This is a genomic window from Nocardia acididurans (assembly GCF_016741815.1).
In the GTDB taxonomy this organism is placed as follows: Bacteria; Actinomycetota; Actinomycetes; order Mycobacteriales; family Mycobacteriaceae; genus Nocardia; species Nocardia acididurans.
Genome location: NZ_JAERRJ010000002.1, coordinates 1 through 54,929 on the forward strand (window position 1 = coordinate 1; position 54,929 = coordinate 54,929).

Here is a 54,929-nt window from a genome sequence, read left to right on the forward strand (position 1 = left end):
CAAAGAAGGCGCCAGAGTTCTCACCGGCGGTGAGATGCGCAAGGTGGAAGGCTTCCCCAACGGGTACTACATCGAGCCCACGATCTTCGAGGGCCGCAACGATATGCGCATCTTCCAGGAGGAGATCTTCGGCCCGGTGGTGGCGGTGACTCGCTTCGACAACGAGGTCGAAGCGATCACCATCGCCAATGACACCCTGTACGGTTTGGGCGCGGGCGTGTGGTCCCGCGACGGCAGTACCGCCTACCGGCTCGGCCGCGCCATCAAGGCCGGGCGCGTGTGGACCAACTGCTTCCACGCCTACCCCGCGCATGCCGCCTTCGGCGGCTACAAGAAGTCCGGCATCGGTCGCGAGACGCACAAGATGATGCTGGACCACTACCAGCAGACCAAGAATCTGCTGGTCTCGTACTCACCGAAAAGGTTGGGTTTCTTCTGATGAAAGCAGGGACCGTGTCCAGAGTGGGCATCACCCCCGCCGCGAGCGAGGTGTTGCAAGGGCTCATCGCTCACCACGGCCCGGTGATGTTCCACCAATCCGGCGGATGCTGCGACGGCAGCTCCCCCATGTGCTACCCACTGGGCGAATTCCGGGTCGGTGCGGCCGATGTCATGCTCGGCCGTATCTTTCCCGACACCCCCTTCTGGATGAGCGCCGACCAGTACGAGTACTGGCGGCACACCCATCTCACCGTCGACGTGGTACCCGGCCGCGGCGGCGGATTCTCCCTCGAAGCTCCGGAAGGGGTCCGGTTCATCATCCGGTCTCGGTTGTTCACCGATGCCGAAGCGGCGGCGTTGGAAGCGGCTCCCGCCCCGCCGCGTGGCGCGGACCTGACCGGATGAGGAGGTGGCGCGGCCGGTTTCTCCGGGCCGGCCGCGCCATCACACCTCCTAGACGCGGGTGGCGGGCGCGCGCCCGCTGCCGAACCAGGCGGTGGTGGACAGCTCGGCGCCCGGCTTGTAGTGCTGGTCCAGGTACTCGATCATGATCTGCTCCTGTGCCTTCCACGTGCCGGGGTCGGTGCGATCACGCCGCAGCCGGATCGGTGCGCTGCTGCCGGTGATTCCCTCCCACAGTGCCGCGCCGCTCTCGTAGGCGACCGACACCGTGTGCGGGCGGATGCGCACATTGGTGAAACCGGCTGCCAGCAGCTCACTCTCGAAGGTCTCCGGATTCTCCAGACTGGCCGGATTCGGTTGCGGCGCCGGAAAACCCGGAATCCCCGCCTGATAGGCATCGAAACACAGTGTCATGAGCGGTGATTCGGCGATCGGAGCCCAGCTCGATACCACGGCGATCCCGCCCGGCCGCAGCACCCGGCACAGTTCCGCGAAACCTTTCGCCCGGTCCGCGAAGAACATCAGGCCGAACATCGAGAATGCGGCATCGAACCGATCGTCGTCGTAGGGCAATGCCTGTCCATCCCCCACGCGCGCAACGACATTCGTGACACCGGCGGCCTCGGCCCGGTCACGCAACCGCCCGATCATCGCCTCCGAGAAGTCGATCGCCTCGACCTCCCCGACCCGGGTGGCCGCGAGCAGGGCCAGCGCCCCGGGCCCGGCCGCCACATCCACCACCCGCGCGCCCGGCGCCGGATCGGCGATCTCGAGCGCCCGCTCCGCGAACGGGACCATCACCCGCGCCCCGAATTCGTCGTACCCCTCGGCAACGGCATCCCACGCCCCCGGCGTGGCCAGCGGATTCTCCACCACAGCACATCCTTTCGCCGTCCCTCACCCTACGCACCCGGCTCGGGCCGGGCGCGTATCCGCGAGACCTACCTCAGTCGAACCATTCCGGATCGCCCGCCGCCACGAGTTCGGCCAGCACCGCCCGATCCGTCACCGCCTCCTGCAGCAACGCCCCCAACCCGCGCAGCGCCTCGGCGTCCTCGCCGTAGGCCACGAACATTCCCGCCTCCGGATCCATCCCGAACCGCCCTTCCAGTTCTGGAGCCCGCGTACTCACCGCCGCCTTGGCCACCCCCGCCCAGCCGTACCCGCCGCCGTCGTATCCGTGCGCGGCGAACACCTCCTCGCTCGCCACCATGTGGGCGTCGGTCAGCATCAAGCAGAAGTTCCCCGGCTTGTGGTCGTACTCGAAGAACACCAGCGGCGCGAACGCCTCACGATCGGTCATGCCCCGCACCCTACGAGTTCCGTGTGACAAACCGCCCACCCGACGAAACTAGTACACTCCTTCTATATAGAGCAAACGCCCTATATTCTGACGATTGCGAGCACCCCGCACCCCGACACGAGGATTCGGCATGACACTCCCCCCGGGCCAGCGCGCCCTGGACAACTTCCCCCGCTTCGGCACCCACCTACACCACCCACCGCCACCGATCCCCGACCACCCCACCATCGAGATCACCGGCCCCCTCCCCACCCCCCTGACCCTCACCACAGCCGACCTCGCACAACTCCCCCGCCGCGAACAGGACGCCGACTTCCATTGCGTCGCAGGCTGGTCCGCCACCGGCCTCCGCTGGGCCGGCACCCCCTTCGAACCCCTCTACCGCACCCTCGTCGCCCCCCTCCTGGACCCGACCGCCCCCATCACCCACATCTCCTTCACCGGCCTCGACGGCTACTACTCCATCGCCCACCTCGACGACGCCCTGGCCGCCGACGTCCTCATCGCCGACCACCTCGACGGCCACCCCCTCACCCCCGACCACGGCGCCCCCCTCCGCCTGGTGAGCCCCAGCCAATACGGCTACATCAGCACAAAACACCTCTCCCGCATCACCTTCCACACCACCGAACCCCCCGTCCCCGACCGCTGGTCCCCCATCGCCGGCCACCCCCGCGCCCGCGTCTGGCACGAGGAACGCAACCGCTACCTCTCCGGCCGCCTGGTCCGCCCCCTCTACCACCGCCTCATCGAACCCATCCGCAAACTCAGCGCCAAAGGCAGCACCACCGCCTGACAGGCTCAGCGCACCGGCAGGACCGTCGCGGGCGCATCGACACGTCACATCGTCGTTCGTGGGCGCGTTATGCGATATTGGGGTGGGAGGGAGACATCATGTCCGCGGACGATTCACCGTCGCAGCGGTTTCTCGCCGAGTTCCGATTGCTCGAAGCCCGGCTCGGCGATGAGGCGCTGTATCGGAACGCCGATGAGTTGCACCGGGTCAGCGAGCGGTTGACCGAGCTGCAGCCTGCTCTGACGGCCTTCACCTGACTGCGCGCGGCAGAGGATGAACTGGCTGTCGCGATCGAATTCGCCGCTGAGGATGCGTCTTTCGCCGCGGAGGTGCCGCACCTGCGGCATCGGGTCGTCGAGCTGAGCGTACGGCTCGCCGAGCAGCTCGTTCCGGCGGATCCACACCACCGGGACAATACGATCCTCGAGGTTCGCGCTGAGGGCGAGGATCGCGAATCCGCGCTGTTCGCCGGTGATTTGGTGGGGCTCTATCGGCGGTACTCCGAACGACGTGGCTGGACGGTGAAACTGCTCGAGCAGGGTTCCGGCGACCTCGGCGGGTATCGAGATTCGAGTCGATATGTGGCTGTCGGCCCTTCGTTTCCGGGCTCGACTTCCTGATCGTCGCCCGGCGGGTCGAGGCCCGCCGTGGCGGTGGCGGTATGACCGTAGACTCCCGGTTGCAGTTGGGCGAATGGTGGCATATCGGGAGGAACGGGTGAGCGGGCAACTACAGTCGGGATCGGTCTTCGCCGGATTCCGGATCGAACGCTTGCTCGGTGCCGGGGGGATGGGCGAGGTGTACCTAGCCGTCGATCGGGATCTGCCTCGGTTGGTCGCGTTGAAGGTGCTCAATCGGATTGCCGCCACGGATGACGCGACCCGGCGACGGTTCCTGCGGGAGGCCGATACTGTTGCGCGGCTGTCGCATCCGAACATCATCACGATTCTGTCCAGAGGCGAGGAAGACGATCGGCTCTGGATCGCCATGGAGTATGTGGACGGGCCGGATCTTGCCACTCAGCTGCAGGATGGCCCGCTCGAGCTGGAGCGGGTCGCCGCGATCACCCGGTCCGTCGCCCTCGCACTGGATTACGCGCACGATGCGGGCGTGCTGCACCGAGATGTGAAGCCCGCCAATATCCTTGTCGGCTCCGATCCGGGGCGGCGCACGCTGCTCACCGATTTCGGCATCGCGACCTCGATCCACGACGAGCGCGGGCTCACCGAGACCGGGCATATGCTGGCCAGTCTCCGCTACGCCGCACCGGAGCGCTTCCACGGCGCGATCGCCATCGACCGCACCTCCGACATCTACTCGCTGGGCTGCACGGTGTTCGAAATGCTCGCCGGGAAGCCGCCTTTCGACGCCACCGAACCATCACGCCTGATGTACAGCCACGTCAACGAGACGATCCCCGCGCTCAGCACGGTCAACCCGCACGTCCCCGCCCAGCTCGACGCGGTCATCGCCCGCGCGATGGCGAAAGACCCGCACCGCCGCTTCGCCACCTGCACCCACCTGGCCCAGGCCGTGGCCGCCGCGCTCGCCGGACGCCCGGTCGCGGTGAAACCTCCCCCGCCGCCGGCCGCCAACGGGGTATCCGCGATCTTCCCCGGCATCGACCGAGCGCCGAGACATCGCCGCGCACAAACCGATTCGGCCACCTCCGGTCCACACCGCCGACCCGCCACACCGCGCAACCGCCGCCAACTCACGATCGCGGCCCTCGCCACCCTGGTGGTCGCCACCGGCGCGACGGTCGCGGCGGCAATCTCCTCGGATTCCGATGCCGACGGCGTCGCGGCCCCCACCACGACAACCACGAAAACCTCCCCCACCACAACAACTCTCGCGGCCATCCCGGTCGCGGGCTGCGAGATCCGCCGCGACCACATCTCGGCCTCCGGCACCTTCCCCGGCGGCGAAACCAGCGGCATGGACGCCATTTTCGCCTTCGAGTACGCCTACTACGTCCAACGCTCCGGCACCGCGGCCCGCCGCGTAGTGGCCCACGACGCCACCAACATCTCCAGCGCCGAAGACATCCAGCGCGGAATCGACTCCACCCCCAAGGGAACCCGCTACTGCGTGATCATCGCCTTCGAAGGCCCCTCCGACGCCGGCACCGAGCGCTGGGCGGTCCAGCTCCTGCACCAGAGCCCCGGCGAGAAACTGATCGTCTTCGACCAGATCATCACCACCCGCACCACGGACGGCCGCACCCACCTCGTGTCGATCACGGAAGCGTGAACGGCTTCGCCACCTCCATCCGATCCGCATCGAATGTCGTCTTGAACGGCTCACGCTTCGCGTACTCGGTGATGCCGATCGTCGAGTCGTCCCAGAACTCCACGCTCGTGGGGCAATTGGCCTCGATCCGTTTCCACACCAGAGTTTGCCTGGCGAACAATCCGTCTCGCTCCCGCAACCACACCCGGCAGGACGGATCGATCGTGTTGTGAAAATACTCGGTGACGAGCTCGTGGCGTCCGTCGGCGCTCACGGTGACCTTGACCTCCCGCGAACCGTCGTCCCACATCAACGCGAACATCGTCAATACCCACAGGGGAATCGTCACCAGTCCGAGCAGAGCCGCGAACGAAACCCACACCCGCTGACGGTCCCCGCACACCGCGGGGCCGAGCACGAGTACGACAATCGCGCCCGTCCAGCACAAGGGCATCAACCACGCGGGAATCCAGTCGAATCGGTAGTACCGATCCGATTTCGCAACCGCGACGGCAACACCCAGTCCGGCCACGAACAGTCCGAATGCCACGAAAATCCACACAACGCGCCGCCCCATCGGCTCCACCCCCTTCACGGTGCATTGCTTCCGACATTAACCGGTGACGCGACTCCGCCCCGACCGTGGCGGGTCGGGGCGGAGGGGTGGACCTCAGCGGCCGGGCAGGAAGCGGATGGCGCGCGCGATGCCCATGAGGAAGGGCTGCCAGCGTTCCTGGGAGACCAGTGGCGGCGGGTCGAGGTTCAGGAAGCGGGTGACGACGATGGACTGGGGTTCGGTGAACTTCAGCAGACCGTCGGGACCGTGGCGGCGGCCGACGCCGGAGATGCCCATGCCGCCCATCGGAGCGCCGGTGGTGCCCCAGGCGGGGGCGTAACCCTCGTCGATGTTGACGGTGCCCGCGTGCAGGCGTTCGGCGATCTTCTCGCCCTCGGATTTGCTTCCGGCCCAGACGCTCGCGTTGAGGCCGTATTCGGTGTCGTTGGCGCGGGTGATGGCTTCTTCGACGCCGTCGACGGGGTAGATGGAGACCAGCGGGCCGAAGGTTTCGTTGCGGCCGCACTCCATGGCGTCGGTGACGTCGGAGAGCACGGTCGGTTCGTAGAACAGCGGGCCGAGGTCGGGCCGGGCGTTGCCGCCCGCGAGCACCTTCGCCCCCTTCGACACCGCGTCCGCGACATGCTTGGTGACCGTCTCGAGCTGCGATTCGGAGATGAGGCTGCCGATATCGTTCGAGAAGTCATAGGAGGCACCGAGTTTGGCGGCCTTCACATTGGCGACGAACTTCTCGGCGAAGGAATCGGCCACGGCGCGATCGACATACAGGCGCTCGATGGAGATGCAGAGCTGTCCGGCATTCGAGAAGCACGCGCGCACAGCGGCTTTGGCGGCCTTGTCGAGGTTGGCGTCCTTGGTGACGATCATCGGGTTCTTGCCGCCGAGTTCGGCGGAGAACCCGATGAGCCGACGCCCGCACTGTTCGGCCAGCGTGCGCCCGGTCGCCGAGGACCCGGTGAACATGAGGTAGTCGCACGCCTCGACAATCGCGGTCCCGACCACCGTGCCCGGACCCGTCACAACCGCGAACAGATCCCGCGGCAGTCCCGCACGCGCGAACAGCTCCGCATTGGCCAGCGACGAATACGGCGTCTGGCTATCCGGCTTCACCACCACCGCGTTCCCGGCCAGCAGCGCCGGAATCGAATCGCCGACAGACAGCAGCATCGGGTAGTTCCAGGGCGCGATGACACCCACGACCCCCTTGGGCACCGCCCGCACCGAAGCCCGGTTCAACACCGGAAACGCCCCGGTAGCACTGTGCGAGGCCAGCAGGTCCGGAGCCACCCGCGAGAAGTACCGAGCCGCGAAGATCAACCCCATGATCTCCTCTTGCGCCGCCCAGCGCGCCTTCCCCGTCTCGGCCTGCACGATATCCATCAGATACTCGCGGTTCTCCACCACCAGCGCCCGATAGCGCTCGAAGATCGCGGCCCGCTCCTTCACCGGCCGCGCAGCCCATTCCGCCTGTGCCGCACGCCCTCTGGCGACAGCCTCCGCGACATCCTCGGCAGTGCCCACCGGCACCGTCCCGAGCGTGCTGCCGGTGAACACCTCGGTGATCGCACGCCTGTCCCGATCCTCGGTCGTGTCCACCGCCGCGAACGTCCGCAACCGGTCGAACACCGCAGCTGCCGGTACCGGCATCGTCGCCTCCTACTTACAAGTAACTTCCGGGTACGGACAAATCTACCCTCACCGCGCCCAGGTCAGGGCGCTCTGCCGGATCTCGGCCGCTCGGGCGGGGTTTCCGGCCGGAAATGTCGGTTCGGGCCGACCGGACGGGTTCGCCGGATATGTCGGGATTCGAAAATGACCTGTAACCAGCGGGTTCCGGGCTACGAACAACACCGCAGCAGTACCACCGAATTGCCAACGATGAGTTCACCGTTCGGAAGGGATTGTTCGACATGCTCAGCTTTACCCAGCGGGCCGCGGGGGTCGCTACGGCGTCCGTGCTTGCCGCCGCTCCGCTTGCCGCGACGGCGTCGGCGGATCGGTCGGGGCCGTTGTATTTCCGGGCGGGCACGCTCAGCTGCGCCATCGATGCCGTCGGGAGTGTGGGGTGTGATCTGGCGTCGCCGGCGCGGATGACGGTCAAGCTCGCCGGGGATGAGGTCGCTATTCCGTTCGAGGTGAGTCAGGTGGTCATCGATTCGGCGGAGACTCCGGCGCATCCGGGGTTCGCGCCGGGGGCCTACACCCTGCCCGGCGGGAATCCGGGGATCGATGAGGTGGCCACGGGGAGCGATATGTGGGGGCCGAAGCTTGCGTATGCGGGGGCCAGGTGCGGTGTGGGGTTCCATGGGAGCTTTTTCTGCACCAGCAAGGGTCATTCGTTCGGCTGGTACGCCTCGGCGATCGCCGCGAGCTGATCCGGGCGCGGAGTCCCGTACGCGCACGAGGGGTGCGAGTACGGGATTCCGCGTCGAAAAGCGTTGCCGGACCGATTGGTCCGCTATCTCCCGGCTTACCCGCTCCGGCACCTGAAGTCAATTAGTGTCCTGCTCAAAGGGACTCGTGCCGTGCACAATCGAATCGAATGGCTAGCTTGTGGCAATGCGCATGCCGAACCTCGGTGTCCGGACCCGTATCCTGGCGATCGCGCTCGTCCCCAGCCTGGCCCTGGTCGTCATCGGCGTGGGTGCGACGGGCGCCCTGGTGGACGAGTCGAACGAGGCCCGAGCCTGGGCCGACGAGCTACAGGCCGGTATCGCACCGACCCGCGAACTGATCGAGGCCATCGAATCCGAGCGGCGAATCACGGTGTGGCACAACGCCGGAGCCGATCCGGATGTGCGGGATCTGGCGGCGGCGCGAGCCCGGCTGGACAATGCCTTCCGGCAGATCGCGCCGGCGCAGTCCCGGCTGTCGAATATGGGGCCGGAGTCCATGGGCGACAGTACGGCCGCCTTCCAGGCGATGGGACAGCAGCTCACCGGTATCCGGGCGGGCGTGGACGCGGGGCAGACGCCGGTGGCCGAGGCCTACCAGTTCTATACGCGCATGCCGGAATTGGTGCTCGCGGGCATTCGCATCGCACAGCAGTCCGCGCCGGATGCCGCCACCGCCGCCGAGCTGTCCGAGTCCGCGGAGGTGCTGCAGAGTCTGGAAGCGATGAGCCGCGCGACGGCGCTCGGCGCGGCGCTCGTGCACGAGAGTGCGCTCTCCCCCGAGCTGAGTAGCGAATTCGTGCGACTGGTGGGCTACTACCGGACGCGGATCCAGCAGTTCGTCGCCGATCCGGATGCCGACCAGGCCGCCGCCGCGCAGGCGCTGATCGCCGGGCAGGCCTGGCAGCAGCTGGGCACGATGGAAACCGCTCTCGCACAACGTGCCCTGCCACGCGATCCCGACAATGCCCGCACCGCACCGCTTCCCCTCACCACCGAGGCGTGGCAGGCCGCGGCCGACGAGGTCAATCGGGCGCTGGCCGAACTGTGGCAGGCTCAGAGTTCGCAGGCGCAGAGCCTGGCCGCGGACGCGGCCTCGGACACCACGCGGAAATCACTGCTGGCGGGCGCGGCCATCCTCGCGGTCGCGATCGGCGCGATCGTGGTGGCCCTGCTGCTGGCCAATCGAATCATCGGACGGCTCAAGCGGCTCCGGGACCGCACCTTCGCGCTGGCCGATGAACAACTGCCCGACACCATGCGCCGGCTCGCCACCGGTGAAGTGCTCGAGGCCGATGCCGCCGCCCCGCAGCTGGACTTCGGCTCCGATGAAATCGGCCAGGTGGCCGAGGCTTTCGGCCACGCGCACGCGGCGGCCGTCACCGCCGCGGTCACCGAGGCGCGCACCCGTGAGGGCGTCAAGGCGGTCTTCCGCAATATCGCGCACCGCAGCCAGGTGGTGATGCACCGCCAGCTGGAGCTGCTCGACGAGGCCGAGTCCACGCAGGAGGATCCCACCCTGCTCGACACCTTCTTCCGGCTCGACCACCTCGCCACCCGAGAGCGCCGCAATGCCGAGAACCTGATCATCCTCGCGGGCGGCCAGCCGGGCCGGCAGTGGCGAAATCCGGTGCCGGTCATGGAGTTGGTGCGCAGCGCGGTCGGCGAAACCCTGGACTACAAGCGGGTGCGGACCACCCGGCTGCCCGATACCCAGGTGCTGGGCGCGGCCGTCGGCGACCTCATCCACCTGCTCGCGGAACTGGCCGACAACGCCACCGCCTTCTCCCCGCCCCAGGCACAGGTGGAGATCTCCGGCCGCACCGTGGGCCGCGGCCTGGCGCTGGAGATCAACGATCAGGGCATGGGCATCCCCGAGGCCGACCTGGAACTCGTCAACGCCCGCCTGGCAGACCCCGTCGAGTTCGGCGTCACCAGCCTGTCCACCGATTCCCGTCTGGGGCTGTTCGTGGTGTCGCAACTGGCTGCGCGCCACGGTATTTCGGTACGCCTGTCCGAATCCGACTACGGCGGTATCCGCGCCATCGTCCTGGTCCCCGCGGCCCTCATAGCCGGTGCACCGGCAGCTCCGGGTCCGGCGGCCCACCGCCCGGCCGAGATCGCGGCCCACACCGCGCACGCCCTGCCCGGTGACCACCGCCCGATGCTGCCCCGCCGCCAGCGGCAATCGAGCCTGGCTCCGGAACTGGTACGGGAACCCGCCGCCGCGCCCGCACCCCGGCCGGAGCGCACCCCTGATCAGGCCCGAGATCTCATGTCCGCCATCGAGAACGGCACCCGGCAGGGTCGCCGGGCCGATCCCGGCCGTCTCGATCCTCCTCCCGCACGGCATCGGCGCGACGACGAGTAATCGCGATGCGAGTTCCGGCATGCCGCACCCGCATCGAAATCTTTCATTCCGAAGCATGAATGATGCTGTCCGTCAACCATTCTCCCGCTCAACGGGATCTGCGCAACGTCTGTGACATACGTCCCGATACGTTGTGGCGATGTTCACAGCGAGGCTCGGTGTCCGCACCCGTGTTCTCGCCATCGCACTCGTCCCGAGCTTGGCGCTGCTCGTGATCGGTGTGGGTGGCGCGGGATACCTTGTGGTCGAGGGCAGAAACGCGCGCGACTGGGCGGTCGCGCTGCGCGACTTCACGCCGCTGACCAAGGAACTGGTGGGCGCTGTCCAGCAGGAACGACAGTTGACGCTGGCCCAGTTCGGCGAGCACGACGATCCGAAGGGTGTGGCGCAGGCCCGATTACGGCTCGATGCCGCGCTGCGCGCCTTCGCGCCCACCACCGCCACCATGGAGAAGATGGGCCCGGACGGCGTGAAAGGCGATGTGGGCGGGTTCAATACGCTCATCGCGCAGCTGGCCGCGGTGCGCACGCAGGTGGACGCGTCGGTGCTGTCGCTCAGTGATGCCTACACCTTCTACAGCCATCTGCTCGATGTCATCTCGATCGGCACGCAGGCCGTGCAGACCACCGCGCCCTCGGCCGAGGTGGCGGTGGAGACCGGTGAGACGCTGACCATTGTCGGCGCCTCCGAAATGCTCTCGCGCAGTCACTCACTGGCCGCCATCCTGGCCAATGACATCGTGCTGCCACCGGAGCTCGCGGTGGAGTTCTCCCGGCTGGTCGGCGGCTACCGGGTCAGCATCGAAACCATGGCCACCAGTGACGAGGCGGAGCGGATCGCGGCCGCCAAGGCCATCACCGCCATGCCCGCGTGGACGCAGCTGGCCGTGATGGAGAACTCCTTCCTGGCGCGCGCGCTGAACCCCATCACCTCTGCCAAACCGTCCACGGCGGAACCGCTTCCGTTCACGGTGCAGGAGTGGCAGGACGCCTCCAACCAGGTGAACACCGCCCTGCTCGAGCTGTGGAACAGCCAGTCCAACCACGCCCAGGGCCTGGCCGCCGACGCCGCCGACCGCGACGCCCGCAACTCCGCCTATGCCGGCGGCGCGATGTTCCTGGTGGCGGTGGCCGCGTTCGGGGTGGCCCTGGTGCTGGCCAACCGAATCATCCGGCGTCTCAAGCGACTCCGTGATCAGACCTTCGCCCTCGCCGACGAGCGGCTCCCCGAGATCATGCACAAGCTGCGCGACGGCGAGCAGGTGAACGCCGAGACCGAAACCCCGCCATTGGATTTCGGCACCGACGAGATCGGCCAGGTGGCCGAGGCATTCAGCCACGCGCACGCCGCGGCCGTCGCGGCGGCGATCACCGAGGCCCGCACCCGCGAGGGCGTGAAGGCGGTGTTCCTCAATATCGCGCACCGCAGCCAGGTGGTGGTGCACCGGCAGCTCGAGGTGCTCGACGAGGCGGAGTCCAAGCAGGAGGATCCCGCCCTGCTCGAATTGTTCTTCCGCCTGGACCATCTCGCCACCCGCGAGCGCCGCAACGCCGAGAACCTGATCATCCTCGCGGGCGGTCAGCCGGGCCGGCAGTGGCGCAATCCGGTGGCACTGGTCGAGGTGGTGCGCTCGGGCGTCGGTGAGGCGCACGACTACACCCGCGTGAAGATCGCTCGCCTGCCGGAGGTTTCGGTCGCCGGGTCCGCGGTGGCCGACCTCGTGCACCTGATCGCCGAACTGGTCGACAATGCCGCGCACTTCTCGCCGCCGCAGTCGCAGGTGTCGGTGCGCGGCAATGTGGTCGGCAAGGGCGTGGCCGTCGAGATCGTCGACCAGGGTATGGGCATTCCGGAGTCGGAGCTGGCTCGCATCAACGACATGCTGCGCAATCCACCGGATTTCGGCGTCAACACGTTGTCGGAGGATTCTCGCCTGGGCATGTTCGTGGTGGCGCAGCTGGCCATGCGCAACGGCATCACGGTGAAGCTCTCGGAATCCGATTACGGCGGCGTGCGCGCCATCGTGCTGGTGCCGTCGGGGCTCACCGTCCCGGCGGGCGGCACCGGCGAAATCCCGGCCGTGCCACGTCAACTCGAAGCCCCGGCGGGCGCGCCCGCCCTGCCCGCCGGGAGCAATACCGGCCGGTTCCCAGCCACCTCGGGCAGCACCGGAACCTTCCCGGCGGTCCACGGCAACACGGGCGCGTTCCCGGCCGCCACGCGCGAGACCGGCGCCTTCCCGGCCCCCACGGGCGACACCGGCGCCTTCCCGGCTCTTCCCGGCAATACGGGTGCGTTCCCGGTCGTTTCCGGCAACACCGGAGCGTTCCCGGCCACGGCCGCATCCGATCGCGCCGAACCCCTCGAACCCCGTTATCCCCCGCACCAGATGTCCTTCGACACCCCCGCGCCTTTCGAACCGCCGACGAACCCGTCCCCGCGGCACGCGCAGCAGCCGCTGCGGCTACCACGGGAAAACGGTTTCCGCTCTTCCGAATTCGATGGTTCGCATTACACTGGCTCCGACGTCCGGCCCGCGCTCCCGCGTAGGCGCCGGCAGGCAAGTCTCGCACCGGAATTGGCGCAGGAGAAGGCGACCTCAGAAGCGCCGCCCGAGCCTACCCGTACGGCCGAGCAGGCCCGAGACCTCATGTCCGCGATCGCGAACGGAACCAGGCAGGGCCGGCAGGCCGACCCTGGCGCGATCTCGCCGACGTCCCACGGAATTCAGGACAGACAGGAAGGCGACGGTGACCATCTCAAACGCTGGTGATCTGAACTGGCTACTCGACGATCTGGTCGATCGGCTCGCGGGAGTGCGGCACGCGGTGGTGCATTCCACCGACGGGTTACTGCTGGGCCGCTCCTCCTCGATGAGCCGCGAGGACGCCGAGCACTTCGGCGCCATGTCCTCGACCCTCTACGGTCTGGCGCGCAGTGCCGGAACGCGTTTCGACGGCGGCGGCGTACGCCAGGCGGTCATCGAACTCGACCGCGCGGTGCTGTTCGTGACGGCGGCGGGCAGTCACGCCTGCCTCGCGCTGCAGGCCACCGAGCAGGCCAACCTAGGTATGGTCGCCTACGAAATGAACCTCACGGTCCAGCGTGTCGGCACCTATCTGTCCACCACCCCGCGCCAGCAGATGGCCGGACAGGTCAACCCCCGACTGTCATGAACCCGAGGCCGGGCGAACAGTGGTTCGACGACGCCGCCGGTCCCCTCGTGCGCCCCTATGCGAGGACCGGCGGCCGGACCATGGGGGCGGGGCACGATCTCGACATGCTCACGGTGGTGGTGGTGCCCAATGCCGCCCCGCCGTTGCGCCGGGTCGAACCGGAGTACACCGATATCGTGCGGTTGTGCCGGCTTCCGTTGTCGGTGGCCGAGGTGTCGGCCGCGCTGCGGCTGCCACTGGCGGTGACCAAGATTCTCGTCGGCGATCTGATCTCCGACGGCATACTCAATTTCCGTGCTCCGGCGATGCCCGAGACCGGATCCGACGACCTCAACATTCTGCGAGCTGTACTCGATGGCATCCGAAAACTTTGACTCATCCCGGCCGCTGGCCGCCTCGGTGAAGATTCTCATCGCGGGCGGATTCGGGGTCGGCAAGACCACGATGGTCTCCGCGATCAGCGAGATCACCCCTCTTCGCACCGAAGAGCTGATCACCGAATTATCCACGGGCGTGGACGATCTGAGCGGTGTGGAAGGCAAGACCACCACCACGGTGGCACTGGACTTCGGCCGCATCACAATCGACCAGAACCTGGTGCTCTACCTGTTCGGCACCCCCGGACAGGACCGATTCTGGTTCCTGTGGGACGAACTGGCGCGCGGCGCGCTCGGGGCGGTGGTGCTCGCCGACACCCGCCGCCTCGAAGGTTCCTTCGCCGCAATCGATTTCTTCGAACGACGGGGCGTGGCGTTCACCGTCGCGGTCAACTGCTTCGAGGGCGCGCCCCTCTACACCCCGGTGGAGGTCCGCGACGCCCTGGACCTGGACGAGCACATCCCCGTCCTACTCTGCGACGCCCGCGACCGCGGCTCCTGCAAGAACGTGCTGATGACCTTGGTCGAGTACCTCATCGACCGGGCCGCGACCCGCGTGGTCAGCAGCTGATCGCCACGCCACCGAGCCGATTCGCGGGAATCCCGACAATTCCCGCGGATCGGCGTGGTCAGTGCGTCGCGTAGAACTCGGCCACCGTCGCGAACGCCGCCTTCGGTTCCCACGGTCGATCCTCGAAGGTTCGCACAATGCCGTAGCTGGCCAGGTCGAGATCCTCGCGCGGATCCCCGCCGGGCCGGTGCACATGGTCGTACAGCGCGAAGGTGAACACGAACGCACCGTCCACCCCCGCCGCCTCGAAAATCTCCAGCAGCTCACGGATATACGCCGCCTGCCCCTCCTCATCGCGCGCGTACTCGCCACGCAACCGAACCGGCCCATGGTCGTCGTACTCGACGATCTCGAGCCCGTTCGCGCCGCGATCCCCCGCGCCACGATAGGTGGCCGACCCGAATTCCGTGATCGCGACCGGCTTTCCCTGCGCGACAAGGTTATTCACACCGTCCGCGAACTGGTCGACCACCTCCGCGGAGCGATACACATCCGCCGAGACGAGGTCGAACAGATCCCAGTCGACGCGTTCCAGCGGCACCGACGCATAGGTCACTCTGCCGCCGAACCGTTTTCGAACGATCGGCACCGCCTCGGCGAAGAACTCCCCGAGCCGAGCGCTCACCGTCGCCACCGTCTCGGGTAACCGTTCCGGTCGCAGCAGTTCGGCGACCCGCTCCTCGGTGCTGGCTCCCGCGATGAATCCCTTGTTCATCAAACTCAATTCGGCCCCGGCGACGAACACCACGTCCGCTCCCCGCTGCCGCAGCCGTTCGGCCCGCGCGGCGCAATCCGCGAACAGCTCCAGGGTCTGCGCCTCGGTCAGCTCCAGCGGGTAGGGCGAAAACCACACCTCGAGGCCGAGGTCGGCGGCGATCCCCGCCGCCAGCTCGATCCGTTCGGGATCGCCGCCCATGACTCGAACCGCGGTGCAATGCAGCTCATCTCGAATGGTTCGCAGCTCCTGCTCGACGGTGCGCGCGTCGAACGTCCGCCGCGAGGTGGCCCCGCCACGCAGAAACCCGGTGTCGTAACTGATGCCTTTGACTCGCATACCCGACACCTTCCACCCAATCGATAAGGTACGTCAAGTACCCTATTGTGCATGCCCTCAACCCGCCGCCGCGGTTCCGCCCTGGAGCAGGCCATTCTGCAGGCCACCGCGACCGAACTTCTCGAATCCGGCTATGCCGCCCTGACCATGGAAAAGGTCGCCGCCCGCGCCGGCACCAACAAGAACGCCCTCTACCGCCGCTGGCCCAATCGCCTGGCCCTGGCCGTCGCCGCCTACCGCCAATTGGCCACCGCCAGCCCCGTTCCCGATACCGGCACCCTGCGCGGCGATGCCCTGGAACTCCTCCGCCGAGCCAACCGCCACTGGAGCTCCCCCACCGGCGCGATCCTGCGCGACCTCCTGGCCGCCGCGGCCAGCACCGCCGAACTGCTGGCCCAGCTCCACGACGAGTCCGCCGACGCGGCGGCCGCCCCCTGGCTCACCCTGCTGGACCGTGCGGTCGCCCGCGGCGAGCTCACGCCCGAAGCCCTGCACCCCCGCGTGGCCACCGTCGCAATAGTCCTGCTGCGCAACGAATTCGTGGTACACGGCGTCCCCCACACCACCGACGAGGTCCTCGTGGAGATCGTCGACGAGGTCTACCTCCCTCTCCTGCGCAGTCGCACATGCCAGAATGTCGCGCATGACGGCACCTGACGAGCAGCGGTGGAACGGAAACATCCACTACCACAACCTGATTGCCGAGGCGGTGGGCGAAGCGGACTCGGTGCTCGATGTCGGGTGCGGTGAGGGAATGCTCGCGCGACGTCTTCGGCGCAGCGCGTCCCAGGTGACGGGAATCGACCTGCACGAGGACAGCATCGAACTCGCGCGGGCGCAATCGGGCGACATCACCTATCTGGTGGCGGATTTCCTCGGGTATCCGTTTCCGTCGAAGTCGTTCGATGCCATCGTGTCGGTGGCGACGCTGCATCATATGGATGCGGTGACCGCGTTGACGCGGATGGCCGAATTGCTGCGGCCGGGTGGCACCCTGGCGATTGTGGGGCTGGCGCGGGACGTGTTTCCGCGCGATCTGGCCTACAGCCTGGCGGGGGTGGTCGCGTACCGGTATCACCGGATTCGCAAGCGGGACTGGCTGCATCCGTCGCCGATCGTGTGGCCGCCGCCGGTGACGAACCGGGAGATGCGGAGGATCGCCGAGCAGGTGCTGCCGGGGGCTCGGTTCCGGCGGCACCTGCTGTGGCGCTATTCGATCGTGTGGACCAAACCCGTGTAGCGGGCTGGGCCGGTCAGGAGAGGGTGATCTCCGCGAAATCGCTGATCCAGCGGTGGGGTTCGCGGGGGGCGTTGGGTTCGCCGGGGCGGGTGACGCCGACGGCCTGCCAGCCCGCGGCCACTGCCGCGTCGAGCTCGTCGGGGTGGTCGGACAGGAACAGGATGTGCTCCGGGGCCACACCGATGGCGCTCGCGATCTTCTCGTAGGAGGAGGCTTCGCGTTTCGGGCCTGCCGTGGAGAGGTCGAAGTGACCGCTCAGGAGTGCGGAAAGGTCTCCGCCACGGGCGAATTCGAACCAGTCCCGCTGATTGCGGACCGAGCCGGAGGAATAGATGTAGAGGGCGATGCCCGCCTCGCGCCAGGCGCGCAGGGCGGGGGGCACGTCCTCGAAGAATTCACCGTGCAGCGAGCCGTTGCGGAAGCCCTCGGCGCAGACGATGCCCTGGGCCGCCTTCAGCGGCTCGGACTTCACATCCGAATCGAGCCAGTCGATGAGGATGTCGGCCACCTCGGCGGCATCCGCGTCCGGGCGGTCGGCCTGGGCGCGGGTCGCCGCGATGATGGAAGCGCCTGCGCCGTCCTGGTTTTCGGCCAGCCAGCCGGGCAGCCGGGTGCGGGTGTAGCCGTAGAGGTCCTCGCGCACCGAGCTGGTCGGGCTGGTGGTGCCCTCGATGTCGAGGACGATGGTGGTGATCATGCGCCCACGAGTTCGTCGAGGGTGGGGAAGCCGCTCGAGATCTTGTCGCCGGTGAAGTCGCCGATCCAGCCGTCTTCCTCCTCGAAGAAGCGCACGGCCACGAATTCGGGGCGGGTGCCCATGTCGAACCAGTGCAGGGTGCCCGCGGGGACGGAGACGAGATCGCCCGCGGTGCAGACGGTCGCCAGAACCTCGTCGCCCAGGTGCAGGTAGAAGCAGCCCTGTCCGGCGGCGAAGAAGCGCACCTCGTCCTCGGCGTGGCGGTGCTCGTCGAGGAATTTGGTGCGGGCGGCGGTGGCCTTGGCGGGCCATTCCGGATCGGACTCGTCGGGGTGGATGCGGGCGACGTCGATGTGCTTGTAGCGGCCGTCGGCGTTGAGCGCGTCGATGCGCGAGGCGTATTCGGCGAGCAGCTCGTCGGTGGAGGTGGCGCCGGTGAGGCTCTCCAGCAGCGGCCATCGCTCGAAAGTGATGCCGCGCTTGGCCAATTCGGCGGCGATGACGGCATCGTCCTCGGTACGCAGGGTGACGTCGGCGCTGTCCTTGTCGGACATGATCTGCAGCAGTGTCATGGTCAGCTCTCCTCGGAACTACTTCTCGCCCACCGAGATTTCGCGGTGTCCGGTCAATATTGCCAATTCGCACATGGCTTCGAGGCATTCGGCGCGATCGCGCGCCTGCGCCAGCGAGGCGCCCCATGCGGTAATGCCGTGGCCCGCGATGAACAGCACCGGCGGGGCGTCGGGATGTTCGGTCAGGTACTTCTCGATGTCCTCGCCGATGCGCGGCACGTCGGCGTGGTTCGGGAAGACCGGAATGTCGATGGCGTCCGGGCGGATTCCGCCCAGCCCCTTGATCAGTTCATAACCGGAGAACCGCACCGTCTGCGGCGTCGCGCTCGCCGCGGCGATGGACAGGGTCGTGGCGTGCGGCGGATGCACGTGCACCACGGCCGCGCTGTCGCGGGTGCGATACACGGCGGTGTGGATGGTGGTCTCCGCCGACGGCCGCTTGCCGTTGCGCTCGACCGGCGTCGAATCGGCCACCTGTACGGCCACCATATCGGCGGCAGTGAGCTCGCCCTTCGACAGTCCGCTGGCCGTGATCACAGCTGTATTATCCTGCCGCACAGAGATATTGCCCGCCGTACCCGGCATCCAGCCGTTGGCGTAGAGCCCGCGCGCGATGGCCGCGATCTCCACCCCGGCGTCCGGGTGACCCGCCGAAACCTGCACCGCCACAGCGGTTTCAGCCTTAGAGGAAACCACGGCAGGCACCAGCGTGTCGACTCCGTCGCTGCTGCCGGGCGGGCGGCGGTACACGCGGTGGGTCGCCGCGTCGGCGGCGGTGCGGGTTTCGCCGGGCGCTTCCAGCACGCCGAATTCGGTGACCACGGCGGTCACGAGTTCCGGCGGGGTCACGTCGAAGGCGGGGTTGAAGGTCTCGGTCCCCTCGGGAGCCGTTCGCACGCCGCCGAATCCGGTGACCTCGGCGCTGGCGCGCTGCTCCACCACGATGTCGCGACCTGTCGGGGTGGAGATGTCGCGGGTGGACTCCGGCGCGACCACGATGAACGGAATCCCGTGATGCCGCGCGGCCAGCGCCAGCATGTAGGTGCCGATCTTGTTGGCTACCGATCCGTCCGCGGTGATGCGATCCGCGCCCACGATGACCGCGTCCACCTCCTCGGTGGCCATGGCCCACGCCGCCGCCGAATCGATGGTGAGCCGATGCGGGATTCCGGCCTCGGCCATCTCCCACGCGGTCAGGCGCGCGCCCTGCAGCAGGGGTCGCGTCTCGTCCACGATCACCTCGGCCAGCGCCCCGCGCTGGTGCAGCACGCGCAGCGCGCCGATGGCGGTGCCCACCGCGGTGGTGGCGAGCCGCCCGGTATTGCAGTGCGTGAGCAGCCGCAGTGGCCGGTCCCCGCACAGCTTCTGGATCAGGTCGGCGGCGTGGGTGGCGGCGGCCAGGTTCACCCGGCCGTCCTCGGCCAGCATCTCCAGGGCCTCGTCGAGCATGGCCTGCGTGCCCTGCGGCAGCCGGTTCAGCGTGCGCCGCACGCCCCAGGCCAGATTGACCGCGGTCGGCCGGGCGTCGGCGATGCGCGCGGCTTCGGCGCGCACCTGCTCGGCGTCCACGACTCCGTCGGTGGTGGCGGCGAGCGCCGCGATCACCACACCGAAGGCACCCGACACGCCGATGGCCGGCGCGCCGCGAATGGCCAGGCTCTGGATGGCGTCGATGACCTGATCGACCGTCGTGATCCGCAGCTCTCGCAGCTCAGCCGGCAGCAGACGCTGGTCGATGGTGACGAGCGCACCGTCGTCCCACGCGATCGAGCTTTCATCCATCTAAGTCATGTCCTCTGGGCTGGAATCGGGACGCGTCCCGCGATCACGGGCGCACGCCAACGGTATCGAATCCGGATCGCCGTGTGACCGGCAGGTTTGAGATCAGCGGAATCCGAACCGCCCGGGACCGTTATCATTCTGATATGGCGAGAGAACGTCGCACCCGCAAGATCACCGTGTCGGTGCCCGAGGAGATCGCCGCGACCCTCGACGACTGGCGCGCCAAAGGCCGGATCGAGTCCATCAGCGCCTTCGTCGTCGAATCCGTCAAGGCCCGCGTCGATCGCGCCGAGTCCCTGGCTCGCATCGAACAGGTCTTCGGCGGCCGTCCACCCCTCGACCTCATCAACCGGGCCCGGGCCGTGCAGGGTCTGCCCCCGTTATCGGAGGAGGACACGCCCGGCGATCATGCCGGCGCGGCATGACCTCCCCGGGCTCCACCCTCGGCGGCGTCGTCTTCGACACGGCCGCCCTGACCGCATGGGCCCATCGCGTCGCCTACGTCCAGTCGGTGGTGTGGGCGACCGCCGACGCCGGGCACACGATCATCGTCCCCGCCACCGCCCTGGCCGCCGCGCGCGCCTTGATTCCGCCCGGCCGTCTGGACATCCTCTCTGTGCTGCTGGACTTGCCGAACACCGTCATCCAGCCCCTGGACCGCCCGGCCAGCGATCATCTGGGCGCAGCCCTGGCCGACCGCGCCGACGCCGACGCTCTCATCCCCGCCGGGCACGCCACCATCGAGGCCGTGAGCCGTGACTGGCCCTGCCTCACCGATCGCCCGGACACCCTCAAGAAACTGGATCCCCGGGTCCAAACCGACACGCTCCCTTAGAGTTTCACCTCAGGACACGCCCAGGGCCAACGTCACATTGTGGCCACCGAATCCGAACGAATTACTGAGCGCGTAGTCCAGGATCTGATGCCGCGGCTTGTCGGCGACCACATCGATGGCGATCCCGTCGTCGGAGTTCTCGAAATTCAGTGTGGGCGGGACGATCTGCTCGCCCAGCGTGCGCAGGGTCAGGATGGCTTCCAGCGCGCCGACCGCACCGATGGAATGGCCCAGTGCGGATTTCGGTGCGTAGACCGAGGATTCGGGGGTGACGGCCATGATCGCCCGCGCCTCGGAAGCGTCGCCGATGGGGGTTCCGGTGGCGTGGGCGTTCACGTGGCCGATGTCGGAGGGCGAAAGTCCGGCCGTGGCAAGGGCTTTGCGCATGGCGCGCGCCGCGCCGCCGCCGTCGGGGGCGGTGCCGGTGATGTGGTAGCCGTCGGAGGTGATGCCCGCGCCCAGCACGCGGCCGTGGATGTGCGCGCCACGGGCGCGGGCGTGCTGTTCGGATTCGAGGACGAGCAGGGCTCCCGCTTCGCCGAAGACGAATCCGTCGCGGTCGCGGTCGAAAGGCCGGGAGGCGCGGGCGGGTTCGTCGTTGCGGGTGCTCATGGCGCGCATCATGGCGAAGCTGGCGATCGGGACCGCGTCGATGTGACCTTCGACGCCGCCCGCGACGACCACGTCGGCTTCGCCGGTGGTGATCAGCCGCCAGGCGTGCGCGATGGCCTCCGAGCCGGAGGCGCAGGCCGAAACCGGCGCGTAGACACCGCCTTTCGCGCCGAGTTCCAATCCGATGGTGGCGGCGGAACCGTTGGGCATGACCATGGGCACCGTCATGGGCGGCACCTTGCGGTAGCCCCCGGCGCGCATGACGTCGACCGCGTGCACGAGCGCCTCGCCGCCGCCGAGTCCGGTGCCGACGACGACGGCCAATCGTTCCGGATCGAGTTGCGGGGCTCCGGCCTCCTGCCAGACCTGGCGGGTGAGCACCAGCGCGAGCTGCTGGACGAAGGACATGCGCCGCTGCTCGATTCGGGTCAGCTGCGCGCCAGGCGGCGCGGTCAACCGCCCGCCGATGCGCACCGGCAGGTCGTAGTCGGTGACGAAATCGTCTGCGAGCGTGCCGATTCCGCTTTCCCCGGCCAGCAGCCGCGTCCAGGTCGTCGCCAGGTCCGCGCCGAGGCAGGTGGTGGCAGCCATGGCGGTCACGACGACGTTCGGACGAGTTTCTGTACCAGTTGCTACACCCATGGGGAAATGAATACCTGTAGCACCCGCTACAGTCAACTCGTGCCCCGCCCACTCGACCATGCCCGCCGCGCGGAACTGCTCGCCGGTGTCATCGCCTATATCGCCGAACACGGGCTCGCGGAATTGTCGCTGCGCCCGCTGGCCGACTATCTGGGCACCAGCTCACGCATGCTGATCCACTATTTCGGCACCAAGGAGCAGATGCTGATCGCGGCACTGGAGACGCAGCGCCCGAATGTCCCGGCCCTGTTCGCCGGTATCGAGGATTCCGTGACCCTGGAGAACCGGCTCGCGGAGTCGTTCACGGTCAACACCAGCGGGCCCGCGGTCACGGGCCTGCGGGTGCTGTTGCAGGTGCTGGGCGAGGCCTGCGTGCCGACGAGCGTCTTCCGCGCGTACGCCGCCGACGCGGTCCGCGCGGTGATCGATCCGCTGACCGACACCCTGGCCCGCGTCGATCCGGGCCTCGAGGACCCCGAAGCCGCTGCCACCCTGCTGGTTTCGGGCATGCGCGGGTTGATCCAGGACTGGTGGATCACCGGCGACACCGACCGTGTCGATCGCGCCGTGCGCATGCTGGTGCGTCAGGCCGTGGGCCGCCGCTGACCGGCAGCGGCGGCCGGACCCGATCGAATAGTGTTTCGGCTCAGGCGAATTCGCCGAGCAGCTTGGCCAGCATATCGGCGCGACCCTGCTTCTCGGTCTCCTGCAGCCAGGGCAGCGGTATGAAGTCGATGCTGAGGCGGCCCTGGAAGGTGTGCACGAAGTACTCCCCCGGCGCCAGTTCACCCGAGGGCGGCGCGACGGCGGGCGGGTTGACCGTCATACCGCCCCGGAAATCGCTGAGCCGCAACCCGTCCGGCGTCTCGAACTCCGGGATGCGACCCCAGTTCGAGGAGCGGACGATACCGGTGACCACCAGGTTCGGGTTGTATCCGGCCCGCGCCTTGTCGACGATGACCCCGTCCGCCAGTTCGGTTTTGAAGGCGGCGGCCACCGAGCGGGCCAGCGCGACCAGCTCGGATTCATCGGACTCGGCCGTGTATTCGCCGTAGCCGAAGGCATTGGTCGCGGCGGTCGGCGCGATGGGCGGGTCGATACGCTCGCGCAGGTCGACCGCGAAGACGTAGTTCAGCGCGGGCAGTGCGACATTGCGGAACTTGCTCTCGGTCAACAGCACTGCCGCCGACAGCAGGGCGTTGACGGTGAGCTGTTCGCGCTTGGCGAAGTCGAGCAGTGCGGTGGTGGCTTCCGGCGACAGCGGGCAGCGCACCGCCTCCATGGACAGGGTGCCGATGAGCGGGGCGTCGACGGGCAGCGGGTACGGCACGGGTTCGAGCGCCTGGTCGTTCAGCAGTTCCTCGACCGAGCTCGGGTAGTCGCGCGGTTCCGGGCTCAGAATCCCGCCCGCGCTCACCGTGGTGTAGTAGGCCCACAATTCCTCGAGCAGCGTCAGCGAGTGATGCCCGTCGGCGATGCTGTGGTGGATGAGCAGCGTCACCCGGGCGGCGTGCTCGCCGCGGATCACGAGCAGTGCGCTGGTCTCGCGGCTCTGGTCGAGCTGCGCTCCGGTCAGCACCAGTTCGGGATCGCCGTCGGTGACGATGACCCGCGCCTGCGAGTCCTCGGCGACGCGCAGTTCGACGGCCGACGCGTCGTCCCGAATCAGCAGGTGCGCGTTGAGAATCGGGTTGCGCGCCCGCAGTATCTCGAAGGCCCGCGTGAGCTTGTCGATGTCGAGATCGCCGGTGGCGAGCACCGAGTACGCGATGCACACGGTGCTGGTGGCGTAGATGAGCTCACTGGGCGCGAGTGTGCGAATCGTCTTGATAGCAGACACCCCCATGTCCTTCCCCTGAAAACGTGTGGAACACAAGAAAATCGCCGACGCCCTCGGACATCGGCGATCGCTGCGCACGAAACTACCGCGCCTGCGGTGACCCGCGCATCTCGAAAAGTGACACCGGTCATAGTTCGGCACGAACCCGGCGTCCTGATCTGGACCCTTACCGAAGGGTGCGTATCCGGTGCGGAAAGTACGTACTTGTCGCAGATGACGCACGGTTCGACACTCGGTTCTCGGCAGGCGGCCGCGCCCGCGGAACCCATGGTGATCGGAGCAGAGATGATCGACGAAGAACGCACCCCCGTGACGGTGCTGGGGCTCGGCTCGATGGGCCGGGCACTCGCGGAAGCCCTACTGGCGGCGGGGTATCCGACCACCGTGTGGAATCGCAGCGCGGAACGCGCTGCGCCACTGGTGGCGGCCGGGGCCGCCCAGCAGCTCGCGATCGCCGATGCCGTGGCGGCGAGTCCGGTGATCATCTCGGTGCTGACGACATTCGAGGCCACGCGAACAGCCTTGGCGGACACCGGAACCGCGCTGCGGGGACGCACCCTGATCACACTCAATTCCGGAAACCCCACCGACGCACGAGAATTCGCCGACTGGGCGGCCGCGCGCGGCGCGCGGTTCCTGGCCGGGGCGATCAAGAACGTGCCCGCGGCCGTGGGCGATCCCGGTACCCTGCTGTACTTCGGCGGCGAGCGCGCGCTGTTCGAGGAGAGCACGCCGCTGCTGCGCGTATTCGGCGGCGACCTGGTCCACCTGGGTCCGGAACCGGATCTCGCGGCGCTCTACGAATCCGCCGTCGGTACAACGCTGCTGCCCACGCTGCTCGGTTTCCTAGAGGGCGCGGCGGTGCTGGCCGCCCGTGGCCTGCCCGCGAGTTCGATGGTGCCCTACTCGGCCAAATGGCTGGAGATGATCGCGTCGCTGCTGCCGGTGCTGGCCGAGGAGATCGACAACCGCGATTACACCCGGCTCGGGTCGTCGGTGGCGCTGTTCCACGGTGCGATCGACGACGACCGCCGGCTGGGAGCCGAAGCGGGCGTGGACATGTCCTGGCACGAGCCCATGCACGACCTGCTCGAGCGCGCGGTCGCCGAGGGGCGCGGCGGGCAGAGCATCACCGCCCTCGTCGAACTGCTCGGGCAGCGGTAGCCGCCCGCACGTCACCCCCAGCTCTTACAGTGGCAGCAGGTGCTGTGTCAGCGAAGGGGAAAGCCGTGTCCGTCAATCTCGTGAAGGGTCAGAACGGTCCGCTGCACACCACCGATGTGGTGGTGTCGGTTCAGGTCGGCGCGCCGGCGGATGTGTCGGCGCTGCTGGTGACCGCGCAGGGCAAGGTGCGCTCGGACGCGGATTTCGTCTTCTTCAACCAGCCGACCGGGCCCGGGGTCCGGTTGCAGCCCGCGGGCCCGGGGGAACCCGCGGCCCTGTCGGTGTCGCTGGCGCAGGTGCCGCCGGGGATCGATCAGATCCGGGCGGTGATCACCCTCGACCAGGCCGGGGCGACCTTCGGCCGGATCGCGCCGCCGGTCGCGGTGGTGAGCGATGCGCGCGGTACCCGGTTGTACGAGTACCGGATCGAGGATCTGAGCACCGAATCCATCGTGATCGCCCTCGAGCTGTACCGCAGGCAGAACACGTGGAAGGTGCGCGCCGTCGGCCAGGGCTACGCGGGCGGATTCGCCGCACTGGTCACCGATCACGGCGTCAGCGTCGACGAATCCCCGCGGCCCGCACCGGCATACACGCCACCCCCGCCCGCGCCCCCGGCTTACCCGCCGTCGACGCCTGCCTACCCACCGTCGACACCCGCCTATCCGCCGACCACTCCGGCCTATCCACCGACCACCCCCATGTATCCGCCGACCACTCCGGCGTACCCGACGCAGCCGCCCCCGAATTACCCACCGCAGCCCGCACATCCGCCGCAGCGGCACACCCCGCAGCCCGCTCATCACACCCCGCAACCCGCGTACCAGCAGCCCGCACCGCCGCCGCAGTCCTCGGGTGAGGTCAGCCTGAGCAAGGGCCGCCGCGTCGATCTCAGCAAGGGCCAGCGTGTCACCCTGCGCAAGGAGGGTGGCGTCGCGCTGACCCGCATCCGCATGGGCCTGGGCTGGGATCCGATCACCCGTGGCGGCCTGTTCGGCAGGCGGGCGGTCGATATCGATCTCGATGCCTGGGTGGCCATGTTCGCGGGTACCCAGCTCGCCGACGCCTGCTACTACAACCAGCTCGTGTCCAAGGACGGCTCCATCCGCCATCAGGGCGACAACCGCACCGGTGAGGGCGAGGGCGACGACGAGGTCATCACCGTCGACCTCACCCGCGTCCCCGCCCACATCACCTCGCTGCTGTTCGTCGTCACCTCGTATGAGGGACAGACTTTCGAGCAGGTCACCAATGCCTACTGCCGGCTGGTGGACGACACCACCGGCGCGGAGCTGGCCCGCTACAGCCTCACCGGCGGAATGCCTTTCACCGCGATGGCCATGGCCGAGGTGTGGCGGGTGGGCGGCGATTGGAAGCTGCGCGCCATCGGCGACGGCTTCCACGCCAAGCATCCGGGCGAGGCGGCCGGGCAGCTGGCCCGCTTCGTCACCAGGAACTGATCCGACGGTGGCGTCTCACTCGTCGAACAGGTCCGCCCAGTTGCCGTGCGACCAGAATCCGACTGTGACGCCGATACTTTCGAGCCAGCCCTTCTCGCCGCGCCGGACGATGGGTTCGGCGTTGGCGTGCAGCAGGTCGAGCACATCGGCGTCGGCGTCGCCGCCGAGCGCGGCGACCACCACGGGCACCTGGTCCGCCGCGACGGTCAGGGCGTACTCGTACTCCCCGCCGCCGCGCAGGTGCTGGCCCTCGATCACCAGTGCGCCCGAATCACGCAGGGCCGCATCGATATACAGGCCATCTCTGCTCCACAGCGACACCTTGCGTTCCGTCATGTCGTCAGCGTAGAGCACGCGGCCGGTCACCGGACGGGAGTGAAGTCCCGGCTGCCGATGTAGGTCGGTCGCGGTGCGTCGGCCCCGTAGGGTGCGCCCAGGGTGTTCTCCACACTGTTGAACACCAGGAAGATATTCGAGCGCGGGAACGGCGTGATGTTGTTCGACGAGGCGTGCATGATGTTGGAGTCGAACAGCAGCGCCGACCCGGCCGGGCCGGTGAACTGCCGGATGCCGTGCTTGTTGGCCAATTCGGCGATATCGGCCTGGGTGGGGACGCCGATCTGCTGCTCCCGCAACGATTCCCGGAAATGTTCGGCAGGCGTGCGCCCGTGGCACGGGACGAAGGTGCGGTGCGATCCGGGCATGACCATGAGGCTGCCGTTGAAGGGGTGGTTGTCGGTCAGCGCGATGGACAGGCTCACCGCGCGCGGGGCGGGCATCCCGTCCTCGGCGTGCCAGGTCTCGAAATCCGAGTGCCAGTAGAATCCGGTACCCGCGAAGCCCGGCATCATATTGACCCGGCTCTGATGCAGGTACACCTCGGAGCCGAGGATCTGCCGGGCCAGGCCCGCGATCCGCGTCTCGCGCACCAGCTCCGCGATGGCGGTGCTGAGGCGGTGCACCTCGAAGATGGACCGCACGCGGCGCGCGGACTTCTCGATGATCAGCCGGTCGTCCAGCCACAGGTCCGGGTCGCGGGTCAGCCGGTCGATCTCGGCGGTGAAATCGGCGACCTCCATGGGATCGAGCAGCGCGTCGAGGATCGCGAAGCCGTCGGCCTCGAAATCGCTCAGCGTCGCCGTCTCGATGGTTCCCCACACCGTGGGGTCGGACCGGTCGATATGCGGCAGGGGTTCGGCCGTGCGGGTCGGATAGCGGTCCATCCGGCTGATGTCAGGCAACGACATTCGTTTGACTCCGATTCCTTCCTCTGTGACGGGCATGTTCAAGATCGCGCATGAATATTGCGCTGGGCCGGACGGTTCGTTTGCGGTCGGATGAAGACCGGGCTCGTGCTCACAGCGCCTGCGGGAAATCGAAGACGCGGTCGGGGTCGTAGCGGCGCTTGATCTCACACAGGCGGGCGAGATTGGGACCGTAATAGGCGGTGCGCCAGTTGTGCAGCGCAGGATCGGTGAAGTTCACGTATGCGGCGTCGGTGGCGTATTCGCCCATCTCCTCGTACAGCTCGTCGAGCCAGGCGAGGTTGCGGCGGACGACGCACCGTGCGTCGCGACGTGACCAGGAGGTGTCCATGGAGACGAGGAACAGCGTATCGCGGTGCGGGAATGCGCTGTCGCCCACCGGGATCCGGTTGACGGCGCCGCCCCACGTGAACAGCGCCACCCCCGCGCCATCGGGGTTGGCGCTGCCCGGCCACCGGTCCACGGCGGCCGTGATCGCCTCGATTCCCTTGTCCGCCAGGGGCTTCGGCGTGCACCGGGTCCGGACGGCGAACGGATCACCGGAGGTCTCGTGGCGCAGGAAGTCCTTGGCCTCCCAGTAGGTGCGATCGGCGATCTCGACGTGCCCGGGGCGCGACCGCACCAGCACGGGCGCGAGCAGATCGCGCAGTTCGGCGGCCGCACCGAGGTACTGCCCCACCACCGATACGGTTCCACGACGCGCACCCGCCCGGCTCAGTCCGATGCGCGCGGCGAACTCGTCCGGGGCGGCGGCCATGATCTCCTGCATGACGGCCAGCACCTCCTGGGCGTCGCGCCGATCCCACAGCAGCAAGCAGGTGGCGCTGGGCACCGCCCTTCTCGCCTGGAACGTGAACGAGGTGTTCACGCCGAAGTTTCCGCCACCCCCGCCCCGGCAGGCCCAGAACAGCTCCGCGTTCTCGGTGGCACCGCAGGTCCGGACACTGCCATCAGCGAGCACGAGCTCGGTGCTCACCAGGCTGTCGGCGGTGAGCCCGAACGCCCGCGACACGGCCGCAACGCCCCCGCCGAGCGTGAGCCCGCCGATCCCCACCTGCTCCGAATTCCCCAGGGGGAACGCCAGATCGTGGCGCTGCAATGCCGCGTAGATCGCCCCGGTACGCACCCCGCCGCCGACGGTCACCCGCCCGGTCGCCGCCTCCACGCACACCGCGTCGAGCTGCCGCAGATCCACCACCAGCCCCGGCCCGCTGCTGTATCCCGCATAGCTGTGGCCGCCGCCACGTGGCACCACGGGAACTCCCGTCGCGTGCGCCCACTCGACAGCGTGCGCCACATCGGCGGTATCACGCACCCGCGCCACGAGCTCCGGTCGCGAGTCGGCGTTCCGCGCATTGAAAGGTGTTGTCGCCGTGTCGAATCCCGGATCGCCGGGCATCAGGACCGTCCCGGCGAGCCGAGCGGCGAGCCCGGCCACCGCCGAGTCCCGCGTCATCGGATCTCCTCCAGGTAGGAGATGCCGGTCGTGGCGGACGCACCGAACCGTTCCCATTCCTCGCGCAGCCGCAGTCGGCCGTCGCTGGTGTACTCGACGGTCGAATGGGTGCGTCCGGCGACCAGCGTGCCATCGGCGAGCACCATGGTGTAGACCAGCCGCAGCGCCGCGTCCGGCCCGCACAGTCCGGTGACGCTGCCGCGCCGGACCGCGCCGCCGCTGAAGTATCCCCACACCAGGTCGTCGCGCTGGTGGTAGCGGGCGATCACGCCGTCGGCGGCGTCGGGATTGTGGAAGCGGCGGCCGTTGTAGTCGATCATGCGTCTGCGTCCAGTAGTCCGGCGGGCAGGGTGAAGGGGTCTCCGGCGACGATCGGCTCCAAGGGGTCGGCGTCGAGTTCGACGAGAGTCACTGCGGTGTCCAGCAATTCGTCACAGTGGTCCGCGGTGGCGGCCTCGCACACCACGAAGGAGTGGCGGGCGATGTAGCCGCCGGGCGGGAGGCGTAGTTCGGCACCGGGTTCCACCATGGGGGCGGCGGTGACCAGTCCGGTGGCATGGGCGGGGACGGTGACCGATCGCACGCGGCAGTCCTGGCGCGGGTAACCGAATCGGATGCCCGCCACCACGTTTCGGGTCGGGCGGACGGTGGGGCGACGCCCGGTGGCGATATCGACGAGTACCGCCCCGGGATCGACGCCGGTGGCGATGTGCCCGAGGAATGGGATGAGGTCGCCGCCGAGTCTGCCGTTCACCTCGATGATCAGCGGGCCGCGCGCGGTCAGCCGGACTTCGCTGTGGGTGATGCCGTTCTCCACGCCCAGCACCCGGTGTGCCTGTGCGAGAGTGCGGATGAGTTCCGCGTCGTGCAGCAGCGGATCGGCGGCGTCGACGGTGTGGCCGATCTCCTCGAAGTAGGGTTCGTGCCCGGTTCGCTTGCGCGCCACGAACATCGGCAGGTACTCGCCCTGGTCCACGGCGGCGTCGATGCTGATTTCCGGTCCGACGGCGTACTCCTCGACCAGCGCCGTGCCGCGAAACGGTGCGTCACCGATCGCGCTGGCTCCGGCGGCGGTATCGAACGCGGCCGCCAATTCCATTGCGTCGCCGACGAGTACGACGCCCATGCTCGCGCCGAGCGCCTGCGGTTTCACCACCACCGGATAGCCGATCCGATCGGCGGCCCGCCGCGCCTCGTCGAGCGAACGCGTCAGCTGGAAGCCGGGCTGCAGCAGCCCCGCCGCCGTCAGTGCGGTGCGGGTGCGGTGTTTGTCGCGACACCCGCGCACCCCCTCCGGGCTCAGTCCCGGCACGCCCAGTTCGGCGGCGAGGTCGGCAGCGGGCTGCACGAGCGGTTCATCCCAGCACAGCAGTCCAACCACCGAACGCCGCCTGGCGATCTCGCGGCCGCGTGCCCGCAACTGCTCGTGGTCGAAGAGGTTCGCGACGGCGAACTCGTCGAAGTAGTTGCGCTGCCAGGTGGGCTCGATATTGTTGAGCAGCACCAGATTCAGGCCGAGTTCCCGGGCGCGCGCGTGCACGGAACGGGCGAGATATTTGCGATAGGGTTCGAGTCCGCTGCCGATGGCCAGCAGCGTATCCGCGTAGGGGTTCACAGAGATTCCTTGGTGTCACAGGTTTTCGGTGGGTTGCGGCGCGCAGCGATCAGGCCGCCAGGCCGGGCCTGACAACTGCGGCGATGCGCTCGGCGATCAAGGGTGCGGTGCGGAAGCCATCGCCTCCGGTGGCCGCGCGGGCCCAAACCGCCGGTCCGAGTTGGTCGAGTGCGCCCGCACCGGTGCGGGGGTCGGTGGTGTAGTGGCAGTGCTTCAGTGCCGCGATCGGATAGCGATGGGGTTGGGCCAGTACGGATTCGCGGCAGTCGTGGGCGGCGGCGCGGTCGGGTTCGGTGGATTCGTGCGGTGTGCCGACCACGCGGCACAGGGCGCTGGAGCTGAGCTTCAGGAGGGTGCCATCGCCCGGTGGCACCAGCCAGCGCCGGCCGTCCGTGCCGGCGGCACCGACGCTCGGCGCGTGCTCCCACCAGGTGCGCAGGTCGGCGGGTGGGTGCACGTAGGCGACGGTCTGGCGGTACAGGACCGTGGGGACCGGTACCAGTTCTCGGGTGTGGATTCCCGCGGCGACCAGGACCGTGTCTCCGGCCAGAACTTTGCCGTCGGCGAGGACAACCCGGGCGGCGGCGGTGTCGACACCGCTGACCTCGCAGCCGGAGCGCAGCATCACCCCGGGCTGGTTCCGGAGCCAGCGCACGGCCGCCCGTAGCACCCGGTCGGCGAGCAGGACCCCGGCGTCCAGCTCGCGCACGCCGACGTATCCGGCGGGAAATACGATGTGCGGCAGCGTGTCCGGTGCTTCGACGCGGAGGCGCACCCCGGCCTGCCGGGCCGCCCGCACGGCCGCGCCGATCCGGTCGGCGGGCCATCCGGTGACCACGCCGACGCGGCGATAGAACCGGCCGCCGAGCAGGGTCTGCAGTCGCAGCCAATGCTGGTGCAGTTCCGGTCCCGAGCCGGGAGCCGGCGCGCGCAGCACCCGATGCTGGTCGAACGAACTGGATTCCGGGTTCGGCAGCGGTCCGCGCTCGACCACGGTCACCCGGTGCCCGTCGCGGGCGCAGTGCACGGCGGTCAGCAGGCCCGTGATGCCGCCGCCGACGATGACCACGGTGCTCACCCGACCGCCTCCGCCGGCTCCAGCAGCGGCAGCGCCACCGGTGTGATCGACGTACGCTCCGCGCCGCCGAAACCCCGATCCGGCAGCGCGTGGGCCAGGTCGATCAGCACCGGTGCGGCGCAACGCAACAGCACATCGACCTGGTGGCACAGATCGCCGCCGGTGAGCGCGGACCGGTCGAGGCGGACCAGCTGCCGGGTGATGGTCTCGGCGATCCGGACCAGGCTGAATCCCGGCAGTTCGTAGGCATGGGTGAAGCGTTCGACCATGAGGGCCGCCTCGCGCCGGGATCGGCGTGACACCGCGAGTTCCTCCGGTCCGACGCAGGCATTCACGCGTTCCGCCAGTCGATTCCACGGTTCCACCAGCCGCACCCGGGTGAGCGCGGCAAGTTCCCGGTGCGAGAAGCTGGTGCGCTGATGCTCCGGGCTGTCGGCGGCCAGGTGGTATCGGATCAGGTCCCGTGGAACTGTTGCGGCCAGATCCCGTGCCCACACCAGATGGCCGCGACTGGTGGAGAACTTCTCACGCTCGAGTTCGTAGAACTCGTTGGTCAGGAACAGGGTCGGGAACGTCGCGTGCTCGTCCAATGCCATGAGCAGCGCCAGCCCGGCGACGGCGAACGGGTACACATTGTCGATACCGAGGAAGTAGACGATTTCCGCTGCGCCGTCCTGCTTTCCGGCGGTGAGGGCGACGGCGTGCAGCGTGCATGCGATCGCTTCGGCATTGGGATTGATCACCTGCCCCGCCCGCCCGGGTGCGGGGATCCCCCACGACAGCGGATAGGTGACCGGGAAGTCCGCCAGCGGCCGTGCCAGCATTTCGGCGATCACCTGCCGGGTGTGCGGTCGCAGCGTCCCGGCCGCCGCGTCGAAGTGCGCGAGCAGGCGCGGCCGGTACCGTTCCACCGGCAGCGCGAGCACTTCGACCGGCCGCAGTTCGAGGATCTCGTCCGGGTCCCGGGTGGCGCGCAGGTCGATCAGGTCGGCCGCGACGATGACGTGGCCGCAGCTCTCGCACAGCCCGCCGCGGCTGTCGGCCAGACAGGTCGGGCAGTTCCCGGTGATATGAGCGTCCACGAGAAACTCACCCGTGCGCGGCGCGTATGGGAGCAGCATCGTCCGGGGCTCCAGTATGCCTCTGCCGCAGAGTGTTTCGAACAATCGGGTGGTGAAAGACGTGAACCGTTGCTCCCATCCGGCGACATACCCGTCGACATCGATTCCGAGCGCGTCGAGGCTGGCGCGAACCTCCATGTCCGACTGCCGCACCAGCAGTTCGGGTGTGGTGCCGAGCCGGTCGGCCGTGGTCACCACGAAGGTCGGCGTGTCCTGCACCCCGCTGCTGAGGACGGCCGGGCGTCCGGTCGCCCGCAGATAGCGGGCGCAGACGTCGGCGGCCAGGAACGGCCCGGCGATATGGCCGAGGTGCAGGTCCCCGTTGGCGGTGGGTGCGGGTGCGATGAGCAGGGTGGGAACGCTGGTCATGACGCGCGCTCCACCCGTGCGTGCCGGGCGAGGAATCCCGCGGCCAGGTCGGAATCCCACCACACCGCGTACCACTCGAATTCCGTGGCACTGTCGTTTCGAACGTTGTGGGTGCTCCCCGGCAGCAGATGCACGAGGTCACCGGCGACGAAATCCCTTCGCTCTCCGTCTACTTCGAGGACGGCCCGCCCGGATACGGCGATGAACAGCTCGTACTCGTGGTGCGCGTGCGGCTGTGAGGCTCCGCCCGGGGCCAGGACGCACCATGCGCCCTCGAACGGCGCGTTGAGGGCGGCCCAGGGCAGCAGTCGTTCGGAATCCACGCCGTAGGCGCTGGTCAGCTGGTCGCGGTCGAGGCGGCGTAGTTCGATCATGCCGACCGCACCTCCGCCGCCGCGCGGCGATCGAGCAGATCGTCCACGATGTCCTGGGACCGGTGCGCCAGCACGCTGATGAGACTGTCGGCGATGCCGTGCGTGCGCTCGTTCACACCCTGCAAATAGATTCCACCCCAGGCCGATTCGCCGAGTTCGAGGCGATAGCGGCGGCTCACCCGGATCTCGTCGAGCCCGATCCGCGCGGCGAGGTCGCGCACCAGGGCGGGCATCCGCCGGTCGTACCCGGTCCCCAGCAGCACCACATCGCAGCGCAGCGATTCGGTCTTCCCGCTGCGCAGATCCCGCACATCCAGCACGATGTCGTCACCGTCGGTGCGCGCGGCCACGACGTCGGTCATGGCGCGGATGCGGGAGCGGTTCTCCCCCAGCATCTTCTGCTGATACTGCCTCGAGTACAGCTCGTCCAGGAACGGTGGAGCCAGCCCCGCGTAGTTGGTGAGATGCACCTCCTCGAGGATGCGGGCGCGCGCCTCGGCGCCGGCGTTGTAGAACTCGTCGACGAACGACGGGTAGAACAGCTCGTTGACGAATTTGCTGGTCTGATAGTTCTGCAGCCCGATGGACCGCAGCACCAGGGTCGTTGTGCCGGAGGGCAGATCGCTGTGCAGCGCCAGGAACATCTCCGCCGCGCTCTGCGCGCCGCCCACCACCACCGACCGCCACGGTCGATCGGCATCCAGCGCGGCGATGCCCGAGCGGTACCGGGTGCTGTGAATCACCCTGTCGCCGGGCAGATCCGCGAAGACATCCGGAATGCGCGCGTCGCGTCCGGTGCCGAGAACCAGGTCGCGGCAGGCGATCCGGTCACCACCCGCCAGTCGCACCAGCCAGCCGGTGATCCGGCCGTCGCGGGTGCGGCGTGGTTCGATGCGCTCGGCTCGCGCGCCGTGGCGCACCCGCACCAGTTCCAGCGAATGCGCCACCCACTGTTGATAATCCGACAGTTCCCACCGGTACGGGTGGAAGGTGGACAGATTCACGAATTCGTCGAGCCGGTCGTGTTCGTGCAGGAAGTTCAGGAAGGAGAATCGGCTGCGCGGATTACGCAGGGTTACCAGGTCTTTCACGAACGACACCTGGCTGCGCGCCCAGGGCAGCAGCATATCCCGCTGCCATTTCACATCCGGATGCTGCTCCAGCAGCAGGGTATTCGCGGCCAGGCCGGGCGCTCCGGATTCCTCCAGGGCCACGGCGAAGGCCAGATTCGCGGGTCCCGCGCCGAGGGCGAGGACTTCGACTTCGTGTTCGATCACAATCATCCACCTGGGAGTCGAGAATTTGGAATGAGCTCCCAGTCAGTGAATTCGGTGCGCGTGTTGATCGAAAGCCGTTCGCGCAACCGAACATCAACCGCCGATCAGATCTCGCTGTCGATGGAGTGCACCCGGGTGGGGGTGATCACGATCGGTTCGGAGAACATGTCGGCGAAGGCGCGCGGGGTGCCGAACAGCAGGTCGATGCGTTCCGCGTATTTGGCGACGTACGCGGGCAATTCATCGAGAGGCGACACCGTGGCGTCGTAGCGCGCGGTGCCCTCGATCCGCACGACGTCCCGGCCCAGATCGGAGTCGTCCAGGGCCAGTGCGACATTCGGATTGGTGGCGATATTGCGCAGCTTCACCTTGTTCGGCTGGCTGTACACGACGAGGGTGCCGTCCTCGAGCAGCAGGAACCACACCGCCACGGTTTCCGGTCGGCCGTCGGGCCGGACGGTGGACAGCCAGGCGATCTGATCGTCGTGCAATCGCTGCGCGATTCGCGCCCGCCGGTGCGCGGTGAGGTGCTCGGTGAGTTTCGCGATGTTCTCGGACGGGCTCATGATCCGCCTTCCCCAGTGCCGGTGCGCATGCCAGCGTAGGCGCACCAGGCCGCGACCACGGTGCACACGCCGAACAGCGGCCACACCCCGGTGTGGAGTCGTTCCCAGGCCAGCACGCCCACGGTGGGACCCACGGCCAGCCCCAGGCCGAAGACCGCCTGGTGGCCGGTCACGTACCGGGCCCGCACGGGGGCCGCGTAGGTGGAAGGATAGGCGAATATGGTTGGGCCGCTGATCATTACGCCGAGCACGAAGACCGTGGTGGCCAGCAGAACAGGCGCGGGCCCGTACCGCGTGAACACATACCCGGCAACGCCGGCTCCCATGATCAGGGTGCCCAGGCCGCCAGCGACGGCGGGCCGCCAGTGCTTGACGTAGGAGGTGATCTTCAGTTCGAGGCTGATGAGCAGCACCGACGAGGTCACGAGTACCGCGCTGTAGACCCCCGCCGGAAAACCGCGCGCGGTGATCTCCAGCGGCAACGCGACGGTGTACTGCACGTAGACGATCGCCCCGATCAACACCGAGATCAGCAGGAGCCGGAATCCCCGGTCCCGGAAGATCACCCCGTATCCGGAATGCCGTGGCGCGGCGGCGTCTTCCACCGGGACGGCCACCGACGGCAGCAGCGCCCCGGCCAGCACCGCACAGCCCAGCGCCGTCAGCGCGTCGATCCACAGCAGCAGGTTCCAATCGATCAGAATCACCACGGCCGCGAGGAGCGGAGCCAGCGCGGCGCCCAGATTCAGCGCGATGCGCAGCATCGAGAAGGCCATCACCCGATGCTCCCGCGGCGTCAACTCCCCCAGCAGCAGTGCGGCGGCGGGCCGATGGGCCTGGGTGGCCAGCCCGGCGACCGCCACCGCCGCCATCAGGGCAGCGAACCGGCCGGGTACGGCGAGCACCGGAATCACCGCGAGCACCGCGGCCGATCCGGTCATCGCGGCGACAATGGTGTTCCGTGCGCCCAGCCGTCGGGTGAGCTCACCGCCGAAGACCGTGCCGCACACCGCTCCCGCGCTGTAGGCGGTCAATGCCAGCCCGGCCCGGCCGACGGTGAATCCGGCGTGGATCAGGTAGAGCACCAGATAGGTCTGGACGAAGGCCCCGAGCTGATTGACCAGGACGCCCAGGAGCAGATATCGCACCGGCCCCGGGGTTTCGCGCAGAGCGGTGAACACCCCCGATCGTTCGTCGATTCGAGTCACCTCAAACCTCTTTTCGCGCTGTTCGATTCGAATTCCGAGTTCGAGAAACGCTACCGGCGCGCAGGGCGGAATCGCGGTGCCGAACTGTTCGCGAACAATCGAACGACATCGCGCGCCGCGCCGCGAATTCAGAAGATGGCCTGCTGAATACGCCGCTCGGCCAGACGGCCGGTTTCCTGCATCAGGAGGCTCCCGATCAGCCTGGGCATGATGTAACGCTCCGGCGTCGAAACCCGGTGCAGCAGACCGCTATCCACCAGGGTGTCCATTACGTGCTCGGCGGCGTCGACCGATATGTGCAGGTGCCGCGCCAATCCGATCGGGGTGACCTCGTCACAGCCGCGACCGAGCATATGCACCACATGCTTTCCCAGCGGCGGCAGCGAGAGATAGGCGGGCAGTAGCGCATTCGCGAGTCCGATATCGCCGATGCGCAACCAGTTGGCCACATTCACCCCGGCATCGAGGCGCTCGGCCACCTCGCGCAGCCCGCGGCCCGGCTGCGCGGCGATCTTGCGCCCGGCCACTGTCACGGCCAGCGGCAAATATCCGCAGAACTCCGCGATTCGTAGTGCGGCGGCGGGTTCGGCGCGTACCCGCTCGCCGCCGATGAGCACGCGCAGCAGATCCACGGCTTCGGTTCGAGGCAGCGGCGCCATGATCACCCGCCGCACTCCCTCCAGCCCGAGCAGCCGGGACCGGCTGACGACCAGGACCCGGCTGGCCGGCGTATGCGCCAGCAGCGGCCGCACCTGAGCCTCGTCGCGCACATTGTCCAGCAGCACGAGCACCCGGCGCTGCGCGAGAATCGACCGGTACAGCCCGATCCGGTGGGTGGCGTCACCCGGGACGGCGGCCGCCGGAACCCCCAGCGCGAGCAGGAAACCGCCCAGCACGTCCGTGGCCGCGAGCGCGTCCTCGGTGGTCCCGCACATATCGGCCCACAGTTGCCCGTCCGGGAATTCGGGCGCCGCCCGATGCGCGTACCGCAGCGCGAACGCCGTCTTGCCCACCCCGACCGGACCACGAATCACCAGCGGCGCGTGCGAGCCCACGCCTTCGTACGGTGCGGTCACCACCTCGAACTCCGCCTCCCGGCCGACGAAATCGAGTGGCGCGACCGGCAATTGCGCGGGCCGCGGCCACCCGATACCCGCGCCCGCCAGCCCGGCCGATCCCGGCGTCCACGCCGACCCCGCCGATCGCAGCGTCCACGCCGACCCGGCCGATCCTGGCGTCCACGTCGGCCCGCCGCCCGCTGCCGAGGCCGATCCTGGTGCCGAGGGCGATGCCTCCTCGCCGCTGCCCGGTTCAGCCGGGCCCGGTGATTCGCCGGTGAGTGGCGGGGACGCGCGCGCCCGCTCCGCTCGCCAGCGGCGCTCCCATGCGCCGATGTCGCCGTCGCAGGCCTTCACGAAGGCCAGCGTCACCGGCAGTGTGGGCAGCCGGTACCCGCCCGCGGCCTCCGACAGCACGGAGGGCGAGTACATGACGATTCCCGCCATTCGCCGGTACGACGGATTTCCCGCGGCCGCGCGCAGACTCCGCAGATCCTCCGCGAAGGCGGACAGTCGGCTCCCGCTCGCGCCGACGGGCTTCTCGCGTCTACCCATGTGGCTTCGACTCTCTTCCGAATCACGCTGCGGCACAGTTCCTCTCCCCGGATCGCCGCCCCCGCACCGCGCATTAACGCGCGGCGTCAGCCCCCTCTATACCGGCCGCCGAACCCCGCGCGCATAGGTCGATCGACCGATGCCGGTCACCCGGTGCGGGGTCGAATATGTATGGGAGCCATCACCGTTCGACGGAGAGATCCCATGTGCGCAGCCTGTAAGCCCAGCAATGCCGATACCGTCTGCACCCTGTACGCCGCATTCCTCACCGGCGATATCGCCCACCTCCGGGACTGCGCTCCGGCCGAGGTCACGACGTTCTTCGAGCGGCTGTCACACTGGCTGGTGCAGGACTTCACGCTCCTCGACCTCGTCGGCACCGGCGCCCGGGTGGTGGCCGAGGTGGAAGTGGACCTGATCCTGCCCAACGGCGGCCGGATCATCGATCAGGAACTGCATCTGTGGACCTTCGACGCGGACGGCCAGGTGATCGGGTTCCGGCACTACGGCGATACGGCCAAGCAGCACGCCGCGGACCGAGGCGAGGACATCTCCGGCGCGGCGGGAGAACGCCTCGTCAGCAGTACCGGATTCGGCAGGTGAGGCGGCCCGGTCACGCCACCAGCGCACCCGCTCGCATAGTGCGGACAGCGCCGCAGCAGGCGGCCAGCAGGGACTCGTCGTGGCTGACGAGCAGTACCCCCATCTCGTCGGCGGCGGCACGGTCCACGAGCAGACGGGCGATGGCGGCGGTGGTCGCGGCATCGAGCATCGCGGTGGCCTCGTCACACAGCAGGTAGCGCGGCCGCTGCACGAGAGCGCGTGCGACACAGGCACGTTGGAGCTGACCGTCGCTGACCTCGTGCGGGCGTCGGGTCAGCAGGTCGGGGGTCAGGCCCACGGCGGCGGCGTGCGCGACGATATCCGGGGATCGTTCGCCCCGGATGCGCGCGGGCTCGCCGATGATGCGCGCCAGCGTATAGCGCGGGTTGGTGGAATTGCGCGGGGACTGGAACACCACCGCGATCTCGGTGCCGCGGGAACGAATCGGACGGCCGTCGAGGGTGACCGATCCGGCGGTGGGCATGGTCAGTCCCGCCAGCACCCGCACGAGAGTCGTTTTACCGGAACCGGATTCGCCCTTCAGCCCGGTGACTCGACCGGCCTCCAGGGTGAAATCGACATTGTCGACGGTTCTTTCCGCGCCACGGTATCCAGCGGTCACGCCGGTGGCGGTCAGCACGAGTCACCTCGTTTCCGAATCATGCGCGGTCCCTGGGCAGTCGGCACGGCGTCGCGCCCGAGATAGGGATGGTCGAGTGACAGGTTGGTCAGCGCGGTGGGCGGATGCGGCAGCGGCGTGAGCCCGCGCTCCGGCAGGGCGGCCAGGAGATCGCGGGTGTAGTCGTGCCACGGGTCGGCGAGCACCTCGGCCGCCGGACCGGATTCGACCACATGCGAGGCGTACATGATCGCCGCGTCGTCGGCGACCCCGGTGCGCAGCAGGGCACTCAGATCATGGGTGATGAGCAGCACCGCCGCCCCCTCGTCGGCGCAGCGGCGCAGCAGGCGCAGCGTGTGGTCGGTGCGCGCGTGGTCCAGGCCCGAGGTGGGTTCATCGGCCACGATCACCTCCGGATCTCCGGCGAGGGCCGCCGCGACCGCCGCGCGCTGCGCCATACCGCCAGACAGTTCGTGCGGATACCGATCGAGCGCTTCCGGCGGGAAGTCGGCCCGCCGCGCCAGTTCCGCACAGGTGTGGCGCGAGCCCACCGCTTCGATCGTCTCCAGCAGTTGCGAGCCGATGGTGCGTACCGGCGTGAAATGCGTTGCCGGAGACTGCGGTACGAGCGCCACCCGCCGTCCACGATAGGAGCCGTCACCAGCGAGCACATCGACGGCCCGATCGGCGGCACCGATGCGCACCGCGCCGCTCACCACCGCGGTGCGCGGCAGCATGCCCAGCACCGCGGCAGCGACCATGGACTTCCCGCACCCGGATTCACCGGCGAGCGCGGTCAGTGTCCCGCGCCGGACCGACAGGGTGACATCGGTGACCGCGTGCACGACCTCGGCGCGTGCGGTCCGGGCGGGACGCGACGCGCCCACAGCGCCGCGACGCAGCGGAATTCGGCGGCGCGGCGCGGTCGTACCGTTGTGGTGCAGCGGAATTCGCACCGTGAGCCCCGCGATATCCAGTCCCCCCGGATGCTTCGGATCGGTGTCGGTCACAGGGGCACCTTCGACGGTTTCGGCGGAATGAGTAGCATGCGCAGCGCCGATCCCGCGACGGCCACCGCCAGGGTCGTCACCACCAGCACGCCCGCCGGGAACACCAGCGTCCACCAGCCGCCGAGCAGCAGGGAGCTGCGCGCCTCCGACAGCAGCGTGCCGAGGCTGGGTTCATGGGGCGACAACCCGAATCCCAGGAACGACAGGGTGGATTCGTGCCATACGGCGTGCGGGAGCAGGAGCACCACGGCGATCAGCGCCTGCGGTGCGACGGCGGGCAGCAGATGCCGAGCCAGGACATGCCCGCGGCTCGCACCCGCCAGCCGGGCGGCGGCGATGTATTCCCGATCGCGCAGGCCCAGGGTCTCCGCGCGGACGATCCGCGCCACCTGCACCCAGTGCGTCAGTCCGATGGACAGCACCACGGCCACGACGCTGCCCCGGAACAGGGCGACGATCACGATGCCGAGCAGCAGGTGCGGCAGGGCGTTCGCGGTGTCGGCGATGCGCATGACGACGCGGTCGATCCAGCCCCCGGCCAGCGCGGACGCCGTACCCACGAGCACGCCGAGCACGGTGGCCAGCAGGGCGGATCCGATCGCCACCAGCAGGGAGACCCGGATGGCGGCGGCGATGCGCACGAACAGATCCCGCCCGGCGGCATCGGTGCCGAACCAGTGCGCACCCGACGGGGCCTGCCGGGCGATCGCGAAATCCGTGATGCGGTCGTCGATACCGCTGATCCAGGGCACCAGCACGGCGTAGACCGCCACGGCGAGCAGCACACCCAGTGCGAGAGACAGCCGCCGTCTACCCATCGGCCCGCACCCTCGGATCCAGTAGGGCGCAGGCGATATCGGCCAGCAGCGACCCGAGCAGCACCGCGCCGGTGGCACCCACGGTGAGCAGGGCGAGCAGCGGCATATCCAGATCCGTCGCCGATTTCACGAACGCGCCCGCGATGCCGGGCCAGGAGAAGATCTCCTCCACCAGTACCGCGCCCACCACGATCTCGGGCAGGCGCACCCCGAGGATCGTGACGAACGGGCCGAGCGAGACCGGAACGATGTGCCGTCGAACAATTTTCGCGGTGTCGATGCCGCGCGCCGCCGCACCGGCGACGAAGTCCTCACCCCGGTTGTCCGACACCGATTCCCGCACCGCCAGCAGCAACCAGGGCAGCTGGGACACCGCCAGCACCGTCACCGGAAGCACCAGGTGTTCGAGCACCTGGACGAGATCCGGGTCGGCTCCGGCGTCGGATGCGCCCGCGGGCGGCAGCCAGCCCAGTCCGACCGCGAAGATGCCGATGGCGGCCAGCGACAGCACGAACGGCGGAAGCCCTTGAATGGCAACGCAGACGGCGGCGACGGCACGGTCGAGCAGTCCGCCGCGATGCATGCCCGCCCAGACGCCCACGGTGAGAGCGATCAGAACGGCCAGGGTCATACCCACGCCCACCAGCAGCATGGTCCACGGCAGTCGTTCGGCCAGCACCTGGCTCACCGGTTGCGCGTAGCTGCGGGAGCTGCCGAGGTCGCCGGAGGCCAAGGCGTGCAACCAGTTTCCGTACAACCGGTACCAGGGCGCGTCGAGGCCGAGTTCGGCCGCGATGACCGCGCGATCGGCCCGGCTGGTGGTCACGTACCTGTCACCGAGATAGCCGACCAGCGGATCGAACGGCGAGACCGCGGCCGCGGCGAACAGCCCCAGCGATACCAGCGCCAGCACCGGCGGCACGGCCAGCAGCCGCCGACCGGCCATGCGGCCCAGACCTCGGTCACGAAACCGGCTGCGCCGCACCATTTCCGGGCCGGGTGGGACCACGGCGGAGGCGGTTACCGAGTCCACGTCTGCAGTGACCACCACGGTCCCCAGGTCACGCCGTGCGCATGCGGCTCCAGCACCGGGCCGGACATCGTCCATCCGGAATCCTTCGCGACATAGGTGTGGTCGAGGAACACCAGGAACACATACCCGGGATCGCCGATGTAGGCGGTTTGCACCTCGCGGTAGGCGGCGGCCCGTTCGGCTGGATCGGTGCTGCGCCGCGCCTTGTCCAGCAGTGCGTCGAAGGCCGGATTGGCGTGGCGGCTGGCATTGTCGTAGACGCTGCCCACCTCCGGCCGCAGGTAGGAGGAGTGCAATGTCTTGTACGCCTGTGTATCCGGGTCGTACGGCTCGTCACCGCCGCCCAGCAGGATCCCGTCGCGCTCCACCCGCGGTTCGATCCGATCCCAGGACAGCGCTTCGAGATTCACCTCCACACCGACCTTGCGCGCGTCGGAGGCGAAGGCCTGTGCGATATCTCGGCGCAGGGTGTCCGAGGAGTTGTACATGATGGTGAAAGCCGCTCGGCGGCCGTCTTTCTCGCGGATCCCGTCGGAGCCGGCGCGCCATCCGGCCGCGTCCAGGATCGATCCGGCCAGTCCGCGATCGAAGGCGAACACCGCGTCCGGATTGTGCGCGGCCCCGTACACCTCCGGGAACGGGGTGTAGGCCGCGCGCCCGTATCCGCCGAGCACATTGTCGATCATGGCTTTCCGGTCGACCGCGAGGTTGAGCGCACGCCGGATGGCCGGATCACCGGTGACCGGGTTGCCCGACGGCAGCGACACGCCACGCCAGTCGGCGGAGGTGTTCGACGACACCGTCATTCCGTCCCGTCCGGCGAAGGTGCCCGCCAGCAGCGGCGGCAGATTCGTGCCGTCGAGTTCCCCGGCGGCCATCCGCTGCGCGCGGGTGTTGTCATCGGGGACGTACAGCAGGGTCAGCTTCTTGACCTGCGGCACCGGCCCCCAATAGTTTTCGTTCGCTTCGAACACGGCCCGATCCGGCGACAGCGCGGTCAGCCGGTACGGCCCGGTGCCGATCGGCTCGGTGTTGAGCGTCGATTCCGCGGCGGGGCCGGGGGTGGCCACCGCCTCGGACGGCACGATGCCGATGAGCAGTTTGGTCGGGAAGGCGGCGTAGGGGTAGCGCAGCGTGAACCGCGCGGTCGCCGGATCCACCGCCTCCACCCGATCGATCATCTCGAACGACGACCGCGCCTCCGAGGCCGAGGCCGGATCCAGAATCGCCCGGTAGGTGGCCACCACATCCGCGGCGTCGAAAGCCGAACCGTCGGTGAATGTCACGCCCTGCCGCAGCGGAACGGTCCAGGTCGTCGCGGTCGGGTCGGCGGTGGGCAGTGCGGTGGCGAGCGCGGGTTCGAAGGTGGGCAGGCCGGTGCCGCCGCCGAGGCGCAGCAGCCCGTCGTACATCTTCGCCTCACCGGCGGCCCCGTAGCCCGCGATCGGGTTGTAGCCGCCGAGTTCGTGACCGTCGGCGAGGACGAGCGAATTCCCGTCGGCCGGCGTGGGCGTTCCGCACGCCGACACGGTCGCCGCGAGTACCGACAGCACGCCGAGCACGCGCAACGTCCCGGGTCCTACCCTCATCCGACACCCTTCCATCAGTTCATCTGTTCAGACGGACAGATAATAAGGGCACGGTGGCCGACGGACTACGCTGAGCACCATCATGGGAGAACCGCAGTCCTTGCAGGGATCGCCGGCCGAGCGTGGACGGCACGCGATCCAGGATGTCGACATCCACGCGTGGTCGCGCCGCTTCGGCCTGCTCGCCGACCCCAACCGGCTCGAGATCCTGCTGTGCCTGCACCGCTCCCCCGGCATCAGCGTGCGGGAACTCGCCGAGGCCACCGGGCGCAGCGAGAACGCCGTCTCGCAGGCGCTGCGCATTCTGCGGCACGAGAACTGCATCATGTCCGAACGGATCGGGCGCTCGGTGGTGAACCGGCTCGACGACGCGGTGATCCACGAGATCCTGCACAATATCGGCGCCGAACACGGTTGACACCCAAGACCATTGGCCCGTGAGAGGTTGCTAACCTGGTCGTTACCGGGCGTGACGGCCGGGAAACCGCGAATTCATAGCGTATACCGGCATGTCGACACCATCGAGTGCACAGACGGAAACCACCGGACGACACCTGCGCGACACGGTGTACGCGACCCTGCGCGACGAATTGGTCAACGGCCGCATCAAATTCAGTCAGCGTCTCACCGAGCCGAAGGTCTCGGCGCGGTTCGGGATCTCCCGGACCCCGGCGCGCGAGGCCCTCGCCATGCTGTGCGCGGACGGGCTGCTGCAGCGCGAGGAGGTCGGATTCACCCCGGTGCGGCCCAGCATCCCCAAGGTTCGCGACCTCTACGAGTTGCGAATAGCGTTGGAGCTGGCCGGTATTCAGCGCGCCATCACCAATCCGGAAGTGGTGCACGACCACGAGCTGCTGCGGCTGGAACGCGAACGCTGGCTGGCGCTACAGGCCGACCCGCCCGCCCAGGAACCCGGATTCGTGGCCGTGGACGAGGAATTCCATGTGGCCCTGCTCTCCTCGGCGGGCAATGGCGAACTGGTGCGCGCGCTGGTGGCGGTGAACGCCCGCATCCGGCACGTCCGGATGTACGACTTCATGGTCAACAACCGCATCGAGGTGACCATCGCCGAACACCTCGCCATCCTGGATGCCGTTCTCGCAGACCAACTCCCCCACGCCCACGAACTGCTCCGCCTGCACATCGGCGAATCCCTGGACGTCGTGCTGGAGCGGGTCACCCGCGCCATCGTCGCCATGTCCATGGCCACCGAGGACTAGCGGCGGCCGGCAGCTCGACACGATCCTGATCGCCCACCGCGGCGAGATCGCAGCCCGCACCGCCGTCGGGTGGCTCAGTGGTGGCGACGCTCCGACGCTGGGCGACTCGCCCGCGCCAGCGGGGAGCTGACCCGAGTTCGGCATGCGCACGGTGGTTTTCCGGTACGTTCGGCCGCCGTTGACCAGACGGGCGCACCGCCCGGGGCGAGAGGATCGGGAATGTCGGAAGGCGGGGTTTCCCGGCGCCGTCTGCTGACCGCGGCGGTGACGGCGGGCGCGTTCGCCTCCGGCGCGCTGGCCACCACGGCCGGCAGCAGTACGCGGACCGGCGGGGACAGCGTCTCCCAGGAACGCAGCGAAGCGCTGGCGCGGGAACTGCTCGGGGTCGGTGCGGATGGCGGCGATCTCACGCTGACCTATCTGAAGACGCTGGTCGACACCGGGTTACCCGCTGCTCGGGAACCCCGGCGCATCATCGTGGTCGGGGCCGGGCCCGCCGGTCTGAGTGCGGCGACCCTGCTGGCCGAGGCCGGGCATCGGGTCACCGTGCTGGAGGCCAACGGCAATCGCACCGGCGGACGGGTGAAGACCTTTCGCGGGGTGTTCTCCGATCCCGCGCTCTACGCCGAGGCGGGGGCGATGCGGCTGTCCAGTGCCCATCCGATGGCCTTGGCGCTGGCCGACAAGCTCGGGGTGCGACGGCGGCCGTTCTACAACTCCGATGTGCTTCCGGAGACGGTCACGCCCGCGACTCCGGCGGTGTTCTACCGATCGTTCACCGGCGAGGAATGGTCCAACGGCCCCGCATCGCGGTATGTGCATCCGCCCGCGGCCGGCCGGAGCCTGATCACAGTCAACGGAAAGACCGTCACCCGAGCCGAATACGCCGCGAACCCGGCCGCGGTGCACGCGGGCTTCGGGTGCGCGCTCGACGAATCCGGCGGCAGCACACTCGACGCCGTGCTGCGAGCGTGCGCCCCCGGCACCGATCAGCCGATCGAACGCCAGGTCGAGTCATGGTCGAAACTGCTGGAAACCTACGAAAACCATTCCCTGCGTGGATTTCTCCAGGAGCAGGGCTGGACCCGCCGGCAGTTGGACGCGGTCGGTACCCTGGAGAATCTCACCTCGCGCCTACGGCACAGCATCGTCTTCCCCCTCGTCGACCACTCACTGATCCCGCGCCAGGCCACCTACTGGGAACTCGAGGGCGGCATGGCCACCCTCACCGACGCACTGACCCGACAGCTCGGATCAGCGATCCTGCTGGGCAAGCGGATGACCCGCCTGGAGCAGACCGACCACAGTGTCCGCGTCTGGACCACCGCCGAATCCGGCGACGAACACTCCGACGGCCATCCCGTCGACCCCGTCGAATCCTTCGACGCCGACTACGCCCTTCTCGCCATCCCCCTGACCGCGATGCGATTCTGCACCTTCGACCCGCCCCTGTCCTACGACAAACGCCGAGCCGTCATCGAGTTCCACCACGACGCGGCCACAAAAGTATTGCTGGAGTTCAAGACTCGCTTCTGGGAGCAGGGCCCCACCGGATTCCGCGGCGGCAGCTGCCTCACCGACTCCCCCAGCCGCAGCATCCGCTTCCCCTCCCACGTGGAAGGCTCCGACGGCGGCGTGGTCCTCGCCTCGTACACCCTCGCCGACGACGCCCTGCGCTGGGACTCCCTCACCGACAGCGAACGAATCCACTTCGCCCTCACCGGCATGCGCGACCTCTTCGGCCCCCGCGTGGACACCGAATTCACCGGCACCGGCCGCTCCCAGAGCTGGCTCCGCAACCGCTACGCCCTCGGCGAAGCCGCCTTCCCCACCCCCGGCCAACTCCACGAACACCACCACGCCACCCGAACCCCGGAGGGCCGCATCCACTTCGCCGGCGACCACACCAGCCTCAACACCGCCTGGATAGAAGGCGCACTGGAAAGCGGAGTCCGCTCAGCCCTCGAAATACACCACCGCTGAACCGATTCGGCGCTCCCCTCCCGGTCGGCAAACTCCGCCCGGTACACCGGGAACGGCGGCAGCAGATCACCGCCGCCGAGCTCGCGACCGCGAAAACCCCGCGACGGGAGCAATCGCCCCTGGCGATAATGACCGGCGTGAACGAAGTTCAGGTCGTCGCCGCCCACCAGGAGCGCGCGACCCTGCGCGTCGGCGACATGTTCCTGAAGGTCGACGCCGATCAGGTGAGAGCCGATATCGAGGTCGCGGCAATGACTTCGGCGCCCATCCCGACGCCGCGAATCCTCTGGCGAAATCCTCCGGTCCTCGCGCTGGGAGCCCTTCCCGGCGCTCCCCTGGGCTGTCTCGGCCAACCGTCCACCGCATCCCGCGCGGCGTGGACCGCGGCGGGTGCCACCGTGCGCACCCTGCACGATGCCCCGCTCCCGCCCGCCCCCGGCCGCAGTCCGGAACAAACCGCCGCCCTGCTCGACAGCGAGTGCGCCTGGATTCTCGAGCGCGAAATCCTCCCGGCCGAACTTGTCGCCCGCAACCGCCGGATCGCCGAATCCGCCCTGCGCCCATGGAAACCCGTATTCATCCATGGGGACCTACACATCGAAAACGACACGGTCACCGGCGTCATCGACTGGTCCGAAGCCGCGTCCGGCGACGCGCACTTCGACCTGGCCACGCTCACTCTCGGTCACCGATCCCACCTCGAGGACGTTCTGAGCGGTTACGCCATTCCTGTCGATCGCACCAGAATTCACGCCTGGTGGTCGCTGCGCAGTCTCCTCGGCATCCGCTGGCTGATCGAGCACGGCTTCGACCCCGCCACGCCGGGGTGTGAGGTCGACGTGCTGAAAGTTCAGGCGGGGTGGGGGGATTCGGGCCGGGGCGGGGTCAGGGGTTGAAGGTGTCCTGTTCGTAGGTTCGGCGGGATGCCTTGTCGCTGTGGGTGATCTGGTTGGGGACGAGGCGGGCCAGGAGGAGGTCTCGGGCGGATTGGGGGAGAAGGTCGACGAGGGGGGCTATGGCTACCAGGCGCGGGATGGGAACTTCGAAGCGGGGGTGTTGCAGGACTTCGAGGACGGCTCGGGCTACGTCGGCGGGTTGCAGGAGGCCGGTGGCGCCGGTGCTGGTGCCTCGGGCGAGTTCGGTGTCGACTACGCCGGGGAGGATGACCGAGATCTCGATGCCGGTGCCCTGGAGTTCGGTGCGGACGGCGCGGAGGTAGCCGAGGACGCCGTGTTTGGTGGCGGCGTAGGTGGCCTCGCCGGGAGGTGAGACCTTCGAGGCCGCGGAGGCGATGGTGATGATGTGGCCGGAGCCTCGGGCGCGCATGGCGGGGGTGACGAGTTGGGTGCCGCGGATCACGCCGTGGAGGTTCACCGCGAGTTGGCGGTGGATCGCTTCTTCCGGCTCGGCGTCGAAGCTGCCCACCCACATGACGCCCGCGTTGTTGATGAGGACGTCGATCGGGCCGAGTTCGGATTCGACCGACTCCAGGAAGGTCGTGAAGGAGGCGGTGTCGGTGACGTCGAGGGGGAAGGCCGCGACTTGGCCGGGCAGTTCGGAGGCTGTGCGGGCGGCGGCGGCCGCGTCGCGATCGCCGATGGCTACCCGGGCTCCGGCGCGGGCGAGGTGTTCGGCGATGGCGCGGCCGATGCCTGCCGCGCCGCCGGTGATGGCGACTACTCGTCCTGCTGTCGGCTTCTTCATGGCGCTCCTGCGATCGGCGGTTCGCAGAAATGTATGCCGGGAAGGCGCGCGGGTGTGAGTTCCCGTGCGGACAGATCGTTAGGATATTCGGACAGGAGGTGGGTGCGCGCGATGTTGCCGCTGGATTTGCGGCGCCCGCCGGCGAGTGCCCTGCTGCTGACGAATCTCGGAGCCGAGCACGGGGTGCCGGCCGAGGTGATGCTGCGGGATACGGGGCTCGCGTTCGAGGCGCTGAGCCAGCCACAGACCTCCGTAACCGGCGCGCAGGAGATGCGGATCGTTCGCAATTTGATTGGCGCCGTGGCAGATTCGGCGACACTCGGGGTCGAGGCGGGAGCCCGCTACCACGTGACCACGCACGGGGTGTGGGGTCTGGCGCTGTCGAGCTGTCCGACCCTGCGGGCCGCCATCGAGGTCGGATTACGCTATGTGGACCTGACATTCGCGTTCACCCGGATGTCGTTGGCGAGCGAGGGCGGACACACCCGGCTCTATCTGGACGCGGCGCATCTGCCCGCCGATCTGCGCCGCTTCTTCGTCGAACGGGAGACGGCGTCCACCGCCAATCTGGCCCGCCAGATCACCTCGGTCCCGGCGCTGTGGGGGCGGGCGTCCTTCGCGCATTCCGCGCCGCCGACACTGGAGCCGTACCTGGCGTTCGGGCCGCCGCCCAACTTCGACGCCGAGGCGAACTTCATCGAATTCGATCCGGCGATCCTCGATCTGCCACTGCCGCAGGCGGATCCGTACGCCGCCGCCAACTTCCAGGAGCAGTGCAGGCTGCTGCTCGAACAGTATCGCGCCCAGTCGGGATACGCGGGCCGGGTGCGGGAACTGCTCACCGCCGAGCCGGGACGGCTACCCGATATCGAAACCGTCTCCGCCGCACTGCATATGAGTTCGCGAACCCTGCGCCGCCACCTCGAACAGGAGGGCACGTCCTACCGCCGCCTGCTCGACGAGGTGCGCGAGACCCTCGCCGAAGAACTGTTGACCGCGGGCGTTCTCAGCGTCGGCGAGGTCGGACGCCGCCTGGGATATACGGATACGCCCAGCTTCACCGCCGCGTTCAAACGCTGGAAGGGCGGCATATCGCCGAGCGCCTACGCCCGGACCGCTACTCCCCCAGCACGCCCCGCGCCGCCAGCCAGCGCTCGGTCCGGTCCATCCCCGCGCTGAGATCGACGGCGGGCTCGTAGCCGAGCACCCGGCGCGCCTTGGCTATGGAATACGTTCCCGTCCTGGTGAAATAGCGCAGGCTGATCGGATTGAGCTCGGTCTTCACCCGGGCCAGCCGGGCCAGGCCCGCCACCACCCCGGACGCCGGAATCAGCGCCGAGGAGGGTAGCAGCACCGGCCCGCGCCGCCCGAGCATCCGGTAGTAGTGGCCGAAGAACTCCTTGCACGGCACGCCGGCGCCACCGCTGAGCGTGAACACCTGCCCCGCCGCGTCCGGATGCACGGCGGCCAGCAGGATGCCGTCCACGAGATCATCCACATAGACCGGGCTGAAAACACCATTTCCCATGGCGGGCAACGCGAATCGCCCGGCCTTGATCATCTCGACGGGCAGCACGGTCCACGGCCGCGACCCCGGACCGTAGACATCACCCGGCCGGATGACGGTCACCGCGATCTCCCCCGCCGCGTGCGCCTGCAACACCACCTGCTCCCCGGCAATCTTGGTGTCCACGTAGGGATTTCCATCCGGCCGCACCGGGTGGTCCTCGGTGACCCCGTCCGGGAACCCGGTGTCCGAGAACGCCCGCACCGACGACAACTGCACGAAACGCCCTGCGCCCCCGCGCTTGGCCGCGTCGAGGGCATGGCGGGTACCCACCACATTGACCCGCCACTGCGCCGCCATGTCCTCGGCGTTGGACACCACCGCCGCGGTATGGACGACCACCTCCGCCCCGGCGGCATGGTCCTGCCACGCCCCCGCCGCACCGATATCACCAGCCACCACGTCGACGTGCGGATCTGCCACGAGATCGACCCCGCACACCTCGTCCCCCCGCGCCCGCAACCGCTCGGCCAGCGTCCGCCCGATGAATCCCCGTGCCCCCGTGATGAATACGCGCATCACACGCCCTGTCGCAGGCTGCCGTGGCTGAACGTCGGCCGCGTGCCCGGAGCGTATCGGCTCGCGGTCAGCTCACTGGTCGGGAAGAACTGCAGGAACCGCTCATCGGCCTGCGACCGATCCACCAGCGTCTTCTCCACCACACAGAAGGCGTACTGCTGCGCCGTCGATTCCAGCGTATTCGCGTTGAGAATCAACTCCTGCCCCCACGCGGACGCCCACCCCGCCACCCCGGGAATCCGACTGTGCTGGGGCGTGAGGCATTCGGCGGCGATCACGTTCTCCGACATGGCCCAGATCCCGGAATCGGTATTGAGCACCAGCGTCTGATTCCCCGTCGCGTGTCCGGGAGTCCGCACGATCGCCACACCCGGTGCGAGCAACCGATCCCCGTCGATGGGCAGGATCCGCGCCGGATCCAGATCCACGAACGTCTCCGGCTGATACCACGGCCGCTGCAGCGGATGCAGATCCCGCATCGCCTCGAGCTCGTCCCGCTGCACCACCAGGCGCGCATTCGGAAACAGCGCGGGCACAGCGGATTCCGGCGAGATGTCGGCCTGCGGCCGCACCGTCCCGATCAACCGCCGCACATCCTGGGTGTGCAGGTGGTCGAAGGCCAGATAGTCGACCTCCGCCGGATCGATCCCCGCCTGCGCGACCCGTTCGGCGACCGTGGCGTGCTCGCGCAGCATCTGCCCCAGCACGATCTCCGGTGTCCGGCGGGCCAGCGCCGCGAAATACGGTGTGTTGCCGTCGAGTTCGACATCGCTGGGCTCCCACAGCAGGGTCCGCACCCGCCCGCCCGCCTCGGTCCAGCGCACGATCACCAGCCGATTCGTGATGAACAGGAACGGCGTCGGCGTCACCGACGCTCGCCACAACCCGAATTTCGTCGGATACGGCAGCGTCACCAGATCATGGGTCGCCGCCTGCTCCACCGTCCCGGTGGCGGCGAACTCCCGCCGGAACTCCCCCGCCGCGCTCCGCGCCATCCGCACCGCCGCGCCCGGCCCGCCCGGCGCGCTGTGCACCCGATCCAAGGTGGTGATCGCCGCGCCGAGATCCACGACCTCGGGAATCGGGATATTCAGCGGGTCCACGGATACCGGCGCCATGGGCGCGGCCGCCACGAACGAGTTCACCCGCGCGATCACATCGTTCACGATGGGCATCACAGCCTCCAACCAGCAGAGAAACGAAACCAGCACCACGAACCTACGATCCGGGCAACGTGGAGGGTCAGCCCTCACGCGGACAAGGATTTAGGATTTCCGGACATCCGGCCGTCGTCCACGGCAGATCAACACCACCAGGCCGAGGGTGCGGGTGGCCGGTCCCCAATGCGATGACCGAGATGATGAGCACCCGTTCACCAGCGTCAGCCCGAAGACGGCGAATCCGTTGGGCCGTCCCAGCAGCCGTGCGACCCAGGTGTATTCGCCGCCCGCGATGGGGTAGGCGGTGGCCAGTTCGGCGTAGCACAGACCCACGAAGACCGACACCGGAATGATGATGAACACGCTCGACGCCGGCGTCACCGCGGAAAGCGTGATGAGGATGTTCTCGCCCATACCCAGTGCGCGGGCGAGCTGCTGGGGATACCGGGAGCGATCGGCTTCGTCGGGACCGGGAACGATGGAGGCGGATGTGGTCATGGCCCTGAATCGCGCCATGAGCAAACCGCGCGCCGCCGCGCTCATCCGCTCCTACGCCCGCACGGCTACCCGCTGTCCTGCTATCGAACTCCCGAAGGAAGAGGCGTAAATGACCGAGCCGCAAGTATTCTCGCCCGACGGCCGCCCCCGGGCCCGCGCCCTGGGCATCGCTCCGGCGGGGCGCCCGGGGGCGTGGAACGCCATCACCGACGTGCCCGGCGTGGAGGTCGGCTACGTCACGCTGATCAGCGGCGAGGGACCGCTGCGAGTGGGCGAGGGGCCGGTGCGCACGGGCGTCACCGCGGTTCTGGCGCGCGGGCGCGCCGGAGTCGGACGCCCCTGCGCCGCAGGACGGTACGCGCTCAACGGCAATGGCGAGATGACCGGCACTGCCTGGATCGACGAGGTGGGTCAGCTGAGCACGCCCGTCACCATCTCCAACACCCATGCGGTGGGCGCGTGCCATACCGGGTCCGTGCGCTGGATCAACACCACCCATCCCGCCATCGCCCGCGAATGGCTGCTCCCGGTGTGCGCCGAGACCTGGGACGGGTATCTCAACGACATCAACGGCGAACACGTCACCCCGGAAATCGTTGCCCGCGCGCTGGATTCGGCGCGGTCGGGTCCACTGGCCGAAGGGTCGGTGGGCGGCGGGACGGGGATGAACTGCTACGCCTTCAAGGGTGGCAGCGGCACCGCGTCGCGACTGGTGGAGCTGGGCGAAACCACCTACACGGTAGGCGTTTTCGTCCAGGCCAACTTCGGCTCCCGCCGCGAGCTGACCATCGGTGGCCGCCGCGTGGGCCTCGAGCTCGAGGTCGAGAACCCCATGGAATCCACACCCCTGCACCATGATTCCCCGGCAGCGCCCGGGGGCGCGGGGTCGATCATCGCCCTGGTGGCCACCGACGCACCGCTGGATCCGCTGCAGTGCACGGCCATGGCCCGCCGCGTCCCCTTCGGCCTGGCCCGCTCCGGCACCACCGGAAGCCTGTTCTCCGGCGACCTGTTCCTGGCCTTCTCCACCGCCAACGACCACCCCTCCGACACCGCCTTCCCCCGCACCGCCACCCCGGAGCTCATCACCTCGACCCGAATGCCCTGGAACCGCATGGATTCCCTCTATGCGGCGGTAGTCGAAGCGGTCGAAGAATCGGTGCTCAACGCCCTGGTGGTCAACACCGACATGGTCGGGCGCGACGGCCACCGCTCCCCCGCGCTACCCCACGACGCCCTGCGTGAACTCCTCAAGAACAGGTGAACCTGTCCCCACACACCGCCGCCCCGAACACATCCCACTGGGCGGCGGTGAACACCAGTGCGGGACCAGGATTCTTCGAATCCCGCACCCCGACCAGACCACCATGCAGAAAGGCGACTTCCACGCACTGACCGCTGGTCTCGCTGTAGGAGCTCTTGAACCAGCGACCTTCCGACGGTTCAGCCTTCACTGTCGAATCTCCTTGCCGCCCGCCGCAACAGATCTCGCGTGCTCATCTCGTCCAGAGCTGTGCGCCGCAAGGCCTCGGAGAACTCATGGTAGCGCTCGACGACATCGCGCTTCTCGATGTAGAGATCGCTGCTCATCGCACCGTCAAGGTAGACGATCGGAGGCTCGAGCGGTTCTCCCCGGTTGTCGGTGCCGAAGTCGAGAAGGACGAAAGGCGTTGCGGGTAAACCCCATACCGTTCCCGCAGAGAAGGGATGCACCCGCAGCGACACATTGGGCCGTTTACCGATCTCCGCGAGCTCCCGGAGCTGACGAGCCATTACCTTCGGTCCGCCGATCACCCGGTGCAGCGCCGACTCGTGCAGCAGGATCTCGAGTTCGAGCGGTCGCGCCTTGCGTGTGACGATCACCTGCCGCTCCATTCGGATCTCCACGCGCCGCTCGATGTCCTCGTGGTTGCCGTCGACCAGGAATGCGCTGATCAGTCCGCGCGCATAGGCAGCGGTCTGCAGCAGGCCCGGCACCAACTCCTGGTACGTCACCATCTTTCGGGCCGCACGTTCCATGCTGACGTACATGTTGAACGCATCGGAGAACAACCCGCCCAGGGAGGTGACTCCGCTCTCGCCCTTGGCCGCAGCCGCACGCGACGCCAAACCGACCGCCTGCTCCGA

The 54,929-nt window shown here is 68.6% G+C and carries 58 protein-coding genes and 1 pseudogene (1 of these 59 running past the window's edge); 25 read left to right on the forward strand and 34 right to left on the reverse strand.

Annotated features, from left to right (window positions below; all coding sequences use genetic code 11):
* Nucleotides 1–439, forward strand: a pseudogene (gene adh, locus JK358_RS04335) (aldehyde dehydrogenase); the annotation flags it as partial.
* Nucleotides 439–846 (forward strand): DUF779 domain-containing protein, encoded by a 408-nt coding sequence (locus JK358_RS04340; RefSeq protein WP_201943868.1) that lies wholly within the window; start codon nucleotides 439–441, stop codon nucleotides 844–846. The pseudogene adh and the gene JK358_RS04340, both read left to right, overlap by 1 nt.
* A 48-nt stretch (nucleotides 847–894) precedes the next feature.
* Here the strand turns inward: JK358_RS04340 and JK358_RS04345 are convergent, their stop codons facing one another.
* Nucleotides 895–1,719, reverse strand: a complete 825-nt coding sequence (locus JK358_RS04345; RefSeq protein WP_201943870.1) for a class I SAM-dependent methyltransferase — start codon at nucleotides 1,717–1,719, stop codon at nucleotides 895–897.
* Between the two features lie 70 nt (nucleotides 1,720–1,789).
* Nucleotides 1,790–2,146, reverse strand: coding sequence for an immunity 51 family protein (locus JK358_RS04350; protein ID WP_201943872.1), 357 nt, complete (start codon nucleotides 2,144–2,146; stop codon nucleotides 1,790–1,792).
* Nucleotides 2,147–2,276: 130 nt separating this feature from the next.
* Between JK358_RS04350 and JK358_RS04355 the strand changes: the two genes are divergently transcribed.
* A complete protein-coding gene (locus tag JK358_RS04355) occupies nucleotides 2,277–2,942 on the forward strand; it encodes a molybdopterin-dependent oxidoreductase (protein WP_201943874.1) in 666 nt (221 codons plus the stop codon).
* A 113-nt stretch (nucleotides 2,943–3,055) separates the two neighbouring features.
* On the opposite strand, the gene JK358_RS38960 is transcribed toward JK358_RS04355, so the two are convergent.
* A complete protein-coding gene (locus JK358_RS38960; protein WP_232850787.1) occupies nucleotides 3,056–3,349 on the reverse strand; it encodes a hypothetical protein in 294 nt (97 codons plus the stop codon).
* On the opposite strand from JK358_RS38960, the gene JK358_RS40580 reads away from it, so the two are divergent.
* Both JK358_RS40580 and JK358_RS04365 read left to right on the forward strand, forming a co-directional pair.
* Entirely contained in the window at nucleotides 3,272–3,562 is a 291-nt protein-coding gene (locus tag JK358_RS40580) for a PCRF domain-containing protein (protein WP_372440610.1), read from the forward strand. The genes JK358_RS38960 and JK358_RS40580 overlap by 78 nt on opposite strands.
* A 97-nt stretch (nucleotides 3,563–3,659) precedes the next feature.
* Nucleotides 3,660–5,195 carry a serine/threonine-protein kinase gene (locus JK358_RS04365; RefSeq protein ID WP_201943876.1) on the forward strand — a complete coding sequence of 512 codons (1,536 nt, stop codon included), beginning with the start codon at nucleotides 3,660–3,662 and terminating at the stop codon, nucleotides 5,193–5,195.
* Here the strand turns inward: JK358_RS04365 and JK358_RS04370 are convergent.
* The gene (locus JK358_RS04370) at nucleotides 5,182–5,724 is read right to left on the reverse strand and encodes a hypothetical protein (protein WP_232850788.1); all 543 of its coding nucleotides are present in this window, start codon (nucleotides 5,722–5,724) and stop codon (nucleotides 5,182–5,184) included. The two genes, JK358_RS04365 and JK358_RS04370, sit on opposite strands and share 14 nt — an antisense overlap.
* 120 nt (nucleotides 5,725–5,844) lie before the next feature.
* A complete protein-coding gene (locus JK358_RS04375) occupies nucleotides 5,845–7,398 on the reverse strand; it encodes a succinic semialdehyde dehydrogenase (RefSeq protein ID WP_201943880.1) in 1,554 nt (517 codons plus the stop codon).
* Nucleotides 7,399–7,652: 254 nt separating this feature from the next.
* Between JK358_RS04375 and JK358_RS04380 the strand changes: the two genes are divergently transcribed.
* The 6 genes from JK358_RS04380 (at nucleotide 7,653) to JK358_RS04405 (ending at nucleotide 14,639) form a co-directional block, all read left to right on the forward strand.
* Nucleotides 7,653–8,126 carry a hypothetical protein gene (locus tag JK358_RS04380; RefSeq protein WP_201943882.1) on the forward strand — a complete coding sequence of 158 codons (474 nt, stop codon included), beginning with the start codon at nucleotides 7,653–7,655 and terminating at the stop codon, nucleotides 8,124–8,126.
* Between the two features lie 184 nt (nucleotides 8,127–8,310).
* Nucleotides 8,311–10,515 carry a sensor histidine kinase gene (locus JK358_RS04385; protein ID WP_201943884.1) on the forward strand — a complete coding sequence of 735 codons (2,205 nt, stop codon included), beginning with the start codon at nucleotides 8,311–8,313 and terminating at the stop codon, nucleotides 10,513–10,515.
* Between the two features lie 139 nt (nucleotides 10,516–10,654).
* Nucleotides 10,655–13,288: a sensor histidine kinase gene (locus JK358_RS04390; RefSeq protein WP_201943886.1), complete on the forward strand. Its 2,634-nt coding sequence runs from the start codon at nucleotides 10,655–10,657 to the stop codon at nucleotides 13,286–13,288.
* On the forward strand, nucleotides 13,266–13,691 hold the full coding sequence (locus JK358_RS04395) for a roadblock/LC7 domain-containing protein (protein ID WP_201943888.1): 426 nt from the start codon (nucleotides 13,266–13,268) through the stop codon (nucleotides 13,689–13,691). The genes JK358_RS04390 and JK358_RS04395 overlap by 23 nt, the downstream gene beginning before the upstream one ends.
* Nucleotides 13,688–14,065: a DUF742 domain-containing protein gene (locus JK358_RS04400; RefSeq protein WP_201943890.1), complete on the forward strand. Its 378-nt coding sequence runs from the start codon at nucleotides 13,688–13,690 to the stop codon at nucleotides 14,063–14,065. The genes JK358_RS04395 and JK358_RS04400 overlap by 4 nt, the downstream gene beginning before the upstream one ends.
* Nucleotides 14,046–14,639 carry a GTP-binding protein gene (locus JK358_RS04405; RefSeq protein ID WP_201943892.1) on the forward strand — a complete coding sequence of 198 codons (594 nt, stop codon included), beginning with the start codon at nucleotides 14,046–14,048 and terminating at the stop codon, nucleotides 14,637–14,639. The genes JK358_RS04400 and JK358_RS04405 overlap by 20 nt, the downstream gene beginning before the upstream one ends.
* A 58-nt stretch (nucleotides 14,640–14,697) precedes the next feature.
* Here JK358_RS04405 and JK358_RS04410 read toward each other — a convergent pair whose 3' ends face one another.
* Entirely contained in the window at nucleotides 14,698–15,693 is a 996-nt protein-coding gene (locus JK358_RS04410) for a glycoside hydrolase family 113 protein (protein WP_201943894.1), read from the reverse strand.
* Nucleotides 15,694–15,744: 51 nt separating this feature from the next.
* Between JK358_RS04410 and JK358_RS04415 the strand changes: the two genes are divergently transcribed.
* Entirely contained in the window at nucleotides 15,745–16,350 is a 606-nt protein-coding gene (locus JK358_RS04415) for a TetR/AcrR family transcriptional regulator (RefSeq protein WP_201943896.1), read from the forward strand.
* Nucleotides 16,337–16,933, forward strand: a complete 597-nt coding sequence (locus JK358_RS04420; protein WP_232850789.1) for a class I SAM-dependent methyltransferase — start codon at nucleotides 16,337–16,339, stop codon at nucleotides 16,931–16,933. The genes JK358_RS04415 and JK358_RS04420 overlap by 14 nt, the downstream gene beginning before the upstream one ends.
* Before the next feature lie 13 nt (nucleotides 16,934–16,946).
* On the opposite strand, the gene mtnC is transcribed toward JK358_RS04420, so the two are convergent.
* Genes mtnC through mtnA form a run of 3 tightly spaced genes read right to left on the reverse strand, consistent with a single transcriptional unit; the run spans nucleotide 16,947 to nucleotide 19,984 of the window.
* Complete coding sequence (mtnC, locus tag JK358_RS04425) at nucleotides 16,947–17,630, reverse strand: acireductone synthase (protein WP_201943898.1); 684 nt, start codon at nucleotides 17,628–17,630, stop codon at nucleotides 16,947–16,949.
* Nucleotides 17,627–18,202 carry a 1,2-dihydroxy-3-keto-5-methylthiopentene dioxygenase gene (locus JK358_RS04430; protein ID WP_201943899.1) on the reverse strand — a complete coding sequence of 192 codons (576 nt, stop codon included), beginning with the start codon at nucleotides 18,200–18,202 and terminating at the stop codon, nucleotides 17,627–17,629. Before JK358_RS04430 ends, mtnC begins: the two co-directional genes overlap by 4 nt.
* An 18-nt stretch (nucleotides 18,203–18,220) precedes the next feature.
* Nucleotides 18,221–19,984: an S-methyl-5-thioribose-1-phosphate isomerase gene (gene mtnA, locus JK358_RS04435; protein WP_201943900.1), complete on the reverse strand. Its 1,764-nt coding sequence runs from the start codon at nucleotides 19,982–19,984 to the stop codon at nucleotides 18,221–18,223.
* A 143-nt stretch (nucleotides 19,985–20,127) separates the two neighbouring features.
* Between mtnA and JK358_RS04440 the strand changes: the two genes are divergently transcribed.
* Both JK358_RS04440 and JK358_RS04445 read left to right on the forward strand, forming a co-directional pair.
* Nucleotides 20,128–20,409 carry a ribbon-helix-helix domain-containing protein gene (locus tag JK358_RS04440; protein ID WP_201943903.1) on the forward strand — a complete coding sequence of 94 codons (282 nt, stop codon included), beginning with the start codon at nucleotides 20,128–20,130 and terminating at the stop codon, nucleotides 20,407–20,409.
* On the forward strand, nucleotides 20,406–20,819 hold the full coding sequence (locus tag JK358_RS04445; protein WP_201943905.1) for a hypothetical protein: 414 nt from the start codon (nucleotides 20,406–20,408) through the stop codon (nucleotides 20,817–20,819). The genes JK358_RS04440 and JK358_RS04445 overlap by 4 nt, the downstream gene beginning before the upstream one ends.
* Nucleotides 20,820–20,828: 9 nt before the next feature.
* On the opposite strand, the gene JK358_RS04450 is transcribed toward JK358_RS04445, so the two are convergent.
* Nucleotides 20,829–22,073 (reverse strand): KasA/KasB family beta-ketoacyl-ACP synthase, encoded by a 1,245-nt coding sequence (locus tag JK358_RS04450; protein ID WP_201943907.1) that lies wholly within the window; start codon nucleotides 22,071–22,073, stop codon nucleotides 20,829–20,831.
* A 39-nt stretch (nucleotides 22,074–22,112) separates the two neighbouring features.
* Between JK358_RS04450 and JK358_RS04455 the strand changes: the two genes are divergently transcribed.
* Nucleotides 22,113–22,679: a TetR family transcriptional regulator gene (locus JK358_RS04455; RefSeq protein ID WP_201943909.1), complete on the forward strand. Its 567-nt coding sequence runs from the start codon at nucleotides 22,113–22,115 to the stop codon at nucleotides 22,677–22,679.
* A 40-nt stretch (nucleotides 22,680–22,719) separates the two neighbouring features.
* On the opposite strand, the gene JK358_RS40265 is transcribed toward JK358_RS04455, so the two are convergent.
* The gene (locus JK358_RS40265; RefSeq protein WP_201943911.1) at nucleotides 22,720–23,913 is read right to left on the reverse strand and encodes a phthiocerol/phthiodiolone dimycocerosyl transferase family protein; all 1,194 of its coding nucleotides are present in this window, start codon (nucleotides 23,911–23,913) and stop codon (nucleotides 22,720–22,722) included.
* 285 nt (nucleotides 23,914–24,198) lie between these two features.
* Here JK358_RS40265 and JK358_RS04465 point away from each other — a divergent pair, with 285 nt between their 5' ends.
* Both JK358_RS04465 and JK358_RS04470 read left to right on the forward strand, forming a co-directional pair.
* On the forward strand, nucleotides 24,199–25,077 hold the full coding sequence (locus JK358_RS04465; RefSeq protein WP_201943913.1) for an NAD(P)-dependent oxidoreductase: 879 nt from the start codon (nucleotides 24,199–24,201) through the stop codon (nucleotides 25,075–25,077).
* Between the two features lie 65 nt (nucleotides 25,078–25,142).
* Nucleotides 25,143–26,537: a TerD family protein gene (locus tag JK358_RS04470; RefSeq protein ID WP_201943926.1), complete on the forward strand. Its 1,395-nt coding sequence runs from the start codon at nucleotides 25,143–25,145 to the stop codon at nucleotides 26,535–26,537.
* Nucleotides 26,538–26,552: 15 nt separating this feature from the next.
* Here JK358_RS04470 and JK358_RS04475 read toward each other — a convergent pair whose 3' ends face one another.
* The 12 genes from JK358_RS04475 to JK358_RS04530 form a co-directional block, all read right to left on the reverse strand.
* Nucleotides 26,553–26,873: a hypothetical protein gene (locus JK358_RS04475; protein WP_201943928.1), complete on the reverse strand. Its 321-nt coding sequence runs from the start codon at nucleotides 26,871–26,873 to the stop codon at nucleotides 26,553–26,555.
* A 26-nt stretch (nucleotides 26,874–26,899) separates the two neighbouring features.
* Nucleotides 26,900–27,784 (reverse strand): ectoine hydroxylase, encoded by an 885-nt coding sequence (gene thpD, locus JK358_RS04480; protein WP_201943930.1) that lies wholly within the window; start codon nucleotides 27,782–27,784, stop codon nucleotides 26,900–26,902.
* A gap of 109 nt (nucleotides 27,785–27,893) precedes the next feature.
* Nucleotides 27,894–29,258 (reverse strand): FAD-binding oxidoreductase, encoded by a 1,365-nt coding sequence (locus tag JK358_RS04485; RefSeq protein ID WP_201943932.1) that lies wholly within the window; start codon nucleotides 29,256–29,258, stop codon nucleotides 27,894–27,896.
* On the reverse strand, nucleotides 29,255–29,578 hold the full coding sequence (locus JK358_RS04490; protein WP_201943934.1) for an avidin-fold protein: 324 nt from the start codon (nucleotides 29,576–29,578) through the stop codon (nucleotides 29,255–29,257). Before JK358_RS04490 ends, JK358_RS04485 begins: the two co-directional genes overlap by 4 nt.
* On the reverse strand, nucleotides 29,575–30,873 hold the full coding sequence (locus JK358_RS04495) for an ATP-grasp domain-containing protein (protein WP_201943936.1): 1,299 nt from the start codon (nucleotides 30,871–30,873) through the stop codon (nucleotides 29,575–29,577). Before JK358_RS04495 ends, JK358_RS04490 begins: the two co-directional genes overlap by 4 nt.
* Before the next feature lie 49 nt (nucleotides 30,874–30,922).
* Entirely contained in the window at nucleotides 30,923–31,951 is a 1,029-nt protein-coding gene (locus JK358_RS04500; RefSeq protein ID WP_201943938.1) for an NAD(P)/FAD-dependent oxidoreductase, read from the reverse strand.
* The gene (locus JK358_RS04505) at nucleotides 31,948–33,441 is read right to left on the reverse strand and encodes a class I tRNA ligase family protein (RefSeq protein WP_201943940.1); all 1,494 of its coding nucleotides are present in this window, start codon (nucleotides 33,439–33,441) and stop codon (nucleotides 31,948–31,950) included. Before JK358_RS04505 ends, JK358_RS04500 begins: the two co-directional genes overlap by 4 nt.
* The gene (locus tag JK358_RS04510; RefSeq protein WP_201943942.1) at nucleotides 33,438–33,815 is read right to left on the reverse strand and encodes a cupin domain-containing protein; all 378 of its coding nucleotides are present in this window, start codon (nucleotides 33,813–33,815) and stop codon (nucleotides 33,438–33,440) included. Before JK358_RS04510 ends, JK358_RS04505 begins: the two co-directional genes overlap by 4 nt.
* On the reverse strand, nucleotides 33,812–35,092 hold the full coding sequence (locus JK358_RS04515; protein WP_201943944.1) for a lysine N(6)-hydroxylase/L-ornithine N(5)-oxygenase family protein: 1,281 nt from the start codon (nucleotides 35,090–35,092) through the stop codon (nucleotides 33,812–33,814). Before JK358_RS04515 ends, JK358_RS04510 begins: the two co-directional genes overlap by 4 nt.
* A 104-nt stretch (nucleotides 35,093–35,196) precedes the next feature.
* On the reverse strand, nucleotides 35,197–35,658 hold the full coding sequence (locus tag JK358_RS04520) for a TIGR03667 family PPOX class F420-dependent oxidoreductase (protein WP_201943952.1): 462 nt from the start codon (nucleotides 35,656–35,658) through the stop codon (nucleotides 35,197–35,199).
* The gene (locus JK358_RS04525) at nucleotides 35,655–36,866 is read right to left on the reverse strand and encodes an MFS transporter (protein WP_201943954.1); all 1,212 of its coding nucleotides are present in this window, start codon (nucleotides 36,864–36,866) and stop codon (nucleotides 35,655–35,657) included. The genes JK358_RS04520 and JK358_RS04525 overlap by 4 nt, the downstream gene beginning before the upstream one ends.
* 128 nt (nucleotides 36,867–36,994) lie before the next feature.
* A complete protein-coding gene (locus JK358_RS04530) occupies nucleotides 36,995–38,479 on the reverse strand; it encodes an ATP-binding protein (protein ID WP_201943956.1) in 1,485 nt (494 codons plus the stop codon).
* A 204-nt stretch (nucleotides 38,480–38,683) separates the two neighbouring features.
* On the opposite strand from JK358_RS04530, the gene JK358_RS04535 reads away from it, so the two are divergent.
* Nucleotides 38,684–39,082, forward strand: a complete 399-nt coding sequence (locus tag JK358_RS04535) for a nuclear transport factor 2 family protein (RefSeq protein ID WP_201943958.1) — start codon at nucleotides 38,684–38,686, stop codon at nucleotides 39,080–39,082.
* 10 nt (nucleotides 39,083–39,092) lie between these two features.
* Here the strand turns inward: JK358_RS04535 and JK358_RS04540 are convergent, their stop codons facing one another.
* The 5 genes from JK358_RS04540 to JK358_RS04560 are packed head-to-tail and all read right to left on the reverse strand — an operon-like array spanning nucleotide 39,093 to nucleotide 44,151.
* Nucleotides 39,093–39,722: an ABC transporter ATP-binding protein gene (locus tag JK358_RS04540; protein ID WP_201943960.1), complete on the reverse strand. Its 630-nt coding sequence runs from the start codon at nucleotides 39,720–39,722 to the stop codon at nucleotides 39,093–39,095.
* Complete coding sequence (locus JK358_RS04545; protein WP_307817289.1) at nucleotides 39,716–40,711, reverse strand: ATP-binding cassette domain-containing protein; 996 nt, start codon at nucleotides 40,709–40,711, stop codon at nucleotides 39,716–39,718. The genes JK358_RS04540 and JK358_RS04545 overlap by 7 nt, the downstream gene beginning before the upstream one ends.
* A complete protein-coding gene (locus tag JK358_RS04550) occupies nucleotides 40,708–41,529 on the reverse strand; it encodes an ABC transporter permease (RefSeq protein ID WP_201943962.1) in 822 nt (273 codons plus the stop codon). The genes JK358_RS04545 and JK358_RS04550 overlap by 4 nt, the downstream gene beginning before the upstream one ends.
* Nucleotides 41,522–42,589, reverse strand: coding sequence for an ABC transporter permease (locus JK358_RS04555; RefSeq protein ID WP_372440636.1), 1,068 nt, complete (start codon nucleotides 42,587–42,589; stop codon nucleotides 41,522–41,524). The genes JK358_RS04550 and JK358_RS04555 overlap by 8 nt, the downstream gene beginning before the upstream one ends.
* Nucleotides 42,550–44,151 (reverse strand): ABC transporter substrate-binding protein, encoded by a 1,602-nt coding sequence (locus JK358_RS04560; protein WP_201943964.1) that lies wholly within the window; start codon nucleotides 44,149–44,151, stop codon nucleotides 42,550–42,552. Before JK358_RS04560 ends, JK358_RS04555 begins: the two co-directional genes overlap by 40 nt.
* An 82-nt stretch (nucleotides 44,152–44,233) precedes the next feature.
* Here JK358_RS04560 and JK358_RS04565 point away from each other — a divergent pair, with 82 nt between their 5' ends.
* The 4 genes from JK358_RS04565 (at nucleotide 44,234) to JK358_RS04580 (ending at nucleotide 48,250) form a co-directional block, all read left to right on the forward strand.
* Entirely contained in the window at nucleotides 44,234–44,569 is a 336-nt protein-coding gene (locus JK358_RS04565; protein ID WP_201943966.1) for an ArsR/SmtB family transcription factor, read from the forward strand.
* Nucleotides 44,570–44,660: 91 nt separating this feature from the next.
* A complete protein-coding gene (locus JK358_RS04570) occupies nucleotides 44,661–45,371 on the forward strand; it encodes a GntR family transcriptional regulator (protein WP_201943968.1) in 711 nt (236 codons plus the stop codon).
* A gap of 219 nt (nucleotides 45,372–45,590) precedes the next feature.
* Nucleotides 45,591–47,354: a flavin monoamine oxidase family protein gene (locus tag JK358_RS04575; protein WP_201943976.1), complete on the forward strand. Its 1,764-nt coding sequence runs from the start codon at nucleotides 45,591–45,593 to the stop codon at nucleotides 47,352–47,354.
* Nucleotides 47,355–47,482: 128 nt separating this feature from the next.
* A complete protein-coding gene (locus tag JK358_RS04580) occupies nucleotides 47,483–48,250 on the forward strand; it encodes a phosphotransferase family protein (RefSeq protein WP_201943978.1) in 768 nt (255 codons plus the stop codon).
* Here JK358_RS04580 and JK358_RS04585 read toward each other — a convergent pair.
* Nucleotides 48,240–49,058 carry an SDR family oxidoreductase gene (locus JK358_RS04585; protein WP_201943980.1) on the reverse strand — a complete coding sequence of 273 codons (819 nt, stop codon included), beginning with the start codon at nucleotides 49,056–49,058 and terminating at the stop codon, nucleotides 48,240–48,242. The two genes, JK358_RS04580 and JK358_RS04585, sit on opposite strands and share 11 nt — an antisense overlap.
* A 111-nt stretch (nucleotides 49,059–49,169) precedes the next feature.
* On the opposite strand from JK358_RS04585, the gene JK358_RS04590 reads away from it, so the two are divergent.
* Entirely contained in the window at nucleotides 49,170–50,237 is a 1,068-nt protein-coding gene (locus JK358_RS04590) for an AraC family transcriptional regulator (RefSeq protein ID WP_201943982.1), read from the forward strand.
* On the opposite strand, the gene JK358_RS04595 is transcribed toward JK358_RS04590, so the two are convergent.
* The 3 genes from JK358_RS04595 to JK358_RS04605 form a co-directional block, all read right to left on the reverse strand.
* Nucleotides 50,176–51,144, reverse strand: coding sequence for an NAD-dependent epimerase/dehydratase family protein (locus JK358_RS04595; RefSeq protein ID WP_201943984.1), 969 nt, complete (start codon nucleotides 51,142–51,144; stop codon nucleotides 50,176–50,178). The two genes, JK358_RS04590 and JK358_RS04595, sit on opposite strands and share 62 nt — an antisense overlap.
* A complete protein-coding gene (locus JK358_RS04600) occupies nucleotides 51,144–52,319 on the reverse strand; it encodes an MBL fold metallo-hydrolase (protein ID WP_201943985.1) in 1,176 nt (391 codons plus the stop codon). The genes JK358_RS04595 and JK358_RS04600 overlap by 1 nt, the downstream gene beginning before the upstream one ends.
* Nucleotides 52,320–52,409: 90 nt before the next feature.
* A complete protein-coding gene (locus JK358_RS04605; RefSeq protein ID WP_232850791.1) occupies nucleotides 52,410–52,802 on the reverse strand; it encodes an amino acid permease in 393 nt (130 codons plus the stop codon).
* A gap of 109 nt (nucleotides 52,803–52,911) precedes the next feature.
* Between JK358_RS04605 and JK358_RS04610 the strand changes: the two genes are divergently transcribed.
* On the forward strand, nucleotides 52,912–54,066 hold the full coding sequence (locus JK358_RS04610; RefSeq protein ID WP_201943987.1) for a DmpA family aminopeptidase: 1,155 nt from the start codon (nucleotides 52,912–52,914) through the stop codon (nucleotides 54,064–54,066).
* Here JK358_RS04610 and JK358_RS04615 read toward each other — a convergent pair.
* Nucleotides 54,053–54,256: a DUF397 domain-containing protein gene (locus tag JK358_RS04615; protein ID WP_201943994.1), complete on the reverse strand. Its 204-nt coding sequence runs from the start codon at nucleotides 54,254–54,256 to the stop codon at nucleotides 54,053–54,055. The two genes, JK358_RS04610 and JK358_RS04615, sit on opposite strands and share 14 nt — an antisense overlap.
* Nucleotides 54,246–54,929, reverse strand: the 3' portion of a protein-coding gene (locus JK358_RS04620) for a helix-turn-helix domain-containing protein (RefSeq protein WP_201943996.1). 225 nt of this gene lie beyond the right edge of the window; only the last 684 of its 909 coding nucleotides appear in the window; its start codon lies beyond the right edge, outside the window; its stop codon occupies nucleotides 54,246–54,248. Before JK358_RS04620 ends, JK358_RS04615 begins: the two co-directional genes overlap by 11 nt.

Bases quoted from the DNA above. Each gene is read 5' to 3' on its own strand.
- JK358_RS04340 (WP_201943868.1), top strand. From the start codon at position 439: ATGAAAGCAGGGACCGTGTCCAGAGTGGGCATCACCCCCGCCGCGAGC.
- JK358_RS04350 (WP_201943872.1), bottom strand. From the start codon at position 2,146: ATGACCGATCGTGAGGCGTTCGCGCCGCTGGTGTTCTTCGAGTACGAC.
- JK358_RS04355 (WP_201943874.1), top strand. From the start codon at position 2,277: ATGACACTCCCCCCGGGCCAGCGCGCCCTGGACAACTTCCCCCGCTTC.
- JK358_RS04375 (WP_201943880.1), bottom strand. From the start codon at position 7,398: ATGCCGGTACCGGCAGCTGCGGTGTTCGACCGGTTGCGGACGTTCGCG.
- JK358_RS04385 (WP_201943884.1), top strand. From the start codon at position 8,311: ATGCGCATGCCGAACCTCGGTGTCCGGACCCGTATCCTGGCGATCGCG.
- JK358_RS04390 (WP_201943886.1), top strand. From the start codon at position 10,655: ATGTTCACAGCGAGGCTCGGTGTCCGCACCCGTGTTCTCGCCATCGCA.
- JK358_RS04400 (WP_201943890.1), top strand. From the start codon at position 13,688: ATGAACCCGAGGCCGGGCGAACAGTGGTTCGACGACGCCGCCGGTCCC.
- JK358_RS04405 (WP_201943892.1), top strand. From the start codon at position 14,046: ATGGCATCCGAAAACTTTGACTCATCCCGGCCGCTGGCCGCCTCGGTG.
- JK358_RS04410 (WP_201943894.1), bottom strand. From the start codon at position 15,693: ATGCGAGTCAAAGGCATCAGTTACGACACCGGGTTTCTGCGTGGCGGG.
- JK358_RS04415 (WP_201943896.1), top strand. From the start codon at position 15,745: ATGCCCTCAACCCGCCGCCGCGGTTCCGCCCTGGAGCAGGCCATTCTG.
- JK358_RS04420 (WP_232850789.1), top strand. From the start codon at position 16,337: ATGACGGCACCTGACGAGCAGCGGTGGAACGGAAACATCCACTACCAC.
- mtnC (WP_201943898.1), bottom strand. From the start codon at position 17,630: ATGATCACCACCATCGTCCTCGACATCGAGGGCACCACCAGCCCGACC.
- JK358_RS04430 (WP_201943899.1), bottom strand. From the start codon at position 18,202: ATGACACTGCTGCAGATCATGTCCGACAAGGACAGCGCCGACGTCACC.
- mtnA (WP_201943900.1), bottom strand. From the start codon at position 19,984: ATGGATGAAAGCTCGATCGCGTGGGACGACGGTGCGCTCGTCACCATC.
- JK358_RS04440 (WP_201943903.1), top strand. From the start codon at position 20,128: ATGGCGAGAGAACGTCGCACCCGCAAGATCACCGTGTCGGTGCCCGAG.
- JK358_RS04445 (WP_201943905.1), top strand. From the start codon at position 20,406: ATGACCTCCCCGGGCTCCACCCTCGGCGGCGTCGTCTTCGACACGGCC.
- JK358_RS04450 (WP_201943907.1), bottom strand. From the start codon at position 22,073: ATGGGTGTAGCAACTGGTACAGAAACTCGTCCGAACGTCGTCGTGACC.
- JK358_RS04465 (WP_201943913.1), top strand. From the start codon at position 24,199: ATGATCGACGAAGAACGCACCCCCGTGACGGTGCTGGGGCTCGGCTCG.
- JK358_RS04475 (WP_201943928.1), bottom strand. From the start codon at position 26,873: ATGACGGAACGCAAGGTGTCGCTGTGGAGCAGAGATGGCCTGTATATC.
- thpD (WP_201943930.1), bottom strand. From the start codon at position 27,784: ATGTCGTTGCCTGACATCAGCCGGATGGACCGCTATCCGACCCGCACG.
- JK358_RS04485 (WP_201943932.1), bottom strand. From the start codon at position 29,258: ATGACGCGGGACTCGGCGGTGGCCGGGCTCGCCGCTCGGCTCGCCGGG.
- JK358_RS04490 (WP_201943934.1), bottom strand. From the start codon at position 29,578: ATGATCGACTACAACGGCCGCCGCTTCCACAATCCCGACGCCGCCGAC.
- JK358_RS04505 (WP_201943940.1), bottom strand. From the start codon at position 33,441: ATGACCAGCGTTCCCACCCTGCTCATCGCACCCGCACCCACCGCCAAC.
- JK358_RS04510 (WP_201943942.1), bottom strand. From the start codon at position 33,815: ATGATCGAACTACGCCGCCTCGACCGCGACCAGCTGACCAGCGCCTAC.
- JK358_RS04520 (WP_201943952.1), bottom strand. From the start codon at position 35,658: ATGAGCCCGTCCGAGAACATCGCGAAACTCACCGAGCACCTCACCGCG.
- JK358_RS04530 (WP_201943956.1), bottom strand. From the start codon at position 38,479: ATGGGTAGACGCGAGAAGCCCGTCGGCGCGAGCGGGAGCCGACTGTCC.
- JK358_RS04535 (WP_201943958.1), top strand. From the start codon at position 38,684: ATGTGCGCAGCCTGTAAGCCCAGCAATGCCGATACCGTCTGCACCCTG.
- JK358_RS04550 (WP_201943962.1), bottom strand. From the start codon at position 41,529: ATGGGTAGACGGCGGCTGTCTCTCGCACTGGGTGTGCTGCTCGCCGTG.
- JK358_RS04560 (WP_201943964.1), bottom strand. From the start codon at position 44,151: ATGAGGGTAGGACCCGGGACGTTGCGCGTGCTCGGCGTGCTGTCGGTA.
- JK358_RS04565 (WP_201943966.1), top strand. From the start codon at position 44,234: ATGGGAGAACCGCAGTCCTTGCAGGGATCGCCGGCCGAGCGTGGACGG.
- JK358_RS04570 (WP_201943968.1), top strand. From the start codon at position 44,661: ATGTCGACACCATCGAGTGCACAGACGGAAACCACCGGACGACACCTG.
- JK358_RS04575 (WP_201943976.1), top strand. From the start codon at position 45,591: ATGTCGGAAGGCGGGGTTTCCCGGCGCCGTCTGCTGACCGCGGCGGTG.
- JK358_RS04580 (WP_201943978.1), top strand. From the start codon at position 47,483: ATGACCGGCGTGAACGAAGTTCAGGTCGTCGCCGCCCACCAGGAGCGC.
- JK358_RS04585 (WP_201943980.1), bottom strand. From the start codon at position 49,058: ATGAAGAAGCCGACAGCAGGACGAGTAGTCGCCATCACCGGCGGCGCG.
- JK358_RS04590 (WP_201943982.1), top strand. From the start codon at position 49,170: ATGTTGCCGCTGGATTTGCGGCGCCCGCCGGCGAGTGCCCTGCTGCTG.
- JK358_RS04595 (WP_201943984.1), bottom strand. From the start codon at position 51,144: ATGCGCGTATTCATCACGGGGGCACGGGGATTCATCGGGCGGACGCTG.
- JK358_RS04600 (WP_201943985.1), bottom strand. From the start codon at position 52,319: ATGCCCATCGTGAACGATGTGATCGCGCGGGTGAACTCGTTCGTGGCG.
- JK358_RS04605 (WP_232850791.1), bottom strand. From the start codon at position 52,802: ATGACCACATCCGCCTCCATCGTTCCCGGTCCCGACGAAGCCGATCGC.
- JK358_RS04610 (WP_201943987.1), top strand. From the start codon at position 52,912: ATGACCGAGCCGCAAGTATTCTCGCCCGACGGCCGCCCCCGGGCCCGC.